The organism is Leuconostoc sp. JNUCC 76 (genome assembly GCF_053667755.1).
On record NZ_CM132206.1, the window covers coordinates 1,743,907 to 1,801,577 of the forward strand.

Here is a 57,671-nt window from a genome sequence, read left to right on the forward strand (position 1 = left end):
CGATGACTAGATCGGAGTTTAATAAAGTATTCGATTTTATTAAGTCATCTCCGCTTCTGAAAAATCAAGAACGCTCAATGGCTCTCTTAACCACGCTCGGACTTAGACACGAAGAAATAAGCGGATTAAAACTTAAATATGTAAAAGACAACATGATTGGAATATTTGAAGTTCTTAATTTGCATGGTCAAGTTACATCCCCAAAAACATCTACCTCAGAGCGTTGGGTTCCTATGACACCATTAGTTGAGAAATACTTAAAGCTTACTATAAACGAAGCTCGTGAGACATATGGAAAAAACAGTATCATAATGTCACCCGATTCCTTTGTCTTCGTAAATCACTTAGCAAGACATATACGCTATAGTAAATTAACAGAGATTTTTCAATTGATCAGCAAAGAAACTGGTATACATGTTTGGCCACATAAGATGCGTCACGCTTTCTCAACTATAGCTTTTGGAATTGAAGGACTCAATCCTAGAGATATTGCTAATATATTAGGACACTCTAAAATAGACATGTCACTATTTTATAATAATGGAACTGATGAAGGAAAAAAGCAAGCCATGTCCAAGATTAGCAATATGTTCTAACTTCCGAAAAAGTCCCGACTTTTCCCCAACTTTATATTTAAAATACGTATATTTTTTAATATTTATGCCCCATAAAATAGGCTTTTTGGCTTATTTTGTACATATCAACTGCAGCATAACACATCATACCATTTATTTGTGTACTAAAGACAGTCATTTTATTATTTTGGGCTGTTTCAAGTGTTTCTTTATTTGGATGGTTATAGCGATTGTTTCGTCCGGCAGATATAATGCCAATTTCAGGATGCCATTTGTTGATAACTTCAGGATTTGTCGATGTTTTTGAACCATGGTGACCAAACTTTAAGATGTCAACATGCATATCTGGAAAGAAATTTGCAATCTGTTTTTCTCCTGATTGGTCTAAATCACCAGCAGTGAAAATATTTTTCCCACCAATATGGGCAAATAACGCGATACAATCCTCATTTTTTGCTTGACCACTTTTAAACGGGTGAACTATTTGAAGTGGTAGTTTTGATACTTGAATATTATTGGTAACTTCTGTTACTTTTGCTGATCTAAGGTATGGTTTAATTTCGCTTTTAAACGACGATTGCTGCATCATACCAGCTGGAATAATAACATTTTTAACATTCATTTTTGTTAATATGACTTTAGCATTACCGATATGGTCTTGATCATGATGTGATAAGACCAAGTTGTCAATCTTACTAATCCCCCGGCTATGTAAATAATTAACAATTACCGTTTCGCCATTAGTACGGACGTACTTCTGTTTTTGCCACGCTGGCTGTTCGCCAAACGTTACTTTTCCTCCAGTATCTATTAACGTAATTGTTTTGTTGTACGGTTCACGAATAACCGCTGCATCCCCTTGGCCTATATCAAAAGTTGCAAATTCACCATGATATGGGAAATGTATGCAAATCATGGCTACACCAAAGGAAACTATCCACGATATTCTCGCGACATGCTTTATCTTGAGTTCACGCGCAAACATACATAAAGACAAAAACAAAAGCACTACAGCTAGTGCGTTAGGCATTTTACCAACCACAAAATTTCCTGGTAACGTTGCACAAAAATCTACCATATAAGCAAAATACCGGATGACTAGATTGGTTATATATGTCAAAAATGGAATATATTGACCAAAAAAACCTACCATAACCAAAGGAACAATTACCGTACCAAAAATAGGAATTGCAGCAAAATTGATCAACGTTTGCAGAACGTGCCATGTATATTGTTGTTGAATAATAAGCGGAAAACTAACTAAGCTCATCAAAAGATTAGTTTGCCAAAATGTTAGTCTCTGTGAAAATGTCAAGCAAAAGGTTAAGGCAAATGACAGTTGTCCTCCTAACGTCAATAAAATTTGTGGCACAATAGCTAAACTAAACAACAAGCTTAACGCCCAGATAATCTGTGCTTCTATCTTCTTATTTGTTAAATCCTTTAACAATATTAATTCTCCTGAAACAATAGAACGAATTAATACATCGGGTTCACCTGCAAATATAAAATATGCAATCAGTATGATACTCAATACCAATATAGTATATTCTTTTGGTAACCAGATTCTTCTTGATATTTGCATCAGCATTGTCATCAAAAAAGTCACGTGAAATCCTGACACGCTGAATAAGTGAATTAACCCTAACGTTTGCACTCCTGGATTATCTTCATATAAGGACTGAGGTGTAGTTCCAAGAATTAAAGCCTCTGCATATGCACTAAGCGGAGAAGGAAGCCGCTCAGCATTATGGATACCGACACTATGCCATTCATGGAGTTGATATCTAATTTTTTGTAGTAAGGTGGACGGTTTGGCTACCTTCGTATACCATGATTTGATATTGATTTGATGCGTGATTGACTTTGTTAAATAAAATTTTTGAGAGTTAAATTGATTGAAATTAGTTGGCTCAGGTATACGCGTGAATTCAGTTTCTGCTTGAAAAAAAATGACTTTATTGTTTTCAAGCCAGATGTTTTTTATCTTTTCATCTGGAAAGATCCAATACAATTTGACTTTCTCATGGTTATCTAACTGAGCTGTGGCCTTGAGATTTGCTCCATCAATTTGAATATCATCTGGAAAAATGATACCTGCTACATGATGTTGCTTATCATTTTTTTGATTGATTTGTTGCTGTAAACAATGCGAATTATAAATAAAATAAACCATAAAAGGTAGTGTCAACAGTAAAATTTTGAACAAAAGATCAATTTCACGTTGCCAAAAACACAGTACGACCATAAAAGTAAAAAGGAACCAAGTAATTGCACATGAATAATAGATAATGCCAGTTAAACTTGCTATCAACAAACTAGCAAACATTAAAACCCGCGCCATATTAAACAGTCACTTTATCTTTCAAAGCTTCAAATCTTTTTTCACCGATACCGGAAACCTGTTTAATTTCCTCAATAGATTTAAATTCACCATGTTCTTCACGATATGCAATGATTTGCTCCGCTTTCTTGACACCAATTCCATCTAATTTTTGTAATTCCACTACCGTAGCAGTATTCAAATTAATAACTTCATTATCTGTCGTAGTCATTGATGACGTACTACCGTTGTTTACAGGAGCAGAAGATGTCTCTCCTCTCATCGGTACATACACAATTTGTCCATCGGTCAATTTTTGGGCTAAATTAACTTGCTGCATATCTGCTTCTTCTAGGGTTCCACCAGCCTGTGTAATGGCTGTTTGTACACGTGCAAAACTAGTAATTTTGTAAACTCCAGGATTTTTTACAGCTCCCTTAACATCAACCATTACGATTGATCTATCTTTGTCGCCGGATTCAGATTTCTTTACAACACTTGTACTGGCTATTGAAGAAGACAATGATGTCTGCTGTACTTCTTTGGTCTGATGAGAATATGCACAATAAATAATAGCAGCAAAAATAAATAAAATGATGAATATCCAAATTTTATACTCATAGTATTTTTCTTTTACAATTTCTAACACATCTGACATTTCAATTCCTCTACTTCCATAGTACGAATTTCAAAATAAAAAAGCTTACCATAGCAGATAAGCTTTATTTCACACTGTCAGTTGTCTTAATTACTTTCCCTGTTTGCAAATAATTGATTACATCATCAAATGTTTGCACAGGAATAACCTTTAATTTAGGTGCATATTTTTTAGCTGTGTCTCGAGCTAGCATATAGTTAGTTTTATGTTGCTCTTCATACTTTAGTAACTCTTTGCTTGGCTTTACATATGGGGCAAAGAATACTGTTGATCCGGCTGCCTTAGCAGCCATAATCTTTTTATCAATACCACCAATTTCACCCACATAGCCATCAGCACTCATTGTACCAGTGCCAGAAATATTACGTCCTTTAGCTAATAAATCACCAGTCAATTGATCATAAATCTGTATGGTAAACATTAAGCCACCAGAAGGTCCACCAATTTGACCAGCATTGACGCTAACTTTTGGCGTCGTTGTAACAGCCACATTATCCGTCAGTACGATACCTATTCCAGCACGTCCATTTGGATATTCCGTCGTTTTGGTACCAGCAAGCTTAATTGTATCACCAGTTGCTTGACCTTTTTTACCATCACGAGTGTAGTCAACAGTGACCTTGGTTCCCTTGGATTTATTGGCTAAATACTTAATAAAGTTATCTGAGTTCTCGTAGTGATGACCGTCGATTGCAGTAATTGTGTCCCCTACCTTGATACTCTTTTTGAAATGAGATTTAGAAGAGACACTCAATACGTAGATACCACGATACTTTGTCGTAATAGGCTTATTAGCTTTTTTAAATGCAACCTGCTCAGCATTGGCGATTGCACTTTGCATATAAAAATCTTGAACCTTACTAAAAGTAGCAGAACTTTGACCGCCTGTAACATCCTCCGCTGTTGCATATGACAAATGAGGATTAATTTTAGTTTCTAAATATTTAAATCCATTGGCTTGTGATAAATAAACAGATGTGATTCTATACTGGCCTTTAGAAGTGTCTTTTTTACCGTCAATTTTAACAAATTTCGATAAATCATCGGCTTCACCGGGGGACTCAATGTATCCACTCAATGGCCAAACACCAGCTACGATTCCAGTTATCACCAAAAGAGATACAATGGCAAGAATTATTTTACTTTTTTTGCGCATTTAGCCTCTCCTTTAGTGCTTCAACAATGGTCTTTGGGACAAATTTTATCATATTATTAGCACCCATGCTACCAATTTCTTTGACCATGGAACTAGAAATATTTTGATTTTCCGGTTTTGCTAGTAGTAAAACGGTCTCAACATCTGCCAGAGCACTGTTCATTCCGGCAATATCACGTTCATACTCGAAATCTTTACCATTTCGAAGCCCTCGAACAATATACTTAGCACCAACCTCGTTCATGAATTGAACTGTTAGTCCCTTCATGATTGCCACCTCAACATTTGGTAAATCTTGAACCACATTACTAATCAGAACCATTTTTTCTTTTGGTGTAAACAACGCTGCTTTGCTTGTATTATTACCAACACCTACGATTACTTTTTCAAATATACCGCTAGCACGTTTAATAATGTCTAAATGACCGTTGGTTAACGGATCAAAACTGCCAGGAAATACTGCTATACTCATAATTTAACCCTCATATTGATATATAGTCACTACGGTTATACCATAATGTTTCTGTTGAATGATTGAGAAATCATCACTTTTATTTGGTAAATTTGCCTCATCGTTGCTTTCAGCCAATATAATGGCACCCGAGTCTAATAAACTATTCTCTGCCATAAACGCCATATCTGCAGCAATGGTTTCTTTAGCATATGGTGGATCCAAAAAAATCAAATTAAATTTTTTGGAATTAGCTACAAAATTAAGCAAAGCTTGTTTCGCTGGCGACTTTAGAACTGTAAACTCATCAGCATGATGTGTCTTCTCAATATTTTCTTGAATGACCTTAATTGCTTGGAATTGGCGATCTACTAACGTAGCGTGCGTCATGCCTCTTGAAACAGCTTCAATGCTTAACCCTCCTGTACCTGCATATAGATCAAGTGCATCCCCGCCGTCTAAATACGGCATTAACATACTAAACATTGCTTCTTTCACTTTATCCGTCGTCGGACGTGTTTTGTCGCCATTTACTGCTTCAAGGCGTGTTCCTCGAAATCTTCCTGATACTACCCGCATGATTATACGATATACAAACCCTTAGTTTGTATTTCCTCCTTCGTCATAATTTTCAAAGAAAATATCATCATGCAAATTGTCTAAATCAGGATTAATTTCCGGACGTGGCGACATGACGACTTTTTTTACAAACTTGTATTGCTTAATTTTTTCAACTAATTGTTCAACATTTTCATCATTCACATATAAACCCACAAACATCATCTTGCGAGATATGTAAGTGATTTGACCAAACTTCTTAAGCTGTTGTACATGCCTTATATTATTGATATATATGTAAATTGCACGGCGTGGTTGTATTTGAAATGTCATCGATAATCCTTTCTAGCTACTGTATCATTTGGATGAATGACTGTTTTTTTCTTCTGTTGCGCAGCAATATTCAACGTTAGGCCAATGGCAGCACTAAAGGCTATATATGATGATCCACCACCAGAAATAAATGGAAAAACAACACCCGTTATTGGTAACACACCAATAACACCACCTAAATTAACAAAGGCTTGGATAAATAATAAGGTAGCTACACCATACATGACTAATCGTTGGTATTGCCGTTTTTGTCTAATACCCAAAATAATAAGTCGTGTAATGATTATTAATAGTAAAATTAACACAATTACGGTCACTACTGCTCCTAGTTCCTCTGTCATTACTGCCATAATAAAATCCGTATTTGATTCAGGTAGATAGGGTTTTATGAGAGAATTTCCTAAACCGACACCGAACATGCCACCATGAGCTATGGCGTAATAACCGTATAGTAATTGACGACTTTGATCTGGGTCAGCCCAAGGATTAACAAAATTAATTAATCTTAAAATACCATAATGCGTACTACCAGTCAGATGAAATACTTTATCAATCAAATTAATGATTGGCTGTAAAAGTCCAAAGCCAATGCCAGCAATAGCAAACCAGGTAACGGTAACTTTTTTAGACACCCCAGCTGCAAGTACAATGGTTAGCATAATGAGGGCAGCAATAATCATATTACCGTTATCTGGCATAATAAATAGCAAAAATAGAGATGAAAAAGGTAAAAGCCAAGCATTGAGTTGGCCAATTGGCTGTTGTAATAATTTAACGTGTGGTTGCCATGGATGTTTAGCAAAAAAGTCAGCAAAGTATAATATCAAAACTAATTTTAAAAACTCAGCCGGCTGCAAAGTAATAATTCCCAAAGGAATCCAACCGTGAGCACCATTAACTGCTGGCATTATTCTGGCAATAATCAAAAGTCCAATTGTACCAAACATCATCACCTTTATCCATTTTTCATTGCGCCAATTGTTAATATTAAAATGAAATAAAGTAAACGCACCAATCCAACCAATGAAAACAAAAAGAAGTTGTTTGTAAAAGTTCAGCATTGCTGAATTCGTTAAGCTCGCAGAAAAAACCATTACCACACCCAACGAACTGAGTATAGCAAATGGTACCGCAATCCAATAATCTAATTTTCTGATTTTTTTAAACATTAATCGCCCATAATAGTTTTAAGATTTGTATCATCCAAATTTTTGGCAATGGCCACAACAAATGCTTTAGATGCCTCAAAATCCTTAATTGACCAAACTGTTTGGTGGGTGTGGATGTAACGAGAAGCAACACCTAATGCAACGGCTGGCACACCTGTTAACTCAGTTTGAGCTGCTGCTGCATCAGTTCCACCCTTGGAAACAAAGTACTGATAAGGGATATGGTTATCTTCAGCCACAGATAACAAAAATTCTTTTAAGCGCAGTGGCATAACAACAGTTGGATCAAAAACACGTAATAACGTTCCTTGATCTAGGATTCCTTGGTGTCCAATTTGTCCTGAAGTATCATCTGCAGCACTAGAATCAACTGCGAAAAAGATATCTGGTTTCAGTAAATTAACGGCGCCATGTGCACCGCGTAACCCAACTTCTTCTTGAACATTGGCACCCATTATCAAGGTATTAGGTGTTTGAACATTTTCGAGTTCTTCCAAAGCGTCTAATATTGTCACAAGTCCAAATCGATTATCCCATGATTTAGATATTACGCGCCTTTTATTCGCTGTCATAACGGTTGATACTTGTGGCACAACAAAGTCCCCAGGACGGACACCAAATGACCACGCTTCATCCTTGTCCAAAAATCCGCCATCAAATAGAACATCTTCTACGGTTGGCATCTGTGGGCCGTGAGCGCTGCCGCGTAATAAGTGCGGTGACACAGAACTTGAAATAATAGGATAATTACCTTTACTTGTGAACAAAGTAAATCTTTGCGAGCTAATTACTGCTGGATTCCATCCCCCAAGAGCAGCCACTTTCAGTGCACCACTAGGTAGAATATCTGTCACAATAAATCCAACTTCATCCATATGCGCTGCAAACATTACACGTGGACCTGGTCCCTCTTTAACACCGTAAACACCACCAAGTCCCTCTTGGTGGATTGTATCAACCAATGGTTCCAAATCAGAACGGAAAGATTGACGAATAGCATGTTCTTGGCCAGAAGTGCCTTGTAGTTCCGTATACTTTTTCACACGAGCCCATGTTCTATCATTCATTCTAAATAAATCCTCTCACTAAATCCTTCTTCATACTCGTACAAAATTGGTTCGCCATTGTCAATCTCAAGACCGTCTATGTCTTCATCGCTAATATGTTCTATATATTTGACTAAAGCACGTAAGGAGCTACCATGTGCGACAATTAAGACATTTTTACCCTGCTGGATTTGAGGTAAGATTTTTGAATGCCAATAAGGAACAAGCCGATCGCTGGCCATTTTCAAGCTCTCACCACGTGGTTCTAAACCTTCTGGGTAGCGTCTATCGGGAATAACGTGTTCTAATAGTGGTGGCGTAGCCGTATAACTGCGTCGCCATAAGGCAACTTTATTTGCACCATATTGTTGACGAGCATAATCTTTGTTCAAACCACGTAATGCACCATAATGCCGTTCATTGAGTTGCCATGCCTTATGAAGTGGCAACCACAACTGCTCAATTTCTTCTAATATAATATTGTCAGTTATTATTGCGCGCTTTAAAAAAGAAGTGAATGATACATCGAATTGCAAACCATGTCGCTTCAAAACTTCACCAACACGGTTTGCTTGTCTAACCCCTTTTAAGGTCAGTGGAACGTCAGTCCATCCGGTAAATTCATTGTCACGGTTTGCTGTTGACTCTCCGTGGCGAACTAACACAAGTTTAGCAGCCATATACAACTCCTTTTTTTTATACTCTTCCTATTATATCGTTTCAATCATTTTAAAGCTACGTAAGCAAATATTGGATTGCTCATAAATGATCATTTTTAATATTAGTATGATTATATCATTATTCAAAACATCAATTATATGCGATGTCAGCTCGAAGACATTTTAATTTATTTCCTAATTTGACTCAAAAGACATGAAAAAAATTCTTGGCAAAAACTTAGTGTATCCAGCTTTTTACAAACAGATGTCTTTCTTATAAATTTTAGAACAAAACCCTAGTCAAACAACCACTATTCGTTTAGAATATATGTTCAAGACATTTTTATCTATATTGGAGAGATTATGCGTGATTTAACTCAGGGAACTCCCGCAAAACAAATTTTATTTTTTACAATTCCACTCGTAATTGGAAATCTTTTCCAACAATTATATAATTTTTCCGATACGCTGATTGTTGGGCAAACACTTGGTGTGAAATCTCTTGCTGCTGTTGGAGCAACTGGTTCAATCATGTTTTTAGTTATAGGATTCGTACAAGGATTTACTTCTGGACTATCAATTATTACAGCGCAACGTTATGGTGCCCGTGATATTGCTGGTGTGCGCAAAAGTATGGCATCAACAATTATCGTATCAGCAATAGTCACTATAATCGTTACCCTGGTGAGTTTTCTTTTAATCTATCCACTACTTAAAATCATGCAAACCCCACCAGACATTTTGAAGCAAGCATTCACATTTATTAGTATCATCTTAGGTGGTATTTTTGCCACGATGGGATACAATGTCACCGCTAATGCCCTTCGTGCGGTGGGTGATTCTCGCTCACCGTTAATTTATTTGGTTGTTGGTATGTTTGTTAACATTGGCCTCGAATTATGGTTGATTTTAGGTCTTGGTTTTGGTGTTGCTGGAGCGGCTATTGCAACTGTTATTGCACAATTGGTCTCTGCGATTCTAAGCTTTTGGCACATTTATAGATTTGTGCCTCAGCTTCGTGTTGATCGTGATGATTTAAAATGGGACGCAAAAGACATTCGCACTCATTTACACGCTGGCCTACCTATGGGCTTTCAGAGTTCAATTATAGCAATTGGTTCATTAGTTTTACAAGGTGCTTTGAATACATTAGGAACAGACGCAGTTGCAGCAACGACGGCTGCACAGCGTATTGATCAAGTGGCTACACTACCTATGATGTCATTTGGTATAACAATGGCAACCTTCGCTGCACAAAACTATGGCGCCAAACAATATCAACGCATCTTAATCGGGGTAAAACATGCGCTATTTATGAGCATGGGATTTGGCCTGTTTATGGGTATTTTAGAAATTACATTTGGCCATGTTGCCGTGTCTATGTTTGTCGGCGCTGATCAACATCGCGTATTATCATTAGCGCAACAGTATTTCTGGGCTAATGGTGCCTTTTACTATATACTATCCGCTTTGTTTATCATACGATATGTTTTGCAAGGACTTAATGACTCCAGAACACCTACCTTTGCTGGTGTTGCTGAATTAGTCATGCGAACAGCAGCAGCAATTACTTTAGTTGGACCTTTTGGATTTTTCGGCGCTAGCCTGGCCAATATGTTAGCTTGGACAGGTTCTGTTCTAGTCATGATTCCAGCTTATCTCAAAACTGTTAAAATGTTAAAAGAACAACATATTTCATTAAATTCCGAACAATTATAATGTTTCGTTCGTTTATTAAGCGCTTCCAATTAATATTTTTGGCCATTATTCGCGAAAATATCTTGTATTTTCTCATTTTTAATTTAATTATTAGCAAATAACTGCTAAAATTAAACTGTACGTTATTCGTAACTAAATATTTGGGAGGCAATCATGTCTACGATTGCACATTATTTCAAACTTGACGAACTCAACACAAGTGTTCGAACCGAGTTTATTGCTGGTTTAACTACTTTTGCGTCGATGGCTTACATCCTATTTGTTAACCCTACCGTTTTGGGTGCAGCAGGTATGGACAAAGGCGCTGTTTTCACAGCCACAGCAATTGCTTCAGCTGTCGCAACCATCTTCATGGGTGTTGTTGCACTCTACCCTATTGCTATTGCCCCAGGGCTTGGCGTAAATGCTTTTTTCGCTTATTCTGTTGTTATTGGTATGGGCGTAAAATGGGAAACTGCTATGGCTGGTGTTTTTGTAGCCGCATTGATTTTCTTAGTTTTAACATTTTTCAAAATTCGTGAGAAAATCATCAATATTATCCCACAAAATCTAAAGCTCGCTATTGCTTCAGGAATCGGGCTATTCATTGCTTTTATCGGATTAAATGACGCAGGGCTGATTGTAGCTAACAAAGACACCATGGTATCTTTGGGACATCTATCATCACCTACATCACTATTATCAATTTTTGGAATTATTGTTACTTTTATATTGATGAGTCGTAAAACACCGGCTGCCATATTTATTGGTATGATTTTAACATCCCTTGCTGGTATTCTAACTGGTCTAATCAAATTACCATCTGCCATTATTTCACCTGCTCCCTCACTTGCACCTACATTTGGTGCTGGCGTTATGCATATTGGTGATATTAATTCGCTGCAGCTAGTCACAGTGGTTATTACTTTTTTGATTGTTACTTTTTTTGACACAGCTGGTACAATGATTGGCTTAGCCACACAAGCTGGATTCATGAAAAACAATGAAATGCCTCGTGCTGGCCGTGCCCTAATGGCTGATGCGGTTGGTATGACAGTAGGTGCTGTTATTGGTACTTCACCTACTTCTGCTTACGTTGAATCGTCATCTGGTATTGCAGTTGGTGGTCGTTCAGGATTAACTTCCGTGTTCACTGGGATATTTTTCTTGTTTGCGCTGCTCTTTTCACCGCTTCTATCTGTTGTTACTTCACAAGTCACAGCACCAGCATTAGTGGTAGTTGGCGTCTTAATGGCCAAAAACTTACGTTTAATTGATTGGGAAGATTTGGCTATCGCCGCGCCAGCATTTTTGATTGTTATCGGTATGCCCCTAACCTATTCTATATCAGATGGTATCGCGCTTGGTTTCATCTTATATCCAATCACAATGATTGCAACCGGTCGTATTAAAAAAGTACATCCTCTGATGTATGTATTAGCGATTATGTTCATTGCATTCTTAATGATCATTGCGCATTAGAAACACAAAAAAGACGTCGCTTAATTGCGCGTCTTTTTTATTTTGTTAATTTAAAATTTTTGACGTAAATCACGAGCATTTGCAAGAGCAGTTGCAGTAATATTGTCACCAGATAACATCATAGCAATTGCTTGAACTCGACCATCTTCATCTAGGGGTGCCACTTGGGTGAGTGTACGATCATTTTCAGTTAACTTTGATATCAAATAATGATGAGTTGCAGCTGCTGCAACTTGTGGTAAATGTGTAATTGCTAAAACTTGTGAATCGGTTGAAATTGTGAGCATTTTTTTTGCTATTGCCTGAGCCACACGACCGGAAACACCTGTATCCGCTTCATCAAAAACAATTGAAATGATATGCTGTTGCTTAGCAAATGTAGTTTTCAATGCTAACATCAAGCGAGCAGCTTCTCCACCTGATGCGATCTTGACCAAGGGCGCCATTCCTTCTCCAACGTTAGTTTGGACATAAAATTCAACTTTATCAATTCCTGAGGAGATATAGCCTTCAACTGGATCAAAGTGTACAGCAAACTCGGCCCCACTCATTAATAAATCGTTCAGTTGCTGATTAACATTTTTTTCCAAATTTCGAGCTACTTTTTGTCGAGCCTCACGTAGTTTAATCGCCTTTTTTCTTAATAACTGGCGCATGTCATTTTGTTTGACCTGCAGTCGTTCAACATCATATTCATCATCATCTATAAGCGAAAGTTCTTTTTCGATTTTGGCTTGAAAATCTAAAACATCTGCGACCGTAGTACCGTACTTGCGTTCTAATGAATGAATTAGCTGAAGACGGTCATCAATGCGAATTAGTTCTGTCTCATCATATGTTAACTCACTCAATTGTTCGTCAACATCACGACCAACATCTTGGGCCGTGTAATAAGCTTCGGAAATCGTTTTTGCTAGCTCAGCATACTGATCATCATACTCTGCAATATCTTGTAGTTGATGAACTGCTTCAGCAAGGGAGTCTATCGCGCCGCCTTGCTCACCGCTTAGTGTCGTCTGCGTTAACTGAAGTCGATCAGCAATTTTTTTGAAATTACGTAACTTATCACGTGCATCTAATAAATCATTTTCTTCATTTGGCTGCAAATTGGCTTCCTGCAGTTCTTCTTGTTGAAATTTCAAAAGATCTAAACGTTGTGTGATTTCTTGTTGTGATGTTTGAATATTTCTAATGCGAGTGGTGATAGAACGAAATTTTTGAAAAAGTTCTTGGTAATCATTTCTAAATTGCGTAATTTTTTCACCACCAAAAGCATCCAATAATGGCAAATGTTCCTCTGGATTCAGTAATTGTTGTGCATCATTTTGTCCTTGGATGTCAACTAAGTAACGACCAATAGCCGCTAAAGTTTTCAAATTGACAAGAACACCATTGATTCGAATAATACTCCGCCCATTTTGGTTCAATTCACGATAAATAATAAGCTCATTATCATCGCCTACTACACCACTTCGAGCAATTAGATCTCTTAGATTTTGATTATCCGGAACACTGAAAACTGCCTGTAGAACAGCTTTTTTACTGCCATGACGAACCATTTCAGAATTCGCACGGCCGCCAGTTAACATGAAAAGTGCATCAATAATAATTGATTTCCCAGCACCTGTTTCACCGGTTAAAACGCTCATCCCTTCTTCAAACTGAAGATCCACTTTTTCAATAATCGCAAAATTTTCTATAATTAGATTTTCTAACATAAGTAACTCCATCAACGTAGTACATGCTATACGTTGTTATTTTTCAAGTAACTTTTGAATAATGTTAATCACTTTTGCCGTAGGAATACCATCTTTTAATAATACGAGAACCGAACCATCATCGCTTATGGTCGCAAATATTTCCGGTAGTTGCACTTGCTCAATCAGGTTTGATACCAATTGACCATTTCCAGGTTGAACTTTGATCATAATCATTCCACGCTGCGCACGCAAATTCAAAAATGATTGCTGTAGCGCTCGACGTAATCGCTGTAAGTATGGCCTGTCATCAGATTTTGGTAAATGATACAAAAATCCATCATGGGAATTTGGAACTTTAATTAATCCCAACTCATTAATATCACGCGATATTGTTGCTTGAGTAACCTTTTCGCCAATCTTTTCAAAATGCGCAACAATATCTTCCTGACGACCCACAGGATGCTCTTTAATGAGCAACAACAAGGATTTTTGGCGATCTTTTTTATTCATGATCATTCTCCTTATGATTGAGTTGCTCATAAGTGCGTTCAAGTAACCTGTCAATATTAATATGTTCGCTGATTTCGGCTTGATTTGATCGTTTCAATACTGCTAAGAACTCAATATTTCCTTGTCCCCCCTTAATTGGCGAGTAGGTTAAATCTGTAATGCTAAAACCATCATTAACCATCATTTGTGTTACTTTTTGTAAAACTTGTTTATGAACAGTTGTATCTTTGATAATACCGTTCTTACCAACATTTTCACGTCCAGCTTCAAACTGTGGTTTAATTAAAGCCACAACATTACCATTCATAGTAATAATGTTAGCTAGTGCTGGTAAAATAAGTCCCAAAGAAATAAATGAAACATCAATTGTAGCAAATTCTGGTTGCCCATATTTAAAATCATCTAGTTTTGAATAGCGAAAGTTTGTATTTTCCATAACTTGCACACGATCATCATTTCGCAATTTCCACACTAGTTGATTCGTACCCACATCCAGCGCATAAACCAGTTTGGCACCATTTTGAAGTGAAACATCAGTAAAACCGCCCGTGGAAGAACCAATGTCTAACACCGTTTTGTTTTCAACGGTAATATCAAAATCATTCAATGCTTTTTCTAACTTCAATCCCCCACGGGATACATATTTTAACTGTTCACCTTTGAAATGTAGTTCCGTTGTCACGGGAATTCTTTCACCCGATTTATCTAAACGTTCTTCGTTATTACCAAGAATCTGACCCGCCATCACAGCACGCTTTGCTTGCTCACGTGACTGAAATAGTCCTTGTTGGACCAACAATACATCAACACGTTCTTTTTCAATACTCATTTTTCATCTCCAATTAAACTAACAAAATCATCCAGCAAACGTCGATCAAATTGTTGATCTTGTTCAACAGTATTAGCTAATATTTCTTGTGTTAAGAAGAGATATTGATCAAGCATGCTTTGTGCCTCTTTAACACCCACTATATGTGGCAATGAGTTCACATCTTCTAATTGATCTTGCTGATAATCATCTAAATCATCTTGCATTTGAAAAGCCAGTCCGAATTTTTCACCAAAATCATACATTGCCTTCTGCGGATCAAAATGATTATCCTCAACATTGACATTTTGATGGCTCACTATTGCGCCTAATGTTGTTGTATATCTTATCAATGCGGCAGTCTTCATGCTATAAACATCATTTAACAACCAGTTTGTATTAGCATTCTGTTCTTCAGTATGATTATCCATATCATGGAGTTGCCCTAAAACCATTCCTGATCCACCTGCTTCGCGAGCTAAGTTTTGAGTAATTAATAATAGTTTTTCAGTTGGAAGATAATCCCCAGCACTGCATGAACTATTGGCAGTCGCAATGACTTCAAAAGCACCGGTTAATAACGCATCACCGACTAAAATAGCATTGGCCTCACCATATAACGCATGAACGCTAGGTTTGCCACGCCGAAACATATCATTATCCATTGCCGGCAAATCATCATGAACAAGGGAATATGAATGAACCCATTCGATTGCCGTTGCTACCTTCAATATACTTGGTGTGATTGGTTTTCCAAAACTTGCAACAACTGCTAATGTCAGTAATGGACGGAGCCTTTTACCACCATTCAAAACTGCATAATTCATCATAGCAACTAAATCGGAATCTAGGGAGGCCATTGATAAATCATCTTCCAATTGTTGATTAATTTTTGGGAGCCATTCTTTTTGGAAACTTTTTAAATCAATCATTAGTTAATTCCAAATCTGATAATTCATCATCATTATCTATAACTTTTGCCAATGTATCCTCAGCATCCTTCAATGTCTTTTGTAAATCTTTAACCAAACCAACACCGGTTTGAAAGTCAGCCAAAGCTGTTTCCAAGGGACGATCACCCTTTTCTAGCTGACTCACAATACTTTCTAATTTTTGTAACTTATCTTCAAATGTGGGTTGTTCACTCATGCTTTACTCCTGTTATTTTTGCCGTGGCATGCCCATCAGAAAAGCGCATGTCGATTTCATCATTAATTGTAATATTTGTTGTGCTACGAACTACTTTATTGTCATGTTCAACAATTGCATAACCACTGGATAATATTTTCAAAGGGCTTACTAAGTCTAATTTCGTACTTAATAATTGTAATCTTTCTTGTACAGGTTGCAATAAACTACGTTGTAACTGTTGTTGTCGTTGCAATATTGCCGCTAATTTGTGTTCTTCATTAATTACTTTTTGTTTTGTTAGCTGTTGCAATGAATGCGATAACTGATCTATTCGTTGATTATACCCCGTGTATAAACGATCCGGTTGTTGAAAAATAACATGCGTTGCAACACGATTTAATCGTTGTTGTCTCATGTCAATCATCTGTTTAATACGTGATATTTGCCGTAAATGTAATTCTTGCAAACGAGTGGTCAATTGTTGTAATGTTACCGGTGTCGCTAGTTCAGCTGCAGCCGTCGGCGTAGCCGCACGTCGATCAGAAACAAAATCTACTAAGGTATTATCTGTCTCATGTCCAACTGAACTAATCACCGGTGTCTGCATACTAGTAACAGTTCGTGCCAAATTTTCATCATTAAAAGCCCACAGATCTTCAATGGAACCACCACCACGTCCAACAATTAACGTGTCAAAATCCATATTATCAATACGTTGGAGCTGCCGAATAATTGTTGGCGCTGCCTTTTCGCCCTGCACAACTGCTGGAAATAAAATAACCTGGGCACTCGGGAAACGTCGTTGCACCGTACGAGCAATATCTTCAATAACTGCCCCAGTGGGTGAAGTAATTACCGCTATTTTTTTAGGAAATAATGGTAATTGTTTTTTTGGCAAATCAAATAACCCTTCGGCCTGTAATTTACGTTTTAGTTGTTCATAAGCTAAAAATAGTTCCCCAACGCCGTCAGGAGTCATTGATTCCAGAATAATGGAATATGAACCGCGTGGTTCATATATTTCCACCCGCCCAATCGCATTAATCTTCATCCCCTCTTCGGGCTGAAATTTAATACGACGTTCATAGCCAAACATCGATGCATTAATCACAGCATTGCTTTCACTATCCTTAATAGAAAAATATAAATGTGGCCCGCGACGGCGACCCATATTAGAAATTTCACCGGTAACATAGACTTTGGCTAAATACGGATCAGCATCAAATTTTCTTTTTAAATAAGCAGTCAATGCACTGACCGTTAAGTACTGATTTTGTTCTTTTTCCATTTTTTCCTTTAAGCCTACTTAATTCAATAACATGTAAATTCTATTACAATTATACATTAAAATCTGCATAAAAAAACAACTAACCTAAGTTAGTTGTTAGTTTGGCGTGCCAGATTCGCTCTGGCTGGCGGCTACTGATTGTCACATCAATAGCAAAGTCGCGTCACCACAGTGCAAGCACTGTTAGTCAAGTGAGATGAGCGAGTTCCACAACAACACTCATCACCTACATCTATACGAGACTTGTGATTGAACACAGTAGGCCGCAATCAGCGCTAATTTTTCAAGCGCTTCGACTCATCGCATACTTTAATTATATCAATAAATCATAAAATAGTCAAAAACTATTCTAATTATTTCAATATTACCAAATAAGTAGTTTCGTTTACACACACGAGCCAAATCGTTATAATTATAACCATGATAAAATTAACGAAGCTTGAAAAAAACTACATTGACCGCATTGCTAACCCCACTAAAACAGCTTTAGAGGATTTAATTGTTCCTATGTCTGATTTAAACAATAAGGCTAAACTAGCTCAGTATACTATCGATACCTACGACTTAGGGGAACTCAATAATGTCAAAACCACGGTTTCAAAACATATCTTAGACTTTACCTGTCTAGATGACAATAAGATCTTGCATGTAACTGGTTATATTGAGGAAGACTAAGGACCGTTGCTTATTCCTCGATAGCCACATCTTCCTTTTCCGCTTGTTTTTGTTCATCAACAATATGTTCAAGTTGTTCATTAAACCATGTGGAAATTTTAGCCTTTACACTCTCAGAATCATCTACGTATGTGGCAACAGAGCTTGCTAATGAAATTTTCAAATGGGACTGACTCTCAAATTCATTTTCAGCAACCATATACAGATTGACATCTAACACGTCTTTTTCTTGCCAAACCAATTTCCGTAATTGGTTTTGATAGCGCAAGGGTAAGTTAATGACATTAGTTTCAACACTTAATGTCGTCCCCTTGGATTCTACCCCGCCATTAATCTGCAACTCAATATGTATAAAGTTTTCATTTTCAATATGTGAATCAATTTCTGAAAAAAGTGCATCCAACGGTATTGTTTCGCCATCAGTTACGTCTATTCTTTCTGTATAGAATGTTTCATTTTCGATATTGGCTAATGCACGTTCACCTGTAATTTGCATCAAGAATCCCCTTTTATTTTTGTAATAATAATTTTTCTCAAAGTTTCTTTCTATTATAAACACAATTAACAACAAATACCAAAAATAAAAAGAGCTCAAATTGAACTCTTTTTTATTTAAAATTTATGTGGCATGTGATGCCAGAAATCTTCTTTATTGGTCTGACGTGTACGAGCGATTCCCATTGCATGTTCTGGTATGTCATTTGTAATTGTTGACCCAGCAGCAGTAATTGATTCTTGGGCAATGTTAACTGGTGCAACGATTTTGGTATTTGAGCCAATAAACGCGCGATCTCCGACAGTTGAGTTAAACTTATTAACCCCATCGTAATTAACAAATATCGTACCCGCTCCAATATTAACATCTTGACCAATAGTGGCATTCCCTATGTAAGTAAGATGTCCTGATTTAGTGTTTTTGCCCAATTTGGCGTTCTTGACTTCAACGAAGTTACCAACATGAACATTATCATCTAAATGAGCAGCCGGTCGCAAATGTGCGTATGGACCCACTGTCGTGCCATTTTGTAGGATAGCATCTTCAATGTGCGATGATGTAATCACATTATTGTCACCAAGCACACTATTTACGATTCGTGACCCTTGTGTAATGGTATTATTTACGCCGATGGTTGTCTTACCTAAAATAGTTACACCGCCCTCAATTAAAGTATCAGGCCCTATTTTAACTGTTGAATCAATATATGTATTCGTTGGATCTAATAGTTCAACGCCATCAACCATTAATTGATGATTAATTCTTTCGTGCATGACGCGGTTAGCTGTTGCCAATGCTACTCGATCATTAACTCCTAATGACTCTGTAAAGTCTTGGAGTGTATGCGCACCAATCTGTTCTCCTGAGCGTCGCAGAATGTTAAGCGTGTCAGGTAAATAGTATTCGCCTTGCGCATTATTATTTTGTACTTTTGCTAGTGATTCAAATAATAAACGGTTATTGAATACATATACGCCAGTATTAATTTCTTTAATTCGACGTTCTGTAATACTAGCATCTTTCTGTTCAATAATTTTTTGAACTGTCTCATCTTCTCCGCGAACAATTCGGCCATACCCAGTAGGATCATCGGCAATGGCAGTTAGTACAGTCACAGCATTATTTGAACGTTCATGCTCTGCAATGAAACCTTGTAAGGTTTCTGAACGAAACATTGGCGTGTCACCAGACATAATTAGGGTGACACCATCGCTGTCTTTAAGTTCTGCTTCAGCTTGACGAACAGCATGACCAGTACCAAGTTGTTGTGATTGCAGTACAAATGAACTACGATTACCGACATGTTCTTGGACACGCTCAGCGCCAACTCCGATAACAGTGATTAACTTCTCCGTCTTAAGTGGTTCGACAGCGTCTAGTACCCAGTCAATCATCGTTTGCCCAGCCACACTATGCAACACTTTTGGGGTTGTTGACTTCATTCTTGAGCCATTTCCTGCTGCCAATATTAATACGTTTATATTGCTCATATTTAATTAAGCCTCATGTTTAAATATTTCGTTCAAGTAATTACCCGGCGTAACCAAAATCGGATCACCATTTTTCAAGTTTGTGTCGACATGCAATAATGATGTGAAGTGATCAAGTAATCTAGTTGTTGAACGGCCTTCAGCAAATACTGCAGTACCAACCACCGTACCATCAAATTCACTTACCAAGGTTTGCATCCCTTGAATTGTTCCGCCAGCTTTCATAAAGTCATCTACGACCAACACACGTGAACCTGTGCGCAGTGAACGACGAGACAATTCCATTTTTTCGACACGCTTTGATGATCCTGTCAAATAATTAACAGACACAGTCGGACCTTCGGTAACTTTCGCATCATCGCGAACAATTACAAATGGTACATTTAACTGATCAGCAACAGCTTGTGCCAACGGAACACCTTTAGTCGCTGCAGTCATGACAGCATCAATATCATCACGTATATATTGTGTTGCAATTAAGCGCCCAGCTTGTCGTAAAATATCAGGACGACCTAACAAATCAGATAGATAGACATAACCCCCAGGCAATACACGCGTCTCATCATTTACTAACCGGCAAATATCGTCAATAAATTCTGCTGCTTCAGACTCAGTCATATAAGGAATAAAACGTGCCCCACCAGCAGCACCAGGCACCGTCTCCAATAGACCTGTACCACGTTCTTGGAATGTACGCTTAAGTATTGATAGATCCTCAGAAATTGATGACTTAGCCGATTCATACCTTTTGGAAAAATAAGATAAAGATATCAACTTGCGTGGGCGCTCAAGCATATAGCGCGCCATATCGACTAACCGGTCAGAACGACGTGTTTTCATGATGTGTGACGGACCAAAAAAAATATTTCAGTCCGTTTCCTCCTAAACTTTTATTAATATTTACGACTAATTATACCATTTTTATTTTCTAATTGTTCGGAAACTAGGCATTTCGTTTAAATTGCCATATTGAAACAAGATAAATTATTACTTCTATAATAGCTATAAAAAAACTTGTTGGTAAATTCGTTAAATAAGCAATTGTCAAGCCAATCCACGTACCGAACAAAGCAAAGACAATGGCCATCCCCATAAGCTGCAACGTCGTTTTAGCATAATATTTTGCGCTCGCCGCAGGTAATGTTACCAACACAAATATAAGTAAGGATCCTACCAATTGTGATGAAATACTAATCGATAATGCAATCATGATTAAAAAGGTATAACGAACTGATTTTTGTTTCCATGTTTGGAGAAAAATACCTGCTTCGTCAAATGCTAATTGACGCAAGGAGCGGTAATTAAACAGTAGCGTAACTAATACAATTAAGGCTAAAATTATGAGCAAGTATAAATCGCGGTGACTAATTCCAAGAACCGAACCAAATAGAATGCCAGTAGCAGCATTGGATGATGTATGACCTAGTGCTAAAAATAATATTCCTAAACCAATAGCCAACGCAGATACAGCACTTGTGACATTATCATGCTTCGTATATGTTGATTCCAAGGCGCCAATAGCCACTGAAGCAACAGAAGTTGCAATCATCATACCCAATAAAGCCGGCCAACCAATCCATAAACCAAAAGCTGCACCGGCAAAACCTATTTCACTCAAAGAGTGCGTTAAAAACGCATAATTTCGCGCCACAACAAATGTACCAATAACCCCAGCAACAATGCTGACAATCGTACCTGCTATGAAAGCATTTTGCATAAAATCATAACTAAACATGGCGCACCTCATCTTCTTTGTGCCTAGACGTCATATCCATCGTCAGTGTTTGTAGCTGGGTAGCATCCCCTTGCTGTACTTTTCCATTTTCAAAAGAGAGATAGCCATCCGCAAAATCAGTGACCAGCTTAATTTCATGTGTAATAAATAACACTGTCATATTTGTTGTTTGTTGTAAAGTACGGACATTTTCCAATAATTGCACTTTGTGTTCATGATCCAAACTAGCAGTGGACTCATCTAGAATTAACAAATCAGGATTTTTTACTAAGGCCTGAGCTACAAAAGCACGTTGTTTTTGTCCTCCCGATGCTAGTCCTAATCGTTGGTCACGCATTTGATTTAAGTCCATACGCTTTAACGCTTGAGTTATTAACTGTTTTTCCTCTTTAGTAAACCATAAGCGGCTACCATTATTGAAATTAAGTCCGACAAATTCAGCTATACTTAAAGGATAATCACGAGAAATATCTCTGAATTGTGGGACATATCCAATACGATTCGTTGCTACCGTTAATGTGCCTTCTGTTTGTTTATTTTGTCCAGTGATTGCTTTAATGAAACTTGTTTTACCAGCACCATTTTCTCCTAAAACAGCCAGAAACTGTCCAGCCAGTACTTCAATGTTGATATGCGATAAAATAACTTTTTCCCCATACCGAACCATAAAATCTTTCGTGCTAATGATTGTATTCATTTATCTAATGCCTTTTGAATTTTTTTGAGTTGCGTTAATTGCCAAGTCCAAATTTTCGTGCTGTCAGGCGTAAATTGACTAAATGTGACGATAGGAATGTCATCTTTTTTTGCCATAGTCACAAGTTTTTGTTTCTTTTCAGTTGTGTCCTGTGACGTTGTAAAAATAAACTGAATTTTTTTATCAGCTAATTTACTTTCAAGATCTGACATTTGCGTATCCGTTAATTTAGATACATCATCGGTTTCGGCAACGTATCCCAATTGTGTCATAAGCAAATGCTGTGAGTTATTTGTAGCGACATACCGAATATCTTTTAATTTTTTTAGGGATGCGTAAAGCGTAGTCAAATCGCTTATTTTTTCCACAAATTGCTTATTGTTTTCAACATAAGTATCACGATTTCTTGGGTCCATGTCACTCAAATAATTCACAATTTGTTGTGCCATTACCACTGTTGTATTTGGGCTTAAATAATATTTTTGTGTCGACGAGTCTGTATGAATATAGTCACTTGCAATTACTAACTTAGGACTACTATGTAACTTTTGAGCTTCTGTTAACAGCGCACTCGTGTGATCATCTGTCAAAAGTAGTTCAGACTTTTTAAATTTTGTTTTCTCTCGTGCTGTTTTGAGATTGCCCGACGTAAGGCTGACACGCCCTTTTTTGCCGGCAATAGCTTTTGCAATTTGTTGATAAGCTGGATTATCTGTCGTAATTTTCACAGCAGTATCCTGTATTTCAGTTGTGTCGCCAACCATTTTAGCGCACACTAAAAGAATTCCAATAGGAATTAACATAATCGTTAAAATTGCATAAACGGATTGTTTATTCATGTCATTCGTTTCTAAAGTAGTATCTGTAATCGCTATAAAAAAAGCCCTTAAGCGGGCAACTCATCAGCGAATGTAATGTCAATATTCTTTGTTAAAATATCTGTATAACTATATGAAGCGTGTTCAAAATTAGCATCCTCATCTAATTCGACAACGAACAATGAAGGAAACGTTGAACGAAGAATTCCTGAGCGCTCCGTGATTTTCTTTCGTCCAGCTTGGGCAATAATCGTCACTTCTTGACCCACATGAGCGTCAATCTTTGTTTTAATATCTTGCAAACTACTTGGCATTTTTATACCACCTTTCGTGTAAAAGCTAGTTAAATTATACCACAAATAAGGAATGTTTGCAATTTTCTGCGAATATTAAAACATATTGTCGAATAATTATTCGTTTATTGTGTTAGATTTTGATCACATAATGCCAAATACAATTGCGTAAATTGTTCCAAATTCAGTCGTTCAGCACGAATTGCTGGATCAATTTTCGCGGATTTCAAAGCAACTGTTAATTGTTCTTTTGTTCTCGCATCTTTACCATATGTTTGTAACATATTATTCCATAAACTTTTGCGCCGATGTGAAAAGCCTCCTTTAATCACGCCAAAAAGTTTACCCACATTATCGACAACAGTGGTTGGTTTAAATGGAGTTAATTTAACCACTGCACTGTCAACATTAGGTGATGGGTTAAAAGAACTAGCTGGTACTTTGATTGCTAATGTTGCTTGTGCAAAGTATTGGATGGTTAACGTTAGTACGCCATAACTTTTCGTTCCAACTACCGCATTTAATCGGTCAGCTACTTCGCGTTGCATCATTACTACGATATTATCCCAATTGATATTAGCTCGGAGAAGCTGAATGAGAATGGGTGTGGTAATATAATATGGTAAATTGGCGACAATTTTCACATGAGCATTGTCACCGAACTCTTCGCTAATAACTTTTGCCAAATCGACCTTTAACACATCATTTTCGATTACCTTAACATTATCATAAGGCTTCAAAGTGTCAGCTAAAACTTCAACCATTTGCGAATCAATTTCAAAAGCTAACACCTTTTTAGCTGAGCGAGCTAATTGCTCAGTTAAAGCACCAATTCCTGGACCAATTTCAATAACATAATCCTCTGCAGTAATTTCGGCTGCTTCAACAATGTTATGTAGTACATTTAAATCTGTCAAAAAATTTTGACCAAATTTTTTCTTAGCTCGTAAACCATATTCATTTAAAATAGCCTGTGTTCTCGTTGGATTGGCTATGTCAATTGTCTGTGCCATTTTAATATTTTCCTTTAAGTACATCTTCCACTTGCGCACGTCGAATACCAAATGCTTGCAATCGTTTCAACAATTGTTTCCCGTTTGCATAACCAATATGCAACTTCTCACCAACAAATGACCGCTTAACACGCGCTTCTGGCCCGCTGAGTAGTCCTAAATCTAGAAGAAATGAACGATCAATATCTGAAGTTACCCCAATTATGTGGCCTGGTGTAATAACATTTGCCAACGCATTTCGCAATGTATCTGGCGTTGCGTGTTCAACACCCAATGATTTATGCAGATTATCTTTTGTTGCACGTGCTTCTTCCTGCGTCAAGTAGGCTTGTTTAGCTGTTGGTACTGCTTCTGTAACTATATGACGAATACGTTGACCATTAAAGTCTGGGTCAGTTAAGATAATTATTCCTCGCGTTTTAGCTGCTAATTTAGCTCGCTCAATCGCATCTTCATTAACCGCACTACCACCAGTTTCAATGGTATTCGCAATAACTGCACGCGCAAGATTTTGCGTATCTGATCGCCCTTCAACAACAATCATTTCGTTAATTTTAGGTAACTCATTCATGATTTAAAAATAAACGATGTGCGTTGCCACGTGTTATATCTGATAAGTCTTTAGCTGACATCTCTAATGTTTCAGCCAGGCTATCGATGACAAACTTAACTAACGCCGGCTCATTCGTTTTGCCACGGTAAGGTGTAGGCGCCAAATAAGGAGCGTCCGTCTCAACCAAGAGACGATCTAGAGGAATTGTTTTTGCTGCCTCACGAACTTCTTCGGCTTTTTTAAAACTTACAACACCACTAAAAGAAATGTGCATTCCTAAATCAATAAATGCCTTAGCCTGCTCTGGCGTACCAGAAAAACTGTGCATCACACCCTTTTTCACACCTGAGTCTTTTAGTATTTTATAAACATCTTCAAAAGCATCGCGATTATGAATAATGACAGGTAAATCAAATTTTTTAGCTAAGCCAAGATGCTTTTTAAATGCTGCAATTTGGACATCGTGAGTTGTTGTTTCCCAATAATAGTCCAACCCCGTCTCACCGACCCCAACAACCTTTGGCTGTTGTAGTTGCTGTTCCAATGTAATAAACGCCTGATCATCAAAATTTTTTGTATCCTCAGGTTGAAAACCAAGAACTGCATAAATATTATCATGCTTGTTTGAAATTTCTAATGCACGCTCATTACTTTGCGCATTGTATCCTACCACATTCATTTCCATTACACGAAACTCATTAGCTCGTCCAATATACGCTGGTACATCATGAAATAATTGGTCATCATTCAAATGTGTATGCGTATCATAACTATCTGTTGGTGTTTTAGTTGGATCATATATCGCCATTTTAGTCTCCAGTAATAAATTATTCTTTGTTTAGTATATCATGATAAGTGCATTACTAATAATACACACGTTTAAAATGAAAAAACCGCTACTTAAGCGGTTTTTTCATCACGTGCAAAATGTTTTAAAACACCGTTAACAAACTTACGGTCATCTTCATCAGCAAAAGTTTTTGCTAATTCAATAGCTTCATCGATGGCAACTTTGTATGGGGTTGCTTCGACAGCAGTTAATTCGTAAATTGCTAACCGTAAAATAACTAAATCAGCTTTGTTAATGCGGTTAATCGCCCAACCTTCAGCTAAATGTGATGAAATTTTTTCATCCAAATCTGCCTTGGAACCTAAAACACCATTAACTAAGCGTGGTAAATAATCATCAAATTCCTTACCATTTAGCACAATTTCGTATAAATCATCAATTTTATTACTCTGTGGATCTTTTTCTAATGCAAAAAGAACTTGAAATGCAGCTTGTCGTGACTCATGTCGCGTTAAGTTTGCCATTAATTAGCTACCTCATTCTCACCAAATAAATTATCAGGATCAATCGTGTGATCCGGCTTTTCCGGTATAATTCCACTAACGTGCACATTAACACGCGCTACCTCTAAATCTGTCATTGACGAAACTTGAGATTTAATTGCATTTTGAATGTTTAAAGCTATTTTTGGTACTGGAACACCATATTGCAAAAAAACATACGCTTCAATCACTAAGCCATCAATTGTTTGCTGTAATTCAACGCCCTTTCCGCGGGCAGTTGATCCAAATACACTGGCAAATCGATCTGATAATTTACCTCTCATTGAGTAAACGCCAGTCACTTCTTGTGCCGCAATTTGTGCAATAACTTCAATCACCTCTGGCGTTACCTGTGTAGTTCCTGGTACTTCACTCTCAGTGATTAATAACAAATTCTTAGTAGTCGCTTTATTGTATTTAATTTCTTTGGCCATATTTGCTCCTCGAAAATAGTTTCTAAAATAAAAAGTTCCGCGGGGGAACTTTTTATGATAAACACGTTCACTACCACTTTAGTAATACTACTCTAACTTAGTAAGTAACAATCATGCAATCATCTTAATTAAGCACGGCCCTTATAAGAACCGTCTTCAGAGTTAACAATAATAGTTTCACCTTCATTAACGAAATCTGGAACTGTGATTGTTGCTCCTGTTTCAACAGTTGCTGGCTTACCAGAACCTGTCGCAGTTGCACCCTTAATACCAGGTTGTGTTTCTGTCACCTTTAGTTGAACAGTTGATGGCAATTCAGCACCAAGAACTTCATTGCCAAACATCGTAATTTTAACTTCCATACCTTCAAGCATAAACTTCAAAGCATTTTTTAAATAATCATCTGGAATATTGATTTGTTCATAGCTTTCAACATCCATGAATACACGACCATCGTTTTCAGCATATAAATAAGACATTGGTCGTGTTGTGATATCAGCTTGTTCAAACTTATCACCAGGACGGAATGTTACTTCATTAACCGCACCTGTACGTAAATTCTTCAATTTTGAACGAACAAACGCTCCGCCTTTACCAGGCTTAACGTGTTGGAAATCCAAAACACGCCAAATTGAGTTTGAATATTCGATAGTCAAACCTGTCTTTAAATCATTCATGCCGATTGCCATGATTAGTATCCTCTTTATTCGATAATATAGTTTATTATAACAGAAATCCGTAATTTATGCAGACTTCAAACAAGATAATATTTTATCACAAATTCTGATTAGATTCAATATTTTTTTTGTTTAACTCCGGTTGAACAATTAAGCTTTGGAAGCGTTTCAATGTTTTAAGGAAGGATTTGCCTTCTTCAACACCAAAAATATCCAACCATTTATGAAAACGCTGTTGCACTTTCATCGTCATCTGTTTTTCAACAGCCCTTCCTTCTGGTGTCAAAACTAGTAGCACACGGCGATGATCTTTTTCATCAGGCATATGTTGTAAGTAGCCACAATCAAATAATGGTTTTAATTGGCGAGCAACAGCTCCTTTGGTTACACCACGATCTTTAGCTATTTTGGTCATCGTAAGCGGCTCATCACTATCCGCAACAGCAGCTATAATAAGCCACTGCTCAAAAGAGGCACCATATTCGCTCGTTGGTTGCGAAATTAGTTTTTCAAGATTCTTTAATGCTGACATATATACATTAATAGATTCGTTCAATAATTCTGAGTTTTGCATATATCAGCCTTTAATATTTTCTAAGTGTTCAAAAATTATGTTGGATATCAGAAAAAATCATAGATATATTGATTTTGTTTATCAATCAAGTTTATCCAAGATATTACCCTAATTTTTATAATCATTTTCATTAATAACTGTTGAAATAACAAGTATTGAATCCTATTAACTCATATCTTATCATTATTCTTTTTAGTCATCAAGTTAGGTAGTTTTGCTAACCAAAGCGATTTAAACCCGTATTTTAATATTTAAGTTCTCAATATCTTAGAACGATTTTTTGCATTTTATTGATATCTTTTAGTGAAGTAAAATAAAACAAAGCCTGTTACATGAGTATAAGCTTTAATAATTTTAATAAAAATCTCACAGGAGGTTCTCTTAATGAGCCAAAAAAACTATAAGTTCAGTGATTACGGCGACGCTAGCGTACTAATTGAATTCTCAAAATTATTCTCAATGCAGGCATGGCAAAAAGTGCACCATCTCGCCAACCAATTACTTGAAGAAAATATTCCAGGAATTCTGGGAATCATTCCAACTTATACAACTTTGTTTATCAGTTATGATTATCTCGTCATAAAGCGAGAAAAACTCCAACAGATAGTTGAGCAATACATAGCAACTATTAACGAAAAAAATCTAAAAATTGAAGGTCGTATTTTCAAAATTCCAGTTGTTTTTGGTGGCAAGTATGGTCCTGATTTAGATTATGTTGCAGAAAGCCAACAATTATCCAACGAAAAACTAATTGAACAATTTTGTTCAAAGCCATTACAGATTATGGTTGTTAATCGCGGTCCGATGTTTGGCACAAATTTTGAAAAAGAAGTTGCCCGTCTTGAAACACCTAGAACTGCTGTACCCGCCGGAGCAATTACAGCCGCTGGAGAGCAAATTTCTATTATGATTCAAAAATCTCCTGGGGGTTGGCGTATTTTTGGCCAAACACCCGTTCAAATGAAAATGGAATTTGAACAAAATCCACCAGTTTATTATAAGCCTGGCGATATGATGACTTTCTATCCTATTGGCGAGGACGACTACTCAAAGTTCGAAGGACAGACGATTAGTGATATGGAGGTCAAAGAATGACGACAGCACAAATTACAATTAACTCCGCTAAACTAGCTAACATTCAAGACAGCGGACGCTATGGCTTCGAACAATATGGTATCTCTGCGAACGGTGCTATTGATATGTATGCTTACCTAAAAGCAAATGAACTGGTCGGTAATGATACCACCCAGCCAACCATTGAAATTACGGCTTTTGGTTTATCTTTAACTTCTACTGTTGACGTGCCTATCGCGATTACTGGTGCAGATGCAGACATCAAAATTGACCACAGAATTGTTAAACCATGGCAAACTATCATATTGCCAGCCGGAAAAGAGCTAACGATTGGCACGATGAAAAAAGGTCTTCGCACCTATGTCGCCTTTGCAGGAGGCATTGACGCGAAATCAACTTTAGAGAGCACTTCTCGAGACACCATACTTGACCTGGGGACCCAATTAACAGATGGCATGGCTCTAAAATTAAAGCATATCCCGGCAAAGACCGACATGAAAATAACCTATTTAGAAGATCGACCTTCCTACGGTTCACCGTGGCATATCAGAGTTTGTGATGGCCCTGATACAGAGATTTTTGCCAAAAGCACCGAACATTTTTTCAAAAATACCTATCGTGTTTCACCTGTTAGCAACCATGTAGGAATTCGCTTAAGCGGACCGGCGGTTGAAAACTTTAAAACCCCAGAAATATTATCTCGTGGTGTTGGAGTCGGTTCAATTGAAATATTTCCAACTGGTCAAGCAGTAGTCTTACATCGTGGTCGAACGGTAACTGCAGGTTATCCCATTATAGGGGTTGTGCCATTAATTGATTTGGATATGATTGGTCAAGCTCGACCTGGAGATGAAATACATTTTGAACATATTAGCATCGAGGAAGCTAGAAATCTTTATAAAAAACGTTTCAATAAACTACCATACAGAAGATGATTAGGAGACAAGAAATGTTTAATAAAGTATTAATTGTTAATCGAGGTGACGCAGCAAATCGTGTTCTTCAAACGTTGAAAAAAATGAACATCGCCTCCGTAGTAGTGTACTCAGAAGCAGATCAAGATTTACCTTACATTAAAGAAGCTACAGAGGCATACCCTATAGGCCCATCACCAGCTCAAAAAAGTTATTTAAATCAAGACATTTTGTTAGATGTTCTTAAAAAATCTGGTGCTGACGCAGTTCACCCTGGATTTGGATTTTTATCAGAAAACGCCAATTTCGCCCAAAAAGTTGAAGACGCAGGCGCTAAATTTATCGGTCCCTCACCAAAATGGTTAGCCAAAATGGCTAATAAAAATGTTGCGCGCACAATCATGGCGGAATACGGCTTGCCAATTGGGGCGGGATCTGGCGCATTACCTGATGACCCAGAAAAAATTAAGCAAGCTGGACAAAAAATAGGATTTCCCGTATTAGTTAAACCCGCTGGTGGCGGTGGTGGAATAGGCATGCTACCCGCCTACAATGAAGAAGAGTTAGTAAGGGTTGTTCAAGAGGCCAAAACAATGGCGCAACGTGCTTTTGACGATGGGGAATTATATTTAGAAAAATATTTTGAAAACCCAAGACACATTGAATTTCAAGTTTTGGCCGATCAGCACGGTCATGTACAACACTTTTTTGAACGTGATTGTTCAATACAACGACGCCACCAAAAATTAATTGAAGAATCTCCAGCTATCGGTATTGAACGTGACGAACTAAATCAGTTAGCTCATAAAATCACGACGATTTTAGCTGATATTGGTTACGATAACATCGGTACAGTAGAAATGTTGCGAGACCCTCATGGCAACTATAGTTTTCTTGAAATGAATACTCGCTTACAGGTTGAGCATGGTGTTAGTGAAGAAATTACTGGTGTTGATTTAGTCGAAGCACAAATTAGGTCTGCATTTGGTGAAGAGCTATCTCAAATCATTCAAAAACCAATAAAAAATCAAGGGCATGCGATTGAGGTACGAATTTATGCTGAAGATCCTAAAACTTTCTTCCCCTCACCCGGCAAGTTAACAACATTCTCGGTACCCAAAATCGATGGTGTTAGAGTAGAGACTGGTTTTGCCCAAGGAACAACAATTTCTCCGTTTTACGACCCAATGTTGGCCAAAGTAATTGCCCATGCATCAACAAGAAAAGAAGCCATTACACAACTATTAACGGCATTGAAAAACTTTGAGGTTACTGGCATAAAAACGAACATACCATTTTTAATTGATGTTTTAAATTCGGAAAAATACCAACTTGGGCAACTAGATACCAGCTTTGTAAAAGAATTTTTAAAGAATAATATATAGGAAGAAAGATATGGCAATTAACAACGTTACTTCACCAATTACAGGCTCCATTTGGAAAGTCGAAATCGCTCTTGGGCAAAAAATTAGCGCTGGGGAAACGGCAATCGTTTTGGAATCAATGAAAGCCGAATTTACGGTGGAAGCACCTTTTTCTGGGACTGTCAAAGACATAAAACTATCAGAAGGCGATGTCGTTTATGAAAATGACGTCATTTTCACAATCGAAGTAGATGATTAAAAGGACATAAAATATGACTGAAACAACAAAAAAACAACAAAATCTTAATCCAGTTGCTGTCAAAATAAATGAGGGTATAAAGAATGAAAATCCCTACGTTTACGAAATGCTTTCAAATTATGGGCGCGAGGTTTACTTTTCAAAAGACGGGAACGTTAAACAAATTGCTGATGCTAAAAAATATTCCAAAGAATTCAATGCCACATCAGGCTTTGCTACCGAACACGGCAAACCAATGTACTTACCCCTATTGGCTGATACCCTGTCCGACTACGACCCTGCCGACATCTTCCTCTACTCATCAACTTTAGGGTCTCCGGAGTTGCGTACCACTTGGCAAGAAAAAATGTATACGGAAAATCCTAGTCTGCACGGTAAAAAAATCTCTAACCCAATTGCAACAATTGGCCTAACCCACGGATTGAATCTGGCTGCTAACTTATTTGTTAACGAGGGTGACACTTATATTTTGCCAGACAAACAATGGGAAAACTATAAGATGATATTCAGTGAAACAAAGAAGGCTAACATGGTCACTTATCCCATGTATGACAAAGATTTCCATTTCGATACTGAGGCATTTAGGCAAACTTTACTATCGCAACGTAATAAGAAAAAAATCATCGTTATCCTGAATTTTCCAAACAATCCTACGGGGTACACACCTCTACCACATGAAGCAGACGAATTGGCAGCCGCAATCAAAGAAGTTGCTGAATATGGTGTCAACGTGGTCGTTATCTCTGATGATGCCTACTTTGGTCTGTTTTATAAAGACTCAATTACTGAATCACTATTTGGTCGTTTAGCCAACATTCATCCACGTGTTTTAGCAATCAAGGTTGATGGGGCAACAAAGGAGGAATACACATGGGGATTTCGTGTCGGATTTTTAACCTTTGGAATTAATAGTGATGCCATGAATGAATATCTAGAAGAAAAAGTGATGGGTGTCATTAGAACATCGATTTCTAACGGGCCAACCCCATCACAAACTTTTATTTTACATGCCCTCAAATCACCACAATTAGCAAGACAAAAAGCCGATAAATTTGAAATTATGGAAAAGCGCGCTCATAAAATTGATGAGTTACTATCTTCAGGAAAATATGATGATGCATGGGATTTATATCCTTTTAATTCAGGTTACTTCTTTGCCATTAAAGTAAAAGGTGTCAATGCTGATCAAGCCAGAATACATTTACTTCAAAAATATAACGTTGGTACAATCGCGCTAGGTGACACAGATCTACGTATTGCGTTTTCACGCGTAGATGTAGAACATTTGGAAGAATTGGTTCACCGCTTATATGAAGGAATTAAAGACCTTCAGTAATAAACTAAGAGCTAAATTCCTGTGGATTTGGCTTTTTTTAAGAAAGGCAATTTTGTGATAAAGATAAAGAACAAACAAATATACTTAGTAGTTTTACTCGCTCTATTGTTTCAAACTGCTTACCAAGGAAATATTGTTTTAACAACACTATACGCAGTGCATTTGCACGCCCACTCTGCATTTTTGGGTGTCATAGTTGCCTTAAGTGCTGTATTTCCAATGCTTTTAGCAATATATTCTGGCAAATTCACTGACAGAATAGGGTTTAAACTTCCCTTAGTATTAGGCATGATTGGTTGTGGATCTGCTCTCCTCTTACCATTTATCGTCCATAACCAACTATGGATACTATTGGTCTCTCAATCATTATTTGGTTTATTTCAAATTTTCACCATCGTCACTATTCAAAATTTGGTAGGTGCCTTAAGTAACTCCAAAAATTATTCCAAAAATTACGCTATTTTATCACAAGGTACTTCCATTGGTGAACTGTTAGGTAATGTTATGACTGGATTTGCCATTGATCATATTGGCTACAGTTTTACGTATGTCTTTTTAGCAAGTTTAGCTATTATTTCAGGACTGATATTTCTATTTAATCTGATCACAGTACCAAAATACGAGAAAAAAACGCAGGTACAATCAGAAAAATTCATTGATTTATTAGCTTCTCGAAATTTACGCAAAACTTTTATTACTTCAGGAATTATCTTAACAGGTGTTTTTCTATTCTCGTTCTATTTTCCAGTGTACGGACGTAGTATTCATCTTTCAACGTCTCTAATTGGTTTGATTTTGGGTGCTAATACTGCCGCTTATTTCATTATTAGGTTAGTAATGCCTCGACTAAGTGCAAAATTAAGTGAAATGCATTTGCTAGGTGTTTGTTTATTAATGTCATCAATCGGCTTTGCTTTAATTCCACTCGTTAAAAACTTTTACATGCTGGCAGGGTTATCGTTTGTTATGGGGCTAGGGCTAGGTTGTTGTCAACCACTGTCAATGTCAATGGCCTACCATTTTTCTCCTAAAAACCGGACCGGAGAAGTATTGGGTCTTCGTTTGGCAGTAAATAAATTTGCCCAAGTAGCTGTGCCAATTATTTCTGGACCCTTAGGCGGAACTTTGGGTACTTTACCGGTCTTTTGGACAAATGCGGCGCTATTTATATACGGTGGATTATCAATGTTTACACCAGAAAGGCCCGATAAAATCAAATCAGAAATTTCTGAAAAGACGCCATAATTTTTTAGTAGTAACACCCGTTTCTTATTAATTGCTTGACCAAATTGATAAGAAACGGGCTTTTTTTGCTCACAATGAATTACAAAAATTTTGCAAATAACTTCTAGCTTTATGCTGCTTAGTTAGTATGATTTGTAAATAATTCATAAATTTCTCTGTTAACTTGTTCTCGACGCAAAAAATCTACACAAGCATCAAAAATTTGCAAACCTTCAGCAGCAGAACTGGTAGGATCCTTTTTACGGATTTGATAGGTAATACGATTTGGTGGCATATTTTGCAAATAATAAATGTGACACTGATTAGACTCTCGGAGGTGATTAGCTATTGAAAAAGGCACAATAGCCCACTTTTTATCATCATCTAGAAATGTAGTCAATAGATTAGCTGTATCAATCTGTATGGTTGGATAAGATCGATTCTCAATCCAGCGATCATACCATGATTGAAAAAAAACATTAAACCCAAAAAATACTTGTTCCTTTGTATCTAGCTCTGCATCAATTAATCTGTTATTTACCGTTTTTAATTCCCCTTTACACACAACAACCATTTTTTCTCCCGAAAATTTACTATTAATCATTCCAGGATCAGGCTGTTCAAAATGGCCAATAGCAATATCAATTTTTCGATTATTTAAAGCAGCATAAAGATCTGTTGATTGCCCAGTAATAATATGCATATCAATCGTTTCCTTAAAATGCTTAATCATAGAGTAAATAGGCGGCAAAATATAAGACTGTGCCGAATCAATTGCGCCAATTGATAATGTGATTTTTTGTTGCTTGTATTTAATAGCTCTCGTTTCATGCACTAAGTCCATCCAATGTCGAGCAATATTTAAAAATTTTTGTCCATCAGGCGTTAGATTCAAAGTTCTAAAGCCTCGTCCTCGCTCAATTAAATCCATACCAACATCTTTTTCAAGCTTTGCAATTCGATAGCTTAAGGTTGACTGGGAAATAAACAATGCATCGGCTGCATCCGTTAATGTACCTGCGTTAACAACTGCTAAGAATATCTCAATATCAACTGAATTCATTAAATCCCTCTTTTTCATTTACAAAAAATTTGAATTCAAAATTCTGCATTCAACACCATTTGTGCATAAACACTAAAAATCATTCATAATTTGTATACTCAAAATAATATTACACGATAAAATAATAATTTTCTATTAATTTGTTAATTAATCTAACATAATAATAAAAATCAATTTTGTTGATTTTTATTATTAGTCGTTTGAATTTTATTTTTTAAATAATAAGATGTAGTGTATTTCATAAGAAAGTTTGTTAAAAATAAACTATGAATTATAAAAGAATGTGTTTCTTATAATTTAAAACAAATTTTCATCAAGAATTATGGAGGATATATTGTCATGAATGCTTTAACACGATACGGTACTGAAATTGGTGGATTTAAATTTGAAAGAGGATTACCTGAGCCTGAAATTACAGATGACGATATTTTAATTGAAGTAAAGGCTGCCGGCATATGTGGTGCTGATTTCAAACACTACGGTATTGAAAATGGTGCTACTGATAATAAACGAATCGCTGGTCATGAATTTTCAGGCGTTATTGTCAAAGCAGGGAAAAATGTTACCGATTGGCATGTTGGTCAACGCGTTGTTTCAGAAAACACTGCTTACGCTTGTGGAAAATGCCACGCTTGTGAAATTGGAAATTTTCTAGTATGTCCTTATAAACGTTCATTTGGGCTAAGCCCAAATACTGATGGTGGCTTCACTAAATACGTCAAAGTACCCGGTTATATTATGAATCTCTACAAAAATTGCCTTTTTGAAATTCCAGAAAATGTTTCATTTGAAGAAGCTTCTATGTTGGATCCAATTGGTAATGCCTATATGGCAGTGGCACAACGTTCTAATTTGCTACCTGGTGACAATGTTGTTGTCTTCGGTGCCGGTACGCTAGGCCTTGGTTGTGTACAAATGGCAAAAATTATGGGAGCAGCTGAAATTATTGTGGTTGCCTCAAGTGCTAACGAAGCAGTTCGTTTCCCAGTCGCCAAAAAATTTGGTGCAACACATTGTATTTCTTACGATAAAGAAAGTGTTGAAGATAAAATCCTTGAGTTAGTTGGCGAAAACAACATCCCCATCGTTTATGATTGCGCCGGATCCCCATCAGTTTTAAAACAATCACTCAACATATTACGAACAAATGGACAAATTATTCGTGTAGGTATGAGCTTCTTGCCACTCAACTTCTCAATTAATGATCTATCCATGAAAGCTATCGATCTTGTCGGTCATATGGCCTACAATACTGTTTCCTTAAAACATGTATTGACACTATTAGAACGGAAAATGTTTGATGCAACATCAATGATTACGCATATTTTACCTTTGTCAGATTGGCAAGAAGGATTTGAACTAATGAAAAGCCGGCAAGGTATCAAAGTTATTTTAAAGTACGACGAATAAAACGCATACAAGTTACACTTTCACTAAAAAGTAGTGTTATAAAAGGAGGTTCTCCATGGTTATTAAAAATTACGAAATAGGTGCCCGGCTGGATCGATTACCAGTCTCAAAGTGGCATCGAAAGTTATTATGGCTAATCGGGCTTGGTCTCATTATTGATGGATTTGATAATTACATTGGTGGCGTTATTTTGGCTCAACTGACTAAAATTGGTTGGTCAAACGACTATTACAACGCTGCATTCTCTTCCGCAACGTTGGCTGGATTATTTGTAGGAAGTTTACTAGCCGGATTTCTGGGAGATAAATTTGGGCGTAAAACAACTTACCAAATTAATTTACTAATATTTGGCGTCGGCTCAATTATCGCAGCCTTTTCAGTAAATATGATTATGCTAATTGGCATGCGTGCAATTATCGGCATTGGTTTGGGTGCCGAAATTGTAGTTGGTTTCTCAACATTTACTGAATTTTTACCATCCAAAACACGCGGTAAATGGGTTAGTATGTTATCACTGATTGGTAACAGTGCTCCTCCGGTAGCCACACTAATCGGACTTATTGTTATTCCGGCATTAGGACCTACATATGGCTGGCGAGCAATGTTTTTAATCGCTGGTATTGCAGCTTTCGTTGTTTGGTTTTTACGTAAAGCCATGCCAGAATCTCCTCGTTGGTTGGCCACAAAAGGTCGTACTGACGAAGCACATAAAATTGTCACCGACGTTGAACACGAAATTGAAGCAGAAATGAAATTCTCATTACCACCTGTTGATGATGTTTATCAAGAGGAGGAAGAACAGGTTAAGATTCCTTTCTCAACTCTTTTCAAAAAGCCACTACTGCTTCGCACCATTGTTGGAATTTCAGTACTAATTGGCATGAATATATCCTTGTACACTATTACGACGTGGATTCCTACTCTTTTTGTCAAACGTGGTATTTCAGTGACGACCTCGATTTTCATGACTACCTTAATTTTATTTGGTGCCCCAGTCGGTGTTTTTATCGCTACAAAAATTATTGATAAATTCCCACGAAAATGGTTTGGAACAATCATGCTCGTTTTAATCGCTATCTTTTCTGTAATCTATGCCATTCAAACGAATCCAATAACAATCGTCATCTTCGGATTTGCTTTAATTTCATTTTTATATATTTATGTATGTTTCGCGAGTGCTGTCTATGTACCAGAATTATGGCCAACAGAAATTCGTTTACGCGGTGCAGGTTTTTGTACAGCTATTGGACGAGGATTTGCAATATTAACACCATACGGTGTAGCATTTTTGCTATCAAAGTTTGGTGAAATATCTGTTTTTCTAACTATTGCGGTGATAATGCTTGTCGTTGCTGTTATATTAGCGTCTCTTGGTATTGAAACACGTAATAAATCAGCTGAAGAAATTGCTTATGATGCTTTATCTAAAAAAGATGCTAAAGAATTATTTGCCAATAAAGTTAACGCAAATACACCAGAAATTTAAATTATAAATTGGGAGTTGGATATGATACAAAGTTTAGATATTGTTTCAGATTTAGGCGAAGGTTTCGGTAGTTATCAAATCGCGGATGATGATAGTTTATTGAAAATTGTTTCTTCAGCAAACATTGCTTGTGGATTTCATGCAGGTGATCCACGAACCATGGCTAGCACTGTTCAAAAATGCATCCTCAATAATGTCGCAATTGGTGCGCATCCTAGTTTTCCTGATCGGGTTGGTTTTGGACGACGTGGCATGGACCTATCAGCATTAGAAGTTGAAACTGACATGCTCTATCAAATTGGCGCTTTGAGTGGATTTACTAAGGCATTTGGTGGCAAATTACAGCATGTTACACCACATGGCAAGCTTGGCAATTTTGTTGTCGAAGATGCAAAATATGCTAATGCGGTTGCCGAAGCAATTGCAAAATTTGATGACTCCCTCATCGTTGTAACTTTACCTGGTGAGCTCGCTGAAGCAGCCAAGAAAAAAGGACTTCAGATTGCCTATACAATTTTTGCGGATCGTGCTTACAATGATGATGGTTCATTGGTTAGTCGAAATCATGAAGGTGCTGTCTTGCATGACACCGATACTATCACTAAACGTGTTATTCGAATGGTAAAGGAAGGTAAAGTTACTTCCATAACCGGACAAGATATTGATGTCAATGGCAGTTCTCTTCTACTACACGGTGACACGGCTGGATCCGTGCAAATGGCTAAAGAAATAAAATCAGCATTACTCGCCAATGGAATAGTTATTAAAAATTTAGCAGGAAGTAATTAAGCCTGGTACTGAATTTAAAGTATAAAAAAGCGTTTACCCAATACTAGGTAAACGCTTTTATCCTTATGTACTTAGTTCATTGCTAACATCTTTATTACTTTGCTGACGTTAACCTTCAAAATTTTCTAAATACTCAAACATTCCATCAATTGAATCAAACATTTGGATACATTTCATATCATGCTCACTTACAAAACCATCTTCGTAAACTTCATTTAACCATGCCCAAAATTTATCATAGAAACCGTTAACGTTAAAAAGTGCCAACGGTTTGTCGTGCAAATGAATTTTTGACCAACTGATAACTTGCGCTATCTCCTCTAAGGTTCCAAAGCCACCTGGCAGCACAATAAAAGCATCCGAATTATCCATTAATAGTTGCTTACGATCTGTCATCGTGTTCACTTCTATTAACTGCGTAATTTCTGAAGCCTCAACTGCCTCCTCAGCAAGATTACGAGGTGAAACCCCTAGAACTGAACCACCGGCTTCCATGGTGCTTCTAGCGGTGGCACCCATTAAGCCGTCTTTCCCTGCACCAAAAACCAACTTGATTTTTTTTAGAGCAATCCTTTTACCAAGTTCTTCTGCTGCCTCTATGTACTGTGGGTCATTACCCGATTGTGATCCCATAAAAACGCCAATAGATGAAATTTTCATATATTTATCCCTAATAATAATTTATCAATTATTGCTTTATTAATCAAGCAAGTGGTTGAAATCTTAGTTTATGTGGTAAACTAGAAAATAAGGTTTTGTTCGTGACAAATTACTATACTATATTAATGGAGGCATTTATGATTTATAAAATTTACTACCAAGAACACCCTGAACGCAATCCAAAGCGTGAAACAACAATTTCAATGTACATTGAGGCCGAAAGTTTGCCACAAGCACGTGAAATTATTGAAGAAAACACAGAATACAATGTGGAGTTTATCGAAGAATTATCTGATAAGGCTGTAACTTATGAAAAGGCCAATCCTAACTTCGAAGTTACAACATTCTAATGACATATTCTGTAGATATCAAACCTAACGAAGTCGCAGTTTATGCGCTAGGCGGTTTAGGCGAGATTGGTAAGAACACGTACGGTATCGAGTACCAAAATGAAATTATCGTCGTCGACGCGGGCATTAAGTTCCCAGAAGACGAATTGCTCGGTATTGATTACGTTATTCCTGACTATACTTATTTAGTTGATAATATCGATCGCGTTAAAGCACTGGTTATCACCCACGGACACGAAGACCATATCGGTGCAATCGCCTACTTTTTGCAAGCTGTTAATGTTCCAGTTTACGCTGGTCCATTAGCAATGGCATTAATTAAGAACAAACTCGAAGAAAAACAGATGCTTAATCGCGTCGAACTTCATGAAATTACTGATGGCTCAGTACTGGAATTTGATCAGTTAAGTGTCGAGTTTTTCCGTACAACCCACTCTATACCTGATGTATTTGGTGTAGCTGTACACACACCTGTTGGGACTATTGTCGAAACTGGTGATTTTAAGTTTGATCTGACACCAACTACTAAGCAGCCACCTAACCTTTGGTCCATGGCCCGTATTGGCGAAAATGGCGTCTTACTCATGATGAGTGATTCAACCAATGCTGAACGCCCTGAATGGACGAAGTCAGAAGCATGGGTAGCAAAATCTGTTAACCATATATTTGATAAAATTCAACATGGACGTATTATATTTGCAACGTTTGCTTCTAATATGAACCGTGTTCGCATGGCTACAGATGCAGCTATTGCACATGGACGTAAAATTGCTGTATTCGGCCGTTCAATGGAATCAGCTGTTACTAATGGACGTGCCCTAGGATATTTAAATATTCCTGATGACATGCTGGTCGAACAATCAGAAATCAAACATATTCCTGATGATGAATTACTTATTCTATCAACTGGTTCTCAAGGTGAGCCAATGGCTGCCTTGGCACGAATTGCTGAAGGAACACATAAGCAAATTCGTTTGAAGCCAAAAGACAATGTTATTTTCTCCTCTTCCCCAATTCCGGGTAATACAGCATCAGTAAACGCTGTTATTAATAAATTACAAGAAGGTGGCGCTAATGTCATCTATGGTAAAGTTAATAACATCCACACTTCTGGACACGGTGGTCAAGAAGAAGAAAAGTTAATGATTGCTTTGTTGAAGCCTAAATTTTTCATGCCTGTTCACGGTGAATATCGTATGTTAAAGGTCCACGCTTCATTAGCACATGAACTAGAAGTGCCAGAAGACCATACTTTCATTTTAGAAAATGGTGATGTCTTAGCTCTTGATGGTGAAAATGCACGAGTTGCTGGCCATTTCCCTGGCGATGACACATACATTGACGGCTCAGGAATCGGTGATATCGGTTCAGTTGTGTTACATGATCGTCAAAAACTGTCACAAGATGGCTTAGTTGTTGTTACAGCAACAATCGATTTGAAAAAGAAAGAAATTCTATCTGGACCAGATATCCTATCTCGTGGTTTTGTCTACATGCGTGAGTCAGGTGAACTAATTAACGAAGGTCGACGTGTTATTTTCAGCACCATGCGACGTGTTATGAACAGCTCAAATAATAGTGAGTCAGATATCCGTCAAGCTGTAATCGATGATTTATCTCGTTTCCTATTCAAAGAAACAGCTCGAAAACCAATGATTATGCCAATGCTAATTTTGGTTTAAATAAAAAACACCTAGAAAATAATCTAGGTGTTTTTTATTTCACTAATTATTTCTAATTCACATTACTTTGATTCAACGTCCAACGTGATTCCGGCGTCGTTGGTAAAATCATTAAAATAAAGAACCAAATATTTCCGATAATCGGAATCAGGTCAATAAATATCCAACCAGCACTTCGATTTGTATCGTGCAGACGGCGTGCTTTCAAAGTAAAGGTAGCAATCCACACAATTATCATGACGATTCTTGTTGTCAAATTAGTAGACAAATCACCAACAGTGTAGATGTCTTCAATTGAATGACCTTGCATATTTTCCAAGATGCTAACTAATATTCCACCCAAAAAATAATTGACGATTAATGGTACCCAGTACTGCGTCCTTGTTGCCGTTGCATGCCAAGAAAACATTTTTGTCCAAAATTCACGATAAGCATTAATCATTTGATTTCCCCTTTTCTCTCATCACCCATCAATGATAACACTCTTTTTGAAAAAAGTTAATTTAGAGAATCAAGCTAGAATATGTTAACAATATAAAAAGCAGCCTACTCTCAAACAACAATTTCCAAAGCTTACACTGGGTAAATTATTATTTTCTCATCTAAGCATCTGCTGAAATAGAGCTATCAGGCACCATCAACATTTCTAGCTTAAACGCTGAGTAAACTACTCCTGGATTGAAAGAAACCCATTCCCGCTATCGTTAAGGATAGCTTCAACAACTCGCATTGTTATTAGGACTTCCTCCTAATCTATACATGTAGTATAGCATATAAACTCTCGAATTGCAAACGCTTACATTTTTTTTGTATACAACCTAATTTCAATGTCCAAAAAAAGCAACTCAACGAATTGTGAGTTGCCCTTCTACTAACTGCTCCACTTGGATTCGAACCAAGGACCTGCGCATTAACAGTGCGTTATTCTACCACTGAACTATGGAGCAATGAAATAAACAATGATTAAATTATAATGTATTAATTATTAGTTGTCAACATACTTTTCATAAAAAACATGTACTTTTATAATATAATTTTAATAATAAAAAAATCCCAACAGACAGGACTATATCGAGGAATTTAATTTCAATCGTCTGCTGGGAGAGTAATGTTGTGAACAAACATTACCCTTTCAGTATAGCCGCTACTTCAACAATTATTCTAAAAAATGTTAGGTTACTTATCAAAATGAGCGTTTCTCAAAAAATACTATAATTAAATTGTATCAAAAATTTATTTTCTTGATATTCGAACATTATGGTTTATTTAATATAATCATTCGTAAAAAAGCTGACATTATCTCTGCTTGTCGTTTGTCAGTATGTTACAATATCATCAGTACAAATTAAGGAGCTATCATGACATCACGTAAAATCCCTTCAATCATGGGAACGCAACATCCAGATAATGCTAATGCGCCATTCTGGGAAAGTTCTCAGCAACCATTTATCAGTGCCTATCGAGAAACCGGTGAAGCATTTGAAAACTTTAATGAATTAAATGTCGATGAGTATATGTGGGATTGGGAAGGTAAACATGCTGATGCTGCTGTCATCGATCGCTTATTTAGCACGGAATATGATTACTTTAAAGATAATCAAATCGGTCGTGACAAGTTTTTAACTTTCCGTTTCCCTAATATTTGGGAAGAAAAGGGCTACAACTTAATGCAAGCAATGACTGCCTTCTTAAGTTCTGAAGACTTTGCCCATGATCTTGGATTCTCTCGACCATTATTTGAAGCTATTCTGCCAATGGCACAGCGCGCAGACCAAATTTTAAAAATGCAAGTTTTGTTTGAAAAACTAGCAAACTTCAAATCAGCAGAATTCACTCGTTCTGATAAAAACACACCCTATATTGAAATGATTCCTCTTTTTGAGGATTTTGAAACACAATTACATGCACCTGAAATTTTAAAGGAGTATTTAAACCTCCACGAAGAACATTTTGGCTTCCGACCAAAATATATGCGTGTATTCTTGGCTGGATCGGATTCTGCTTTAACAGCTGGATTTATGAGTTCAATTACAGGTAATAAACTAGCAATTGCGCGACTTCATGAGTTTGCTGAAGAAGAAAACATTGAAATCTTCCCAATTTCAGGAACTGGATCAGCAATTTTCCGTGGTGGATTATCTCCTCACCGTATCGATCGTTACGTAACAGAATTTCCAGGGGTACGTACAGCAACTGTTCAATCAGCATTTCGTTACGACTTTCCTATTGAAGAAGTGCAAAAAGGCATCGCTGAATTAAAAGAAAAATTGCCTGTTGCAGAACCATTAAAAATTTCTCCTGACGATCAGAAGATTTTAACTGAAATAGCTGAGGAATCCGCTAAGTTTTATTCTAATACGCTAGACAATTTGGTTCCTAGCATGCAAGCGATTTTCAAGGCGTTCCCAAAGCGTCGTGACCGCCGTCAACACGTTGGTGTTCTTGGCTATTCACGTTCAGTTGACGGTATTGAATTACCAAGAGCCATTAATTTTACTGGCTCATTCTACTCAGTCGGTGTACCACCAGAATTTATTGGCTTTGGACGCGCATTGAAACATTTAGATGCTGATCATTTAAGTGTATTCGTTCGCTCATATCCTAGCATGAGCAAAGACTTTAATGAATTAGCACGCTTCGTTAATATGGATGCTTTGCAAGTTCTAAAAACTCAAAATGCTGCTTGGGCCGAAGTTGAAGAAGATATTCTCATCATGCAGCGTATTTTCAAGTTTGAAATTGGTCCTCAAACACGCGAAGAACAACAACATGCTGAAATAGCGCTTCAAGTAGTTCAATTTAAAGATGGTGCTCCAGTTGCCATTACAGCCCTTATTAACCGCATGGCACAATTGCGACACTTCCTTGGATAAAAAGCCTGAACAGGCTTTTTTTATTTGCTGTCAGTTCGCCTTAACATTGAAATTTTGATACAATGATACTAATTTGTTTGAAAGTAAGAGTCAAAATATGCCAGATTTCCACATTATTAATATAGTACAAGATAAACACCAGGATATACAATCTGCAGATTTTGTCTCTCACGTGAAAAATTCACTAAAGTTTATTTCATGGCATGACGCTACATTTGACGCAGAAATAACTTTTATAGCAAAAAAAATGGCCAAAAACCTACCGGATGAATCATCAAATCATGTTATTTTAGTACTTGGCAACGACAACACCTTGAATGCAGTATTAAATGGACTGCTTAGTGTCGAGCGCCAACATCAACTTCCTATTAGTTATATACCTTTGAATCTCTACACTGATTTTAAACCCGCGCTCCGTCTCAGAGACAAAGCGAACGCCTTACCTCAGTTGCAGCAAATTCATCATCCTAAATTTTTAAATATTGGCAAAATTTGTGGCGATATACCCAAACATCAAACTAAATATTTTATCAGTAGTGTTGGCATTGGTTTTGATACTGCACTAACTGAACACAGGAAAAATAGTATTAATGATATCAGTCCATTCAATCTCAAAGTATTAAAGAATCATTTTTTGACTACCAAAGCCTTCTTTAATCAGAAAAGTTTTCCTGTAACAATTAACTCTTGCTCGGAATATTTGCAACTACCAAACTCTTTCCTGCTAACCTTAACAAACAAGGCAACTACTACTGAAAACCTGGCAGAAGCTGCAATAGAAATTACTGTTCTCAGGAAAATGAAGATGATGCAATTTATCACAGATATTATTTTTAATCATAAAGATTTAAGATCAAACATCATACATCACGTTAACTTATCTCCTGGCGATGCTATTCATGTTCACGATATTCAACCTGGACATATTGATGGCGGACTACTGGGAAACGGTAGTTTTTCATTTACTGTTGATCAACAGTTCTACCCATTTTGGATTTAAATTGCAAAATAAACCCACTAACCTAAGTTAGTGGGTTTATTAAGTTGAATCTTGATGAACGTTCAGCTTGTCCAATTACCGTCGTAATCACACGTTTTGAAACAAGATTTTGTCCCAATCCCAATACTAAATCATCTTTATAATATATTGCAGCAATTGCACTAACTAGAGTAGGTACAATACTGTTAGCATGACCATGAATCAAAGATTTTTCAACTGCTTGCGTGTAACTATCACTATTCAACAAGCTCCAAATAACCGCCTCCAATGTTGGCGAAGCTTTGCCATTCAATTCGATTTTATCAGCTGGTATATTTGAAAAATCAGGTAGATTGAGATCATAAAATGCAGTCAGTTCATTCACAAAAACTTGGTGACGAGAATAATACTCAAATCCAAATGCTAATCCATTTTCTACTGCATCAGATATCAAATGCCCGTCTAATATTTGACTGACAATGAGGCTAAGCATCCCTACACTGACCAGAGCTCCCTCGTCATTGTGCGTTAAACCAGCTATTCTGTGTAACATCAGCATGGCTGGCTCATCATTAATAAAAGAAACCCCTACTTGATGATATAAATAGAGAGAGACTGGCAGCATACGTGACAGTATATTTTCGCTATCAGCATCATCAGTACCAACTCCTGCTGCCAATATATCTCTATTTTTAGTATAATTTTCTAACGCCTGTCTGGTCACAACATCCACATCCTGAATTGTTCCCATTGGTGCATATTGGCGCTTTTTGTACCAGTTTTGCAAATGAATCATTACATCTGCTAACTGATACCCTCGTGATAAACTAGCAGTTGTTGTCAGTGCCAAGCTTGTCTGGGTACCCCATCTCAGCTCATGCTCTGACTCACCTCGTAACAATTTTTCCTGTTCACGAACTGGCAAATAGGCAATACTTTCGCCTACAGCCATTCCTTTCAACAAAAATTGAATTGTCGATCCTTTTTTAACCATATTTCATTTTATCATGAATTAAAGTAAGTTTTTGATTTCTTTCACCTTATCTAGTGATTCCCAAGGAAGATCGATATCCGTACGTCCGAAATGTCCGAATGCAGCTGTCTGCTTATAGATTGGGCGACGCAAATTTAAGTTGTTAATAATAGCTAATGGTCTGAAGTCAAATAACTTAGTTATGATTTCATTGATTTTTTCTTCAGAAACTTTGGCTGTACCAAATGAATCAACATTCAATGACACAGGGCGTGCAACACCAATTGCATATGATACTTGCAGCTCCAATTTATCAGCGACACCAGCTGCAACCATGTTTTTGGCAACATAGCGAGCATAATAAGCAGCAGAACGATCCACTTTTGTAGCGTCTTTACCAGAAAAGGCACCACCACCATGATGGGCAGCACCACCATAAGTGTCCACAATAATTTTACGTCCTGTTAACCCTGAATCAGCTTGTGGCCCACCTAAAACAAATCTTCCAGATGGATTAATATAATAAATCGTATTTTCGTCTACCAAATCTTGTGGTAACACTTCATCAATAACATGTTTACGAATATCAGCTCGCAATTGTTCTAGTGTGACCTCGTCATCATGTTGTGTTGAAATAACCACAGCAGCAATGCGCTTAACTTTATCGTTATTATCTAATTCAACTGTTACCTCACCTTTAGCATCTGGTCTTAGATATGGTAAAATTTCGTTTTCACGTGCATCACGGATCTTGCGCATTAGACGATGCGACAAAGCCAATGTCAATGGTAAATAACTGTCTGTTTCGTTAGTAGCATAACCAAATACCATACCTTGATCGCCAGCTCCAAGTTGGTCTGGATCATCTTCTGCATTATCGACAGCTTGTGCAATATCCCCTGATTGCTCAACAATTTTATTAGAAACATTGACTGAATCGGCAGTAAATCCTAGTTCAGCATGATTATATCCAATTTCACGAATTGTATCCGTCGCGATTTTGCGAATATTAACATAAGCATTCGTAGATAGTTCACCAAAAATTGATACATCTCCAGTTGATGTAGTCACTTCAACTGCTGAACGTGCCTTTGGATCCTGTTCGAGAACTGCATCCAAAATAGCGTCAGCTATTTGATCAGCTATCTTATCTGGATGCCCAGCAGAAACTGATTCCGATGTGAAATACTTTGCCATGAATACTCTCCTACGTTTGGTCGTCACCTTTAAATCAAAATAAAAAGCTAAGAGTCGCATAAAAAAGCGCATTCGACAAGCATAGTCGAACGCGCTAACGTGACGACTATCTGTACAGATGGACCACCATGTCAAAACTGATGAAAATACACTCTCATAGCTGATTTTCGTTATTTTGCCGGTTGGTGCAGGGTCATTGTGCTGTATCACTCGCCTACTCTTGATAGCTGTTTTAAATTGTATAGACAATCATATCAAATGGTCCATTAAAAAGCAAATAGCGTTTAAAATATTTCATCTGTAACTATGTCGTTATCAAAACGACAACTTTACAATTCAAATTTACGGTACAATATTAATCATGGAACAAGATTATTTTCAACAATCAAATATGGCCCATCGCTTGCCAGATGGCCGTTCAATGCCTCGACGCTTAAGCAATGATGCTCAAGACAAACGAAGTTTTGAAAATTTTTATCCGATACATTTTCGTGATCGCCGTTTTTGGATACCGCTGTCTGTGATCGTGATTTCTCTAAATATTATTTGGTGGCGATTACCCTTACTGCATACCCAATCCCTTCAGGGTTCCATTACTTGGCAAATTGCACCATTATTTTGCTATACAATAACAATAGCAGTGGGTATGGCGCTTATGATGACTCAGAACTTCCGTAGTCTGATTAGTTATATTTTTTTTGCTGTTGGTAGCTTGTTCACATTTAGTTCGTTAATTCAATCAAGACATGAAATATTCGTCCTATTATTACTCTTATGTGTCTTCTTAGTCATCGTTCAACAACTTTGGCTTGGTTTACAAAATATTCTAGGATTAATTTTACTGGCCGTTCTAGCGACATTCACAGTGCCTATCGCTATTTTTTATCTACAAAATAATTTTGTAACCGAAAAATTTATTTTGCAATTATTACCCATGTTTTTTAGCTTTATTTTCTATTTTAATCCCATTTTAATGCCAAACCCCGATGGTAGAAAATTGAGTATTTTGACACTCGGTCTATTCTGGGTTATATTGTTCAGCCATCATGTTGGTGTTAGTACCATCTTTGTTGTACTTTTTAGCCTATCGGCTTTCGTACTACAGTTTATGAAGGCTAAGTTGGGTAATTGGCAAAATATGGGCTATATCTTATTACAAGCTTTCTCAATGTTATTGTTATATCATTAAAAAAGAACACAGGTGTGTTCTTTTTTTGCTTATAAATACTAATATTCCTTCAATGATAACCAGCCTTCAATCATCTCTGTTAACATAATTTCAGCTGTCTGTCCTTTTAGCCATACTAATCCAGGTATTTGATGACGCAAATAGGTTAATTGTCGCTTTGCGTACCGCCTAGAATCTTGTTGCACCTGGTTAATAGCTTGATCCAAGGTTACTTGATTGCGTAAGTAAGGAAAAAACTCCTTATAACCGATGGCCTTCCCTGATTGTAGTTCTTCCCCACCAGTGTCCAGAATTGTTTGTGCCTCCTTCAATACGCCATCAATAACCATTTGTGTAACACGGTTATTGATACGTTCATAAAGTAGCTCACGTGGCCAATCAAGGCCTATAACCAGCGCATCATACTTTGGCCGTTGTGTTAATTCCGCATCTTTTTTCCCGTATTTTGCAATTTGAATTGCTCTAATAACGCGTTGCTTGTTTTTTAAATCTACTTTTTGAGCACGATTAATATCTAAAGATTTTAATTCAACAACTAATTTGTCTAGTTCATAAGCATTTAATTTATGCACCTCTTCCGTATCGCTTGCTACGTATTCGAGTTCTTGAAAGCCTAACAAAGCTTTAACGTATAACCCAGTGCCACCCACAATAATTGGTAATTTTCCTCGTGAAATGATGTCAGCAATCACTTTATCTGCAGCGACAATAAAATCACCCACAGAGTAATTAGCTGTTAAATCTACAATGTCAATTAAATGATGCGGAACAATGTTTTGTTCCTCTTTAGTCACTTTGGCAGTTCCAACGTCCAAATTGCGATAAATTTGCATTGAATCAGCTGATACAATTTCACCGTTGAAACGTTGTGCCATCTGAATAGATAAGCTGCTTTTCCCAGAGGCCGTTGGTCCAGTCAACACTACTATTTTATTCATTAACTTTTTGTATCTCCTTACGTATCCGACAAGCCAAGGCTACTTGATTTGTGATGATTCCCGGTAATTTTGCTTTGAATACAGCACACATGTCTTCTTCCTTGTCAACCGTCCAGGGGCGGATTGGCAATCCTATACGCCAAAATAATTTTGGCTTTCTTTTTAGTATTCTAAAATCAGGATGTACAAATTTAAATACACCAATAATTTTTAGCCACCAAACTTTGGGCGAAGGCCAAAATACTAGTGCAGCAATTTCAGCATTAGATTGAAGCTTCCGTATTATTTTTAATGATTTTAAATTGAAGCTTTGATAAATAACACCATATGTCGGATCAAACTGATTCACTAAATTTAAAACTTCTTGCTCAATACCTGGATAGTCAGTATGATCTGTTTTTATTTCTAAAAGGAGTGTTTTACTAAATTCTTCATTTTTTAAAAAAATTAATAATTCTTCTAGTGTCGGGATCGTAACATTATTCATCATTGGTTGTTTATAACTACCTGCATCCAACATCTTTATTTCTGCTAAAGTTAGTTCCTTTACTAAACCAGTCCCATTGGTTGTTCGGTCTACTGTTTCATCGTGGATAACTACAAGATGCCCATCTTTAGTACGATGTACATCAGTTTCAAGCATATCAATATCATACGCCAAGGCTGCCTCAAAAGCGGGTAGTGTGTTCTCTGGAGCAACTATTCGATATCCGCGGTGTGCTATTATTTCTGTCATGTTTTACCCAATCATTGTTATTTACAAATGCGCTGAAATGGTTGATAATAGTATCTAAAGAAACTTAAGAAAGTGGAAAAAATATGAAATCATTTAAATTAGGTATTATCGTTGGAACTTTTGGAACAGTTGCTGCAGTTGCTGGAAGTGCTTTAGTTTATCGTCACAAAGTTATCAAGCCAATTGAAAAGGCAGAAGAAGAGTATAATGAAGTATCTAAAGCAGCTATCAGAAGAAGCGTTGCTGCACATCAATCACGATACTAAGAAAAAGAACCGCAATAATGCAGTTCTTTTATTTTGTCTTCTTACCTTCATAACGATTAAAACCGCCTCGTAATATGAAAACCTTACTTTTTTCAAAACCTTGTTTACTTAATGATTTAGCAGCTCGAACAGCATCACGAAGGTTGTCATCGTATAAAAAGATATCACGATCTTTACGCAAACCAGATTTGCCCTGCAAAAAATTCATAGCAACAATGTTTCGAGATCCTAAAATGTGTGATCGTTTATACAATGTACTTTCACGTACGTCAATAATTTGACCATTATTTACTTCTAGTTTTTCAGCAAATTCAATGGGCTTTAACAATGTACCATGCATTTTTGCCGAGACAAACACCCAAAGCCAACCAGCAAACGAAAACAAAATCCATGCAAATACAATTGTCGCTACCAATAATAATATGTTATTCATATTTTTCCTCTTTAACTTTTTAAATAATCTTATTTAATTGTACCAAAAAAAAAAACGCTTTGTAGCGTTTAAGAAAATAAACTTTTAATTTTTTCAAGTGCCTCATGCTTCAATATAAGTTGTCCATGTTCATGCAAAACCTCATGTGTGACATGGCTGATACGAGAAAATTCCAAAGCTATTGCCAATTCATTTTTTAATTGTTCTGGACTGATAGAATGATCTGAAACTAATAGATTTAAATAATATGCACCTTCATACAAATATAGGTCAGAGACTAAATTTTCGATTTTAAGGCTATTCGCAATAGCAATACCATTCTCAAAATCTGATAGTGCCAATATTATTTGCGTATTTTCAAAGTTCTCTTGAGAACCATCTTTATGATCAATTGAAGATACATTTGATTTCACAATATCTCCTTTATCTGATTGGCGTAATTCTTGACGTCTCTTGTCAGAAATATTATCAATATTTGCCGGTTGCTTACTAGCAAAATTGGTAATATTATCTAATATGTCAGAAATTTTGTTTTCTTCATCTAGTCGTGAAATGAATAATTCCAATCCATTACGGTTTGGTAGAATTTGAAACGAAACTTGATCATCATCTTCAAAATCATGCTCAGTATCTACTTCAGACAAAATATTATAAAAAAAAGATTCAATTTTTTCATGATTACCTAATAATTCCATTACAGTAATTCCACGATCTTTTAAATCAGAATTATCAATCATAACACGGATTGTATTTTCATTAATTCTTTCCTTTTCCATATTAATATTCCTTTCAAAATTTATAGATCAGAGCTGGTATTACATTCAAAAAGATTTCACACTTCTTCAACAACTAAGTTCTTCGCTTCTTCCTCAAAATCAGCCTTATATGTTGCGCGGATTAATTCGCGCTGCCGAACAGTTCGTGGCAGAAAACGGCGAATTTCATCCTCATTGTAACCCACTTGCATGCGTCGATCGTCAATAATTATTGGTCGCTTAAGTAATGAAGGATATTCCACAATCAACTTAATCAACCCATTTATAGTAAGATCTTCTAAGCACATATCTAAATTTGCAAAAACTTTTGAACGTCTAGAAATTATTTCGTCCGTACCATCTTCAGTTAAGCGCAACATTTTACTCACTTCTTCTGCTCGTAATGGTTCTTTACTTAAATTTCTTTCAAGGTAGGAAATATTGTGTTCTTCCAACCACTGCTTCGCTTTTCTGCATGAGGTACAACTCGGTGATAAAAATAATGTAACCATAAGAATGTTGACCTCCCAAAAATCTTAGTAATTATATTATACCGTAATTACTGATCAAAGTACATGAACCTAGTAAAATCAACTAACAAAAAAGAAGTACCTCAAAAGAGATACTTCTTTTCATATGTACGGCACCGCATCGTCCTATCCTCGCAGGAAGCGATCCTCCAACTACTTTCGGCGCTATAGAGCTTAACTTCTGTGTTCGGTATGGGAACAGGTGTGTCCTCTATGCTATCGACACGACACCTTGAGTGTTAGCCACTCAAAACTAAATAGTAACAAATTCTTCTTCTATCCTAAACCACTCATAATTGCTTATCGAATATTTCTATTCTTTAGACTTTGGTTAAGTCCTCGACCTATTAGTACTAGTCCGCTTCATTGATCACTCAACTTCCACTTCTAGCCTATCTACCTCATCATCTCTAAGGGGTCTTACTCTATTAAATAGATGGGAAATCTCATCTCGAGGCGAGTTTCACACTTAGATGCTTTCAGCGTTTATCTCATCCATACATAGCTACCCAGCAATGCTCCTGGCGGAACAACTGGTACACCAGCGGTATGTCCATCCCGGTCCTCTCGTACTAAGGACAGCTCCTCTCAAATTTCCTGCGCCCGCGACGGATAGGGACCGAACTGTCTCACGACGTTCTGAACCCAGCTCGCGTACCGCTTTAATGGGCGAACAGCCCAACCCTTGGGACCGACTACAGCCCCAGGATGCGATGAGCCGACATCGAGGTGCCAAACCTCCCCGTCGATGTGGACTCTTGGGGGAGATGAGCCTGTTATCCCCAGGGTAGCTTTTATCCGTTGAGCGATGGCCCTTCCATGCGGAACCACCGGATCACTAAGTCCTACTTTCGTACCTGCTCGAGTTGTAGCTCTCGCAGTCAAGCTTGCTTATGCCTTTACACGCTACGAATGATTTCCAACCATTCTGAGCAAACCTTTGAGCGCCTCCGTTACCTTTTAGGAGGCGACCGCCCCAGTCAAACTGCCCGCCAGACACTGTCCACGATCACGTTGAGTGACCAGTGTTAGAATGTTCATACAACGAGGGTAGTATCCCACCGTGCGACTCCGACTAGACTAGCGTCCAATCTTCAACGTCTCCTACCTATTCTGTACAAGCAGCACAAACATTCAATATCAAGCTACAGTAAAGCTCCATGGGGTCTTTCCGTCCTGTCGCGGGTAACCCGCATCTTCACGGGTATTTAAATTTCACCGAGTCCCTCGTTGAGACAGTGCCCAGATCGTTACGCCTTTCGTGCGGGTCGGAACTTACCCGACAAGGAATTTCGCTACCTTAGGACCGTTATAGTTACGGCCGCCGTTTACTGGGGCTTCAATTCGTACCTTCGCCGAAGCTAAGCACTCCTTTTAACCTTCCAGCACCGGGCAGGCGTCAGCCCCTATACTTCATCTTACGATTTTGCAGAAACCTGTGTTTTTGATAAACAGTCGCCTGGGCCTATTCACTGCGGCTCATGTTTTACCATGAGCACCCCTTCTCCCGAAGTTACGGGGTCATTTTGCCGAGTTCCTTAACGAGGGTTCTCTCGCTCACCTTAGTGTTCTCCACTCGACTACCTGTGTCGGTTTGCGGTACGGGCAGTGTAATACTTCCTAGAAGCTTTTCTCGGCAGTGTGACGTCTCAGACTTCTCTACTTTATTTCGATCCGCATCACAGCTTGTCCTTATAGAAAAAAGCATTTCACTCTTTTCAAGACTTACTGCTTGCACGCACATATCCATCAGTGCGCATCTGGTAGCCTCCTGCGTCCCTCCATCGGTAATAACGCATTACAACTGGTACAGGAATCTCAACCTGTTATCCATCGACTACGCTTCTCAGCCTCGCCTTAGGTCCCGACTAACCCTGGGTGGACGAGCCTTCCCCAGGAAACCTTAGTCATTCGGTGGACAGGATTCTCACCTGTCTTTCGCTACTCATACCGGCATTCTCACTTGTAAGCGCTCCAGCAGTCCTTACGGTCTACCTTCATTGCCCTTACAACGCTCTCCTATCGCGCACTTACGTGCACCCGCAGTTTCGGTAATATGTTTAGCCCCGGTACATTTTCCGCGCAATGGCACTCGACTAGTGAGCTATTACGCACTCTTTAAATGGTGGCTGCTTCTAAGCCAACATCCTAGTTGTCTATGCACTATCACATCGTTTTCCACTTAACATATATTTAGGGACCTTAACTGGCGATCTGGGCTGTTCCCCTTTCGACGGTGGATCTTATCACTCATCGTCTGACTCCCATTCATACATATCTGGCATTCGGAGTTTATCAAACTTTGGTAACCCGAGATGGGCCCCTAGGCTTAACAGTGCTCTACCTCCAGTATGCTTATAATGAGGCTAGCCCTAAAGCTATTTCGGAGAGAACCAGCTATCTCCAAGTTCGTTTGGAATTTCACCGCTACCCACAGTTCATCCGAGCATTTTTTAACATGCACCGGTTCGGACCTCCAGTAAGTTTTACCTCACCTTCATCCTGACCATGGGTAGGTCACCTGGTTTCGGGTCTACAGCATCGTACTATTCGCGCTATTCACACTCGCTTTCGCTGCGGCTCCGGTCTTTCCACCTTAACCTCGCACGATACCGTAACTCGCCGGTTCATTCTACAAAAGGCACGCCATCACCCATTAACGGGCTCTGACTTCTTGTAGGCGTCGTGGTTTCAGGAACTATTTCACTCCCCTTCCGGGGTGCTTTTCACCTTTCCCTCACGGTACTGGTTCACTATCGGTCACTAGGGAGTATTTAGCCTTACGGGATGGTCCCCGCAGATTCCGACCGGATTTCACGTGTCCGGCCGTACTCAGGATCCTGAAAAGAGTGTGCTTCATTTCGCTTACGGGGCTATCACCCTCTATAGCCAAGTTTCCCAACTTGTTCTGCTATAAAACACTTTTGTAACTCTTATATATCAGTCCTACAACCCCAACATGCAAGCACGTTGGTTTGGGCTCTTCCCCGTTCGCTCGCCGCTACTTAGGGAATCGATTTTTCTTTCTGCTCCTGCTGCTAATGAGATGTTTCAGTTCACAGCGTATTCCGTCAAATATCCTATGTATTCAGATACAGACAACTCTTACGAGTTGGGTTTCCCCATTCGGAAATCTTTGGGTCATAGCGTACTTACCGCTCACCAAAGCTTATCGTAGTTAGTCACGTCCTTCATCGGCTCCTAGTGCCAAGGCATTCACCACGCGCCCTTATTAACTTAACCTATACAACCGTAGTTGTGGTTTAAGTTTATGAGTTGGTCATTTTTCAGACCTGCGATTAAACCGTTCTTTTTAAAGAACTTTTTGTGTTGTTTCTCGGTTCATTTTAGTACAATCTTTCGATTGCTTTTAAAAGAATTTGTTACTATTCAGTTTTCAATGTACAACATGCTAGCCTTTCGACTAGCTATGGAGAATAGCGGGATCGAACCGCTGACCCCCTGCTTGCAAAGCAGGTGCTCTCCCAGCTGAGCTAATTCCCCATAGGATCACTTTGAGACCATGATACCTATTAAAGTATCACACTCAAAACTAAACAAAACTTTGAAACAAACAAATTGACACTTAAGTCCCTGTCGCTTTCCGATTATCCTTAGAAAGGAGGTGATCCAGCCGCAGGTTCTCCTACGGCTACCTTGTTACGACTTCACCCCAGTCATCTGTCCTGCCTTAGACGGCTCCTTCCTAAAAGGTTAGGCCACCGGCTTTGGGCATTACAAACTCCCATGGTGTGACGGGCGGTGTGTACAAGACCCGGGAACGTATTCACCGCGGCGTGCTGATCCGCGATTACTAGCGATTCCGACTTCATGTAGTCGAGTTGCAGACTACAATCCGAACTGAGACGTACTTTAAGAGATTAGCTCACCCTCGCGGGCTGGCAACTCGTTGTATACGCCATTGTAGCACGTGTGTAGCCCAGGTCATAAGGGGCATGATGATCTGACGTCGTCCCCGCCTTCCTCCGGTTTGTCACCGGCAGTCTCGCTAGAGTGCCCATCTGAATGCTGGCAACTAACAATAAGGGTTGCGCTCGTTGCGGGACTTAACCCAACATCTCACGACACGAGCTGACGACGACCATGCACCACCTGTCACTTTGTCTCCGAAGAGAACACTTCTATCTCTAAAAGCTTCAAAGGATGTCAAGACCTGGTAAGGTTCTTCGCGTTGCTTCGAATTAAACCACATGCTCCACCGCTTGTGCGGGTCCCCGTCAATTCCTTTGAGTTTCAACCTTGCGGTCGTACTCCCCAGGCGGAACACTTAATGCGTTAGCTTCGGCACTAAGAGGCGGAAACCTCCTAACACCTAGTGTTCATCGTTTACGGTGTGGACTACCAGGGTATCTAATCCTGTTTGCTACCCACACTTTCGAGCCTCAACGTCAGTTGCAGTCCAGTAAGCCGCCTTCGCCACTGGTGTTCTTCCATATATCTACGCATTCCACCGCTACACATGGAGTTCCACTTACCTCTACTGCACTCAAGTTAACCAGTTTCCAATGCCATTCCGGAGTTGAGCTCCGGGCTTTCACATCAGACTTAATAAACCGTCTGCGCTCGCTTTACGCCCAATAAATCCGGATAACGCTCGGGACATACGTATTACCGCGGCTGCTGGCACGTATTTAGCCGTCCCTTTCTGGTATGGTACCGTCAAACTAAAATCATTTCCTATTCTAGCTGTTCTTCCCATACAACAGTGCTTTACGACCCGAAAGCCTTCATCACACACGCGGCGTTGCTCCATCAGGCTTTCGCCCATTGTGGAAGATTCCCTACTGCAGCCTCCCGTAGGAGTTTGGGCCGTGTCTCAGTCCCAATGTGGCCGATCA

At 37.9% G+C, this 57,671-nt stretch carries 58 protein-coding genes, 2 tRNA genes and 3 rRNA genes (2 of these 63 only partly in view); 19 read left to right on the forward strand and 44 right to left on the reverse strand.

All coding sequences use genetic code 11. The features are described from left to right. Window positions 1-596, forward strand: partial view of a tyrosine-type recombinase/integrase gene (locus JNUCC76_RS08780; RefSeq protein WP_454154125.1) — the 3' portion only. 538 nt of this gene lie to the left of the window's left edge; the window shows 596 of its 1,134 coding nt (coding positions 539-1,134); the start codon falls outside the window, past its left edge; it ends in the stop codon at window positions 594-596. Between the two features lie 55 nt (window positions 597-651). Here the strand turns inward: JNUCC76_RS08780 and JNUCC76_RS08785 are convergent, their stop codons facing one another. The 9 genes from JNUCC76_RS08785 to JNUCC76_RS08825 all read right to left on the reverse strand — a co-directional run bounded on the left by JNUCC76_RS08785 (window position 652) and on the right by JNUCC76_RS08825 (window position 8,949). Further along, on the reverse strand, window positions 652-2,919 hold the full coding sequence (locus JNUCC76_RS08785; protein WP_454154127.1) for a DNA internalization-related competence protein ComEC/Rec2: 2,268 nt from the start codon (window positions 2,917-2,919) through the stop codon (window positions 652-654). 1 nt (window position 2,920) lies between these two features. Beyond that, window positions 2,921-3,556 (reverse strand): helix-hairpin-helix domain-containing protein, encoded by a 636-nt coding sequence (locus JNUCC76_RS08790; RefSeq protein ID WP_454154128.1) that lies wholly within the window; start codon window positions 3,554-3,556, stop codon window positions 2,921-2,923. Between the two features lie 64 nt (window positions 3,557-3,620). After that, window positions 3,621-4,712, reverse strand: a complete 1,092-nt coding sequence (locus tag JNUCC76_RS08795) for a SepM family pheromone-processing serine protease (protein WP_454154130.1) — start codon at window positions 4,710-4,712, stop codon at window positions 3,621-3,623. Next, a complete protein-coding gene (gene coaD / locus JNUCC76_RS08800) occupies window positions 4,696-5,184 on the reverse strand; it encodes a pantetheine-phosphate adenylyltransferase (protein WP_454154132.1) in 489 nt (162 codons plus the stop codon). Before coaD ends, JNUCC76_RS08795 begins: the two co-directional genes overlap by 17 nt. 3 nt (window positions 5,185-5,187) lie before the next feature. Continuing rightward, entirely contained in the window at window positions 5,188-5,742 is a 555-nt protein-coding gene (gene rsmD / locus JNUCC76_RS08805) for a 16S rRNA (guanine(966)-N(2))-methyltransferase RsmD (RefSeq protein WP_454154134.1), read from the reverse strand. Window positions 5,743-5,763: 21 nt separating this feature from the next. Continuing rightward, window positions 5,764-6,054 (reverse strand): YlbG family protein, encoded by a 291-nt coding sequence (locus JNUCC76_RS08810; protein WP_072614053.1) that lies wholly within the window; start codon window positions 6,052-6,054, stop codon window positions 5,764-5,766. Further along, window positions 6,051-7,223 carry an FtsW/RodA/SpoVE family cell cycle protein gene (locus JNUCC76_RS08815; protein WP_454154136.1) on the reverse strand — a complete coding sequence of 391 codons (1,173 nt, stop codon included), beginning with the start codon at window positions 7,221-7,223 and terminating at the stop codon, window positions 6,051-6,053. The genes JNUCC76_RS08810 and JNUCC76_RS08815 overlap by 4 nt, the downstream gene beginning before the upstream one ends. After that, the gene (pepA, locus tag JNUCC76_RS08820; protein ID WP_454154138.1) at window positions 7,223-8,290 is read right to left on the reverse strand and encodes a glutamyl aminopeptidase; all 1,068 of its coding nucleotides are present in this window, start codon (window positions 8,288-8,290) and stop codon (window positions 7,223-7,225) included. The genes JNUCC76_RS08815 and pepA overlap by 1 nt, the downstream gene beginning before the upstream one ends. Continuing rightward, window positions 8,287-8,949, reverse strand: coding sequence for a 2,3-bisphosphoglycerate-dependent phosphoglycerate mutase (locus JNUCC76_RS08825; RefSeq protein ID WP_454154140.1), 663 nt, complete (start codon window positions 8,947-8,949; stop codon window positions 8,287-8,289). The genes pepA and JNUCC76_RS08825 overlap by 4 nt, the downstream gene beginning before the upstream one ends. Before the next feature lie 342 nt (window positions 8,950-9,291). On the opposite strand from JNUCC76_RS08825, the gene JNUCC76_RS08830 reads away from it, so the two are divergent. After that, a complete protein-coding gene (locus JNUCC76_RS08830; protein ID WP_454154142.1) occupies window positions 9,292-10,647 on the forward strand; it encodes an MATE family efflux transporter in 1,356 nt (451 codons plus the stop codon). A 153-nt stretch (window positions 10,648-10,800) separates the two neighbouring features. After that, window positions 10,801-12,108: an NCS2 family permease gene (locus JNUCC76_RS08835; protein WP_454154144.1), complete on the forward strand. Its 1,308-nt coding sequence runs from the start codon at window positions 10,801-10,803 to the stop codon at window positions 12,106-12,108. Between the two features lie 50 nt (window positions 12,109-12,158). Here JNUCC76_RS08835 and recN read toward each other — a convergent pair whose 3' ends face one another. From recN to xseA, 6 genes are read right to left on the reverse strand one after another with little or no spacing between them, the layout of a single operon-like run. Next, a complete protein-coding gene (gene recN / locus JNUCC76_RS08840; protein WP_454154146.1) occupies window positions 12,159-13,826 on the reverse strand; it encodes a DNA repair protein RecN in 1,668 nt (555 codons plus the stop codon). Between the two features lie 36 nt (window positions 13,827-13,862). Further along, window positions 13,863-14,318, reverse strand: a complete 456-nt coding sequence (locus JNUCC76_RS08845; protein ID WP_454154148.1) for an arginine repressor — start codon at window positions 14,316-14,318, stop codon at window positions 13,863-13,865. Further along, window positions 14,311-15,147 (reverse strand): TlyA family RNA methyltransferase, encoded by an 837-nt coding sequence (locus JNUCC76_RS08850; protein WP_454154150.1) that lies wholly within the window; start codon window positions 15,145-15,147, stop codon window positions 14,311-14,313. Before JNUCC76_RS08850 ends, JNUCC76_RS08845 begins: the two co-directional genes overlap by 8 nt. Beyond that, the gene (locus JNUCC76_RS08855) at window positions 15,144-16,058 is read right to left on the reverse strand and encodes a polyprenyl synthetase family protein (protein ID WP_454154152.1); all 915 of its coding nucleotides are present in this window, start codon (window positions 16,056-16,058) and stop codon (window positions 15,144-15,146) included. Before JNUCC76_RS08855 ends, JNUCC76_RS08850 begins: the two co-directional genes overlap by 4 nt. Continuing rightward, window positions 16,051-16,275 (reverse strand): exodeoxyribonuclease VII small subunit, encoded by a 225-nt coding sequence (locus tag JNUCC76_RS08860; protein ID WP_454154154.1) that lies wholly within the window; start codon window positions 16,273-16,275, stop codon window positions 16,051-16,053. The genes JNUCC76_RS08855 and JNUCC76_RS08860 overlap by 8 nt, the downstream gene beginning before the upstream one ends. After that, window positions 16,268-17,545, reverse strand: coding sequence for an exodeoxyribonuclease VII large subunit (gene xseA, locus JNUCC76_RS08865; protein WP_454154156.1), 1,278 nt, complete (start codon window positions 17,543-17,545; stop codon window positions 16,268-16,270). Before xseA ends, JNUCC76_RS08860 begins: the two co-directional genes overlap by 8 nt. Before the next feature lie 420 nt (window positions 17,546-17,965). On the opposite strand from xseA, the gene JNUCC76_RS08870 reads away from it, so the two are divergent. Continuing rightward, complete coding sequence (locus JNUCC76_RS08870; RefSeq protein WP_454154158.1) at window positions 17,966-18,220, forward strand: hypothetical protein; 255 nt, start codon at window positions 17,966-17,968, stop codon at window positions 18,218-18,220. A 10-nt stretch (window positions 18,221-18,230) separates the two neighbouring features. Here JNUCC76_RS08870 and JNUCC76_RS08875 read toward each other — a convergent pair whose 3' ends face one another. The 14 genes from JNUCC76_RS08875 to JNUCC76_RS08940 form a co-directional block, all read right to left on the reverse strand. Continuing rightward, complete coding sequence (locus tag JNUCC76_RS08875) at window positions 18,231-18,716, reverse strand: hypothetical protein (protein WP_454154160.1); 486 nt, start codon at window positions 18,714-18,716, stop codon at window positions 18,231-18,233. 116 nt (window positions 18,717-18,832) lie between these two features. Further along, complete coding sequence (glmU, locus tag JNUCC76_RS08880; RefSeq protein WP_454154162.1) at window positions 18,833-20,206, reverse strand: bifunctional UDP-N-acetylglucosamine diphosphorylase/glucosamine-1-phosphate N-acetyltransferase GlmU; 1,374 nt, start codon at window positions 20,204-20,206, stop codon at window positions 18,833-18,835. A gap of 6 nt (window positions 20,207-20,212) precedes the next feature. Next, on the reverse strand, window positions 20,213-21,046 hold the full coding sequence (gene purR / locus JNUCC76_RS08885) for a pur operon repressor (protein WP_454154164.1): 834 nt from the start codon (window positions 21,044-21,046) through the stop codon (window positions 20,213-20,215). A 103-nt stretch (window positions 21,047-21,149) separates the two neighbouring features. After that, window positions 21,150-21,941, reverse strand: a complete 792-nt coding sequence (locus JNUCC76_RS08890; RefSeq protein WP_002815374.1) for a metal ABC transporter permease — start codon at window positions 21,939-21,941, stop codon at window positions 21,150-21,152. After that, on the reverse strand, window positions 21,934-22,638 hold the full coding sequence (locus tag JNUCC76_RS08895; protein ID WP_454154167.1) for an ABC transporter ATP-binding protein: 705 nt from the start codon (window positions 22,636-22,638) through the stop codon (window positions 21,934-21,936). Before JNUCC76_RS08895 ends, JNUCC76_RS08890 begins: the two co-directional genes overlap by 8 nt. Further along, on the reverse strand, window positions 22,635-23,441 hold the full coding sequence (locus tag JNUCC76_RS08900) for a metal ABC transporter solute-binding protein, Zn/Mn family (protein WP_454154169.1): 807 nt from the start codon (window positions 23,439-23,441) through the stop codon (window positions 22,635-22,637). The genes JNUCC76_RS08895 and JNUCC76_RS08900 overlap by 4 nt, the downstream gene beginning before the upstream one ends. A gap of 83 nt (window positions 23,442-23,524) precedes the next feature. Continuing rightward, window positions 23,525-23,770 (reverse strand): Veg family protein, encoded by a 246-nt coding sequence (locus tag JNUCC76_RS08905; protein ID WP_002815378.1) that lies wholly within the window; start codon window positions 23,768-23,770, stop codon window positions 23,525-23,527. 104 nt (window positions 23,771-23,874) lie between these two features. After that, complete coding sequence (gene rsmA / locus JNUCC76_RS08910; protein ID WP_454154172.1) at window positions 23,875-24,762, reverse strand: 16S rRNA (adenine(1518)-N(6)/adenine(1519)-N(6))-dimethyltransferase RsmA; 888 nt, start codon at window positions 24,760-24,762, stop codon at window positions 23,875-23,877. A gap of 1 nt (window position 24,763) precedes the next feature. Then, window positions 24,764-25,333, reverse strand: a complete 570-nt coding sequence (gene rnmV / locus JNUCC76_RS08915) for a ribonuclease M5 (protein WP_454154174.1) — start codon at window positions 25,331-25,333, stop codon at window positions 24,764-24,766. Further along, a complete protein-coding gene (locus JNUCC76_RS08920) occupies window positions 25,326-26,123 on the reverse strand; it encodes a TatD family hydrolase (RefSeq protein ID WP_454154176.1) in 798 nt (265 codons plus the stop codon). The genes rnmV and JNUCC76_RS08920 overlap by 8 nt, the downstream gene beginning before the upstream one ends. Before the next feature lie 92 nt (window positions 26,124-26,215). Continuing rightward, window positions 26,216-26,629, reverse strand: coding sequence for a transcription antitermination factor NusB (gene nusB, locus JNUCC76_RS08925; protein ID WP_072614073.1), 414 nt, complete (start codon window positions 26,627-26,629; stop codon window positions 26,216-26,218). After that, entirely contained in the window at window positions 26,629-27,081 is a 453-nt protein-coding gene (locus JNUCC76_RS08930) for an Asp23/Gls24 family envelope stress response protein (protein ID WP_211637137.1), read from the reverse strand. Before JNUCC76_RS08930 ends, nusB begins: the two co-directional genes overlap by 1 nt. A 128-nt stretch (window positions 27,082-27,209) precedes the next feature. Beyond that, a complete protein-coding gene (gene efp / locus JNUCC76_RS08935; RefSeq protein ID WP_454154178.1) occupies window positions 27,210-27,770 on the reverse strand; it encodes an elongation factor P in 561 nt (186 codons plus the stop codon). Between the two features lie 85 nt (window positions 27,771-27,855). Beyond that, window positions 27,856-28,332: a MarR family winged helix-turn-helix transcriptional regulator gene (locus JNUCC76_RS08940; RefSeq protein WP_454154180.1), complete on the reverse strand. Its 477-nt coding sequence runs from the start codon at window positions 28,330-28,332 to the stop codon at window positions 27,856-27,858. A gap of 384 nt (window positions 28,333-28,716) precedes the next feature. On the opposite strand from JNUCC76_RS08940, the gene JNUCC76_RS08945 reads away from it, so the two are divergent. Genes JNUCC76_RS08945 through JNUCC76_RS08970 form a run of 6 tightly spaced genes read left to right on the forward strand, consistent with a single transcriptional unit; the run spans window position 28,717 to window position 34,524 of the window. Continuing rightward, window positions 28,717-29,427 carry a 5-oxoprolinase subunit B family protein gene (locus tag JNUCC76_RS08945; RefSeq protein ID WP_454154182.1) on the forward strand — a complete coding sequence of 237 codons (711 nt, stop codon included), beginning with the start codon at window positions 28,717-28,719 and terminating at the stop codon, window positions 29,425-29,427. Next, a complete protein-coding gene (locus JNUCC76_RS08950) occupies window positions 29,424-30,341 on the forward strand; it encodes a 5-oxoprolinase subunit C family protein (protein ID WP_454154184.1) in 918 nt (305 codons plus the stop codon). The genes JNUCC76_RS08945 and JNUCC76_RS08950 overlap by 4 nt, the downstream gene beginning before the upstream one ends. A gap of 14 nt (window positions 30,342-30,355) precedes the next feature. Next, window positions 30,356-31,705, forward strand: a complete 1,350-nt coding sequence (locus tag JNUCC76_RS08955; RefSeq protein WP_454154186.1) for an acetyl-CoA carboxylase biotin carboxylase subunit — start codon at window positions 30,356-30,358, stop codon at window positions 31,703-31,705. 10 nt (window positions 31,706-31,715) lie between these two features. Then, window positions 31,716-31,943: an acyl-CoA carboxylase biotin carboxyl carrier protein subunit gene (locus JNUCC76_RS08960; RefSeq protein WP_454154188.1), complete on the forward strand. Its 228-nt coding sequence runs from the start codon at window positions 31,716-31,718 to the stop codon at window positions 31,941-31,943. A gap of 13 nt (window positions 31,944-31,956) precedes the next feature. Next, a complete protein-coding gene (locus tag JNUCC76_RS08965) occupies window positions 31,957-33,279 on the forward strand; it encodes an aminotransferase class I/II-fold pyridoxal phosphate-dependent enzyme (protein WP_454154190.1) in 1,323 nt (440 codons plus the stop codon). Between the two features lie 54 nt (window positions 33,280-33,333). Further along, window positions 33,334-34,524, forward strand: a complete 1,191-nt coding sequence (locus tag JNUCC76_RS08970) for an MFS transporter (RefSeq protein WP_454154191.1) — start codon at window positions 33,334-33,336, stop codon at window positions 34,522-34,524. 118 nt (window positions 34,525-34,642) lie between these two features. Here the strand turns inward: JNUCC76_RS08970 and JNUCC76_RS08975 are convergent, their stop codons facing one another. Beyond that, window positions 34,643-35,566 (reverse strand): LysR family transcriptional regulator, encoded by a 924-nt coding sequence (locus JNUCC76_RS08975; protein WP_454154193.1) that lies wholly within the window; start codon window positions 35,564-35,566, stop codon window positions 34,643-34,645. 339 nt (window positions 35,567-35,905) lie between these two features. On the opposite strand from JNUCC76_RS08975, the gene JNUCC76_RS08980 reads away from it, so the two are divergent. Genes JNUCC76_RS08980 through JNUCC76_RS08990 form a run of 3 tightly spaced genes read left to right on the forward strand, consistent with a single transcriptional unit; the run spans window position 35,906 to window position 39,251 of the window. Further along, on the forward strand, window positions 35,906-36,976 hold the full coding sequence (locus JNUCC76_RS08980) for a zinc-binding dehydrogenase (RefSeq protein ID WP_454154195.1): 1,071 nt from the start codon (window positions 35,906-35,908) through the stop codon (window positions 36,974-36,976). A 55-nt stretch (window positions 36,977-37,031) separates the two neighbouring features. Beyond that, the gene (locus tag JNUCC76_RS08985) at window positions 37,032-38,462 is read left to right on the forward strand and encodes an MFS transporter (RefSeq protein WP_454154197.1); all 1,431 of its coding nucleotides are present in this window, start codon (window positions 37,032-37,034) and stop codon (window positions 38,460-38,462) included. A 21-nt stretch (window positions 38,463-38,483) separates the two neighbouring features. After that, entirely contained in the window at window positions 38,484-39,251 is a 768-nt protein-coding gene (locus JNUCC76_RS08990) for a LamB/YcsF family protein (RefSeq protein WP_454154199.1), read from the forward strand. Between the two features lie 108 nt (window positions 39,252-39,359). On the opposite strand, the gene JNUCC76_RS08995 is transcribed toward JNUCC76_RS08990, so the two are convergent. Beyond that, window positions 39,360-39,911 carry an LOG family protein gene (locus tag JNUCC76_RS08995; protein WP_454154201.1) on the reverse strand — a complete coding sequence of 184 codons (552 nt, stop codon included), beginning with the start codon at window positions 39,909-39,911 and terminating at the stop codon, window positions 39,360-39,362. A gap of 137 nt (window positions 39,912-40,048) precedes the next feature. Between JNUCC76_RS08995 and JNUCC76_RS09000 the strand changes: the two genes are divergently transcribed. Further along, window positions 40,049-40,261 carry a DNA-directed RNA polymerase subunit epsilon gene (locus tag JNUCC76_RS09000; protein ID WP_011680267.1) on the forward strand — a complete coding sequence of 71 codons (213 nt, stop codon included), beginning with the start codon at window positions 40,049-40,051 and terminating at the stop codon, window positions 40,259-40,261. Beyond that, window positions 40,261-41,943 (forward strand): ribonuclease J1, encoded by a 1,683-nt coding sequence (gene rnjA, locus JNUCC76_RS09005; protein ID WP_260342806.1) that lies wholly within the window; start codon window positions 40,261-40,263, stop codon window positions 41,941-41,943. The genes JNUCC76_RS09000 and rnjA overlap by 1 nt, the downstream gene beginning before the upstream one ends. Before the next feature lie 52 nt (window positions 41,944-41,995). On the opposite strand, the gene JNUCC76_RS09010 is transcribed toward rnjA, so the two are convergent. Then, the gene (locus JNUCC76_RS09010) at window positions 41,996-42,385 is read right to left on the reverse strand and encodes a DUF805 domain-containing protein (RefSeq protein ID WP_010286910.1); all 390 of its coding nucleotides are present in this window, start codon (window positions 42,383-42,385) and stop codon (window positions 41,996-41,998) included. 433 nt (window positions 42,386-42,818) lie between these two features. Then, window positions 42,819-42,890 (reverse strand) — tRNA-Asn (locus tag JNUCC76_RS09015). Between the two features lie 411 nt (window positions 42,891-43,301). On the opposite strand from JNUCC76_RS09015, the gene ppcA reads away from it, so the two are divergent. Both ppcA and JNUCC76_RS09025 read left to right on the forward strand, forming a co-directional pair. After that, complete coding sequence (gene ppcA / locus JNUCC76_RS09020) at window positions 43,302-44,816, forward strand: phosphoenolpyruvate carboxylase (RefSeq protein WP_454154203.1); 1,515 nt, start codon at window positions 43,302-43,304, stop codon at window positions 44,814-44,816. A gap of 97 nt (window positions 44,817-44,913) precedes the next feature. After that, the gene (locus JNUCC76_RS09025; protein WP_454154204.1) at window positions 44,914-45,816 is read left to right on the forward strand and encodes a diacylglycerol kinase family protein; all 903 of its coding nucleotides are present in this window, start codon (window positions 44,914-44,916) and stop codon (window positions 45,814-45,816) included. Window positions 45,817-45,838: 22 nt separating this feature from the next. Here the strand turns inward: JNUCC76_RS09025 and JNUCC76_RS09030 are convergent, their stop codons facing one another. Together JNUCC76_RS09030 and metK are read right to left on the reverse strand one after the other, a co-directional pair. Next, window positions 45,839-46,789, reverse strand: coding sequence for an ADP-ribosylglycohydrolase family protein (locus tag JNUCC76_RS09030; RefSeq protein ID WP_454154206.1), 951 nt, complete (start codon window positions 46,787-46,789; stop codon window positions 45,839-45,841). 18 nt (window positions 46,790-46,807) lie between these two features. Further along, window positions 46,808-47,965 (reverse strand): methionine adenosyltransferase, encoded by a 1,158-nt coding sequence (gene metK, locus JNUCC76_RS09035; RefSeq protein ID WP_454154208.1) that lies wholly within the window; start codon window positions 47,963-47,965, stop codon window positions 46,808-46,810. A gap of 361 nt (window positions 47,966-48,326) precedes the next feature. Between metK and JNUCC76_RS09040 the strand changes: the two genes are divergently transcribed. After that, complete coding sequence (locus JNUCC76_RS09040) at window positions 48,327-49,154, forward strand: hypothetical protein (RefSeq protein ID WP_454154210.1); 828 nt, start codon at window positions 48,327-48,329, stop codon at window positions 49,152-49,154. Between the two features lie 38 nt (window positions 49,155-49,192). Here JNUCC76_RS09040 and miaA read toward each other — a convergent pair whose 3' ends face one another. Together miaA and JNUCC76_RS09050 are read right to left on the reverse strand one after the other, a co-directional pair. Then, entirely contained in the window at window positions 49,193-50,092 is a 900-nt protein-coding gene (gene miaA, locus JNUCC76_RS09045; RefSeq protein WP_454154212.1) for a tRNA (adenosine(37)-N6)-dimethylallyltransferase MiaA, read from the reverse strand. Further along, window positions 50,085-50,828, reverse strand: a complete 744-nt coding sequence (locus JNUCC76_RS09050) for a glycerophosphodiester phosphodiesterase family protein (protein WP_454154214.1) — start codon at window positions 50,826-50,828, stop codon at window positions 50,085-50,087. The genes miaA and JNUCC76_RS09050 overlap by 8 nt, the downstream gene beginning before the upstream one ends. 83 nt (window positions 50,829-50,911) lie before the next feature. Here JNUCC76_RS09050 and JNUCC76_RS09055 point away from each other — a divergent pair, with 83 nt between their 5' ends. Next, window positions 50,912-51,094 (forward strand): DUF3042 family protein, encoded by a 183-nt coding sequence (locus tag JNUCC76_RS09055; RefSeq protein WP_454154215.1) that lies wholly within the window; start codon window positions 50,912-50,914, stop codon window positions 51,092-51,094. Window positions 51,095-51,122: 28 nt separating this feature from the next. Here JNUCC76_RS09055 and JNUCC76_RS09060 read toward each other — a convergent pair whose 3' ends face one another. The 7 genes from JNUCC76_RS09060 to JNUCC76_RS09090 all read right to left on the reverse strand — a co-directional run. Continuing rightward, window positions 51,123-51,527, reverse strand: coding sequence for a rhodanese-like domain-containing protein (locus tag JNUCC76_RS09060; protein WP_454154217.1), 405 nt, complete (start codon window positions 51,525-51,527; stop codon window positions 51,123-51,125). 68 nt (window positions 51,528-51,595) lie between these two features. Beyond that, on the reverse strand, window positions 51,596-52,303 hold the full coding sequence (locus JNUCC76_RS09065; RefSeq protein WP_454154219.1) for an adaptor protein MecA: 708 nt from the start codon (window positions 52,301-52,303) through the stop codon (window positions 51,596-51,598). Between the two features lie 56 nt (window positions 52,304-52,359). Beyond that, complete coding sequence (gene spx / locus JNUCC76_RS09070; RefSeq protein WP_014325076.1) at window positions 52,360-52,794, reverse strand: transcriptional regulator Spx; 435 nt, start codon at window positions 52,792-52,794, stop codon at window positions 52,360-52,362. A 131-nt stretch (window positions 52,795-52,925) separates the two neighbouring features. Then, a 5S ribosomal RNA gene (rrf, locus tag JNUCC76_RS09075) occupies window positions 52,926-53,042 on the reverse strand. 97 nt (window positions 53,043-53,139) lie between these two features. Beyond that, window positions 53,140-56,055, reverse strand: a 23S ribosomal RNA gene (locus tag JNUCC76_RS09080). A 188-nt stretch (window positions 56,056-56,243) separates the two neighbouring features. Further along, window positions 56,244-56,316 (reverse strand) — tRNA-Ala (locus JNUCC76_RS09085). Between the two features lie 114 nt (window positions 56,317-56,430). After that, window positions 56,431-57,671: ribosomal RNA gene (locus JNUCC76_RS09090) — 16S ribosomal RNA — on the reverse strand (it continues 310 nt past the right edge of the window). The 16S, 23S and 5S rRNA genes sit together here with 1 tRNA gene alongside, the layout of an rRNA operon.

Coding starts and splice junctions, on each gene's coding strand:
- JNUCC76_RS08810 (WP_072614053.1), bottom strand. CDS start 6,054: ATGACATTTCAAATACAACCACGCCGTGCAATTTACATATATATCAAT.
- JNUCC76_RS08795 (WP_454154130.1), bottom strand. CDS start 4,712: ATGCGCAAAAAAAGTAAAATAATTCTTGCCATTGTATCTCTTTTGGTG.
- JNUCC76_RS08815 (WP_454154136.1), bottom strand. CDS start 7,223: ATGTTTAAAAAAATCAGAAAATTAGATTATTGGATTGCGGTACCATTT.
- rnjA (WP_260342806.1), top strand. CDS start 40,261: ATGACATATTCTGTAGATATCAAACCTAACGAAGTCGCAGTTTATGCG.
- JNUCC76_RS09040 (WP_454154210.1), top strand. CDS start 48,327: ATGGAACAAGATTATTTTCAACAATCAAATATGGCCCATCGCTTGCCA.
- JNUCC76_RS08990 (WP_454154199.1), top strand. CDS start 38,484: ATGATACAAAGTTTAGATATTGTTTCAGATTTAGGCGAAGGTTTCGGT.
- efp (WP_454154178.1), bottom strand. CDS start 27,770: ATGGCAATCGGCATGAATGATTTAAAGACAGGTTTGACTATCGAATAT.
- JNUCC76_RS08870 (WP_454154158.1), top strand. CDS start 17,966: ATGATAAAATTAACGAAGCTTGAAAAAAACTACATTGACCGCATTGCT.
- JNUCC76_RS08945 (WP_454154182.1), top strand. CDS start 28,717: ATGAGCCAAAAAAACTATAAGTTCAGTGATTACGGCGACGCTAGCGTA.
- pepA (WP_454154138.1), bottom strand. CDS start 8,290: ATGAATGATAGAACATGGGCTCGTGTGAAAAAGTATACGGAACTACAA.
- JNUCC76_RS08975 (WP_454154193.1), bottom strand. CDS start 35,566: ATGAATTCAGTTGATATTGAGATATTCTTAGCAGTTGTTAACGCAGGT.
- JNUCC76_RS08830 (WP_454154142.1), top strand. CDS start 9,292: ATGCGTGATTTAACTCAGGGAACTCCCGCAAAACAAATTTTATTTTTT.
- rsmA (WP_454154172.1), bottom strand. CDS start 24,762: ATGGCACAGACAATTGACATAGCCAATCCAACGAGAACACAGGCTATT.
- glmU (WP_454154162.1), bottom strand. CDS start 20,206: ATGAGCAATATAAACGTATTAATATTGGCAGCAGGAAATGGCTCAAGA.
- JNUCC76_RS08960 (WP_454154188.1), top strand. CDS start 31,716: ATGGCAATTAACAACGTTACTTCACCAATTACAGGCTCCATTTGGAAA.
- JNUCC76_RS08900 (WP_454154169.1), bottom strand. CDS start 23,441: ATGTTAATTCCTATTGGAATTCTTTTAGTGTGCGCTAAAATGGTTGGC.
- JNUCC76_RS08790 (WP_454154128.1), bottom strand. CDS start 3,556: ATGTCAGATGTGTTAGAAATTGTAAAAGAAAAATACTATGAGTATAAA.
- JNUCC76_RS08965 (WP_454154190.1), top strand. CDS start 31,957: ATGACTGAAACAACAAAAAAACAACAAAATCTTAATCCAGTTGCTGTC.
- JNUCC76_RS08850 (WP_454154150.1), bottom strand. CDS start 15,147: ATGAGTATTGAAAAAGAACGTGTTGATGTATTGTTGGTCCAACAAGGA.
- JNUCC76_RS08895 (WP_454154167.1), bottom strand. CDS start 22,638: ATGAATACAATCATTAGCACGAAAGATTTTATGGTTCGGTATGGGGAA.
- JNUCC76_RS09060 (WP_454154217.1), bottom strand. CDS start 51,527: ATGAATAACATATTATTATTGGTAGCGACAATTGTATTTGCATGGATT.
- JNUCC76_RS09000 (WP_011680267.1), top strand. CDS start 40,049: ATGATTTATAAAATTTACTACCAAGAACACCCTGAACGCAATCCAAAG.
- JNUCC76_RS08950 (WP_454154184.1), top strand. CDS start 29,424: ATGACGACAGCACAAATTACAATTAACTCCGCTAAACTAGCTAACATT.
- recN (WP_454154146.1), bottom strand. CDS start 13,826: ATGTTAGAAAATCTAATTATAGAAAATTTTGCGATTATTGAAAAAGTG.
- nusB (WP_072614073.1), bottom strand. CDS start 26,629: ATGGCAAACTTAACGCGACATGAGTCACGACAAGCTGCATTTCAAGTT.
- rnmV (WP_454154174.1), bottom strand. CDS start 25,333: ATGAATGAGTTACCTAAAATTAACGAAATGATTGTTGTTGAAGGGCGA.
- JNUCC76_RS08995 (WP_454154201.1), bottom strand. CDS start 39,911: ATGAAAATTTCATCTATTGGCGTTTTTATGGGATCACAATCGGGTAAT.
- JNUCC76_RS08920 (WP_454154176.1), bottom strand. CDS start 26,123: ATGGCGATATATGATCCAACTAAAACACCAACAGATAGTTATGATACG.
- coaD (WP_454154132.1), bottom strand. CDS start 5,184: ATGAGTATAGCAGTATTTCCTGGCAGTTTTGATCCGTTAACCAACGGT.
- JNUCC76_RS08785 (WP_454154127.1), bottom strand. CDS start 2,919: ATGGCGCGGGTTTTAATGTTTGCTAGTTTGTTGATAGCAAGTTTAACT.
- JNUCC76_RS09065 (WP_454154219.1), bottom strand. CDS start 52,303: ATGGAAAAGGAAAGAATTAATGAAAATACAATCCGTGTTATGATTGAT.
- JNUCC76_RS09030 (WP_454154206.1), bottom strand. CDS start 46,789: ATGGTTAAAAAAGGATCGACAATTCAATTTTTGTTGAAAGGAATGGCT.
- JNUCC76_RS08855 (WP_454154152.1), bottom strand. CDS start 16,058: ATGATTGATTTAAAAAGTTTCCAAAAAGAATGGCTCCCAAAAATTAAT.
- JNUCC76_RS08825 (WP_454154140.1), bottom strand. CDS start 8,949: ATGGCTGCTAAACTTGTGTTAGTTCGCCACGGAGAGTCAACAGCAAAC.
- rsmD (WP_454154134.1), bottom strand. CDS start 5,742: ATGCGGGTAGTATCAGGAAGATTTCGAGGAACACGCCTTGAAGCAGTA.
- miaA (WP_454154212.1), bottom strand. CDS start 50,092: ATGAATAAAATAGTAGTGTTGACTGGACCAACGGCCTCTGGGAAAAGC.
- JNUCC76_RS09050 (WP_454154214.1), bottom strand. CDS start 50,828: ATGACAGAAATAATAGCACACCGCGGATATCGAATAGTTGCTCCAGAG.
- spx (WP_014325076.1), bottom strand. CDS start 52,794: ATGGTTACATTATTTTTATCACCGAGTTGTACCTCATGCAGAAAAGCG.
- JNUCC76_RS08860 (WP_454154154.1), bottom strand. CDS start 16,275: ATGAGTGAACAACCCACATTTGAAGATAAGTTACAAAAATTAGAAAGT.
- JNUCC76_RS08905 (WP_002815378.1), bottom strand. CDS start 23,770: ATGCCAAGTAGTTTGCAAGATATTAAAACAAAGATTGACGCTCATGTG.
- purR (WP_454154164.1), bottom strand. CDS start 21,046: ATGAAAACACGTCGTTCTGACCGGTTAGTCGATATGGCGCGCTATATG.
- JNUCC76_RS08985 (WP_454154197.1), top strand. CDS start 37,032: ATGGTTATTAAAAATTACGAAATAGGTGCCCGGCTGGATCGATTACCA.
- metK (WP_454154208.1), bottom strand. CDS start 47,965: ATGGCAAAGTATTTCACATCGGAATCAGTTTCTGCTGGGCATCCAGAT.
- JNUCC76_RS08835 (WP_454154144.1), top strand. CDS start 10,801: ATGTCTACGATTGCACATTATTTCAAACTTGACGAACTCAACACAAGT.
- JNUCC76_RS08890 (WP_002815374.1), bottom strand. CDS start 21,941: ATGTTTAGTTATGATTTTATGCAAAATGCTTTCATAGCAGGTACGATT.
- xseA (WP_454154156.1), bottom strand. CDS start 17,545: ATGGAAAAAGAACAAAATCAGTACTTAACGGTCAGTGCATTGACTGCT.
- JNUCC76_RS09055 (WP_454154215.1), top strand. CDS start 50,912: ATGAAATCATTTAAATTAGGTATTATCGTTGGAACTTTTGGAACAGTT.
- JNUCC76_RS08980 (WP_454154195.1), top strand. CDS start 35,906: ATGAATGCTTTAACACGATACGGTACTGAAATTGGTGGATTTAAATTT.
- JNUCC76_RS09010 (WP_010286910.1), bottom strand. CDS start 42,385: ATGATTAATGCTTATCGTGAATTTTGGACAAAAATGTTTTCTTGGCAT.
- JNUCC76_RS08875 (WP_454154160.1), bottom strand. CDS start 18,716: ATGCAAATTACAGGTGAACGTGCATTAGCCAATATCGAAAATGAAACA.
- JNUCC76_RS08930 (WP_211637137.1), bottom strand. CDS start 27,081: ATGGCCAAAGAAATTAAATACAATAAAGCGACTACTAAGAATTTGTTA.
- JNUCC76_RS08845 (WP_454154148.1), bottom strand. CDS start 14,318: ATGAATAAAAAAGATCGCCAAAAATCCTTGTTGTTGCTCATTAAAGAG.
- JNUCC76_RS09025 (WP_454154204.1), top strand. CDS start 44,914: ATGCCAGATTTCCACATTATTAATATAGTACAAGATAAACACCAGGAT.
- JNUCC76_RS08955 (WP_454154186.1), top strand. CDS start 30,356: ATGTTTAATAAAGTATTAATTGTTAATCGAGGTGACGCAGCAAATCGT.
- JNUCC76_RS08940 (WP_454154180.1), bottom strand. CDS start 28,332: ATGCAAAACTCAGAATTATTGAACGAATCTATTAATGTATATATGTCA.
- ppcA (WP_454154203.1), top strand. CDS start 43,302: ATGACATCACGTAAAATCCCTTCAATCATGGGAACGCAACATCCAGAT.